The sequence below is a fragment of the Putridiphycobacter roseus genome (genome assembly GCF_003234935.1).
GTDB classification, from domain to species: Bacteria; Bacteroidota; Bacteroidia; order Flavobacteriales_D; family Crocinitomicaceae; genus Putridiphycobacter; species Putridiphycobacter roseus.
The window spans coordinates 247,126-293,634 of the sequence record NZ_QKSB01000005.1 but is presented as its reverse complement, the minus strand read 5'-3'; the positions used below and the strand labels follow the sequence as shown (position 1 = coordinate 293,634).

Genomic DNA, 46,509 nt, shown 5'->3' with positions numbered 1-46,509 from the left:
ACAATGATATCATTGTTCAGCTTTAATTAATAAATTTAATCCTTTAATAATCTGTATCGATTATTTAGGACTAGACAGATGATAATACTTATTTCAAAATCGCTCTTGAAATTACAATTTTTTGAATTTCAGAAGTGCCTTCATAAATCTGAGTGATTTTAGCATCTCTCATCATTCTCTCTACATGGTATTCTCTAACGTAACCATATCCACCGTGAATTTGAACCGCTTCAGAAGTAACTTCTTGTGCAATGGTAGAAGCATATAATTTTGCCATTGAGGCTGCCAATTCAAAGTCTTTACCTTGGTCTTTTAAAGTAGCGGCTTTTAAACACATTACTCTTGCAGCTTCTACTTTGGTTGCCATATCAGCCAATTTAAATGCAATGGCTTGGTGCTTGTATATTTCTTTTCCAAAAGTTTTTCTTTCTTTTGAATATTTAATCGCTAATTCTAATGCGCCAGAAGCTATTCCTAAGGCTTGAGAAGCAATTCCAATTCTACCACCACCCAATGTTTGCATGGCAAATTTAAATCCAAATCCTTCTTCACCAATTCTGTTTGCTTTTGGCACTTTTACATCATTGAATAATAAAGTGTGTGTATCAGAACCTCTAATACCCATTTTATCTTCTTTTTCTCCAACGATAAAACCTTCCATTCCTGGTTCTAAAATCAAGGCGTTAATTCCTCTGTGACCTTTTTCGCGGTCTGTTTGAGCCATTACAATGTATACTCCTGCTGTACCACCATTGGTAATCCAGTTTTTTGTACCATTCAATAAATAATGGTCACCCATATCAATGGCAGTTGTCGTTTGTGATGTTGCATCCGAACCAGCTTCTGGCTCTGATAAACAAAATGCACCCGTAATTTTACCACCTGCTAAAGGTTTTAAATATTTTTCTTTTTGATCTTCCGAACCAAATCTTTCAAATCCCCATGCAACTAATGAGTTACATACTGACATGACCACTGCAGTGGAGGCATCTACTTTTGAAATTTCTTCCATAGCCAAAACATAAGAAACAGTGTCCATACCGCCTCCATCATATTTCGGATCGACCATCATACCTAAGAATCCTAGTTCTCCTAATTGTTTTACTTCTTCTGTCGGAAACCTAGCATGCTTATCTCTATCTGTTACTTCTGGTAATAATACATTATTTGCAAAATCTCTTGCTGCATCTCTTACTGCTAATTGCTCTTCGGTTAATTTAAAGTCCATGCTATTTCAATTTATGAACTCACAAAAATAGTGCTTTTATTGATTTATTGCAAAAAATCAAAAATTTATCGGTACTAAATATAAAATATTATCCTTTTATCTATGAATTTCTATTTTGAAACCTTGATTATTGAATTATATTTAGCATTCATTAATAGAAAGAAATGAATATTTTAGGACTCATGTCAGGGACTTCACTTGATGGTTTGGATTTGTGTTTGGTAAAATTTGAAGTCAGTGATGATCAATATAATTTTAGCATCCTTGAAAGTGAAACCATTCCTTACCCTAATTTATTGGCCGAAAATCTCAAAAAAGCGGTCGATTTATCCAGTGAAGATTTATTGCGTTTAGATGTTGAATTGGGCCGATATTTTGGAGAAAAAGTGTTGACCTTTCAACAAAAATTCGATTTGGAAATAGACTATATTGCTTCTCATGGTCATACGGTTTTTCACCAACCCGAAAATGGTTTTACTTTGCAAATAGGTTGCGGAAATCAATTGTTTGCTCAAACCAATATTCCTGTCATTTACGATTTTAGAAGTCAAGATGTAGCATTGGGAGGCCAAGGGGCGCCACTGGTTCCAATTGGTGATTTACATTTATTTCAGCAATATGTGGCTTGTATTAATTTTGGAGGGATTGCTAATTTATCTTTTCAGTCTGAATCAAAGCGATTGGCCTTTGATATTTGTCCAGTTAACATGGCGTTTTCTTATTTAACCAATCAATTGAATTTGCCTTATGATGATGGTGGAATGATTGCAAAATCAGGAGAAGTCAATCGAGCATTATTAATGCAATTAAATGAGCTGGAATTTTATCAAGCAGCAGGCCCAAAATCTTTGGGTTTAGAATGGTTTAATGCCAATGTATTACCGCTTTTACAAAATGAAAATATTTCTATCCCTGATAAATTAAGGACCATGGTGCAACACATTGCCATACAAATTGCCAATGTTTTAAGTGAATTAGGAAATGGAAAAGTTTTGGTCAGCGGTGGAGGAGTCTATAATGTCTTTTTAATGGAACAGATAAAGGCCGAAGTTCGACAAGAAATTGTAATACCAACAAAGGAAATTATAGAATTTAAGGAAGCCTTGATTTTTGCTTTCTTGGGTTATTTAAAAGTTCATGGAAAAGTAAATGTGCTGCAATCGGTTACTGGAGCGAGCAAGGATTCCGTGAGTGGTATTTTGGTAAGTTAAAAAAACACCAACATCTAAGTAGGATGACCAATCAAAAAATGTTGGTGTTTCATTATCCAATACCTACCTGTTTGTGATACGTATTGGCAAATTATAATTAACAGCAACTGGTTTTCCCATTTGTTCGCCCGGTTGCCATTTAGGCATTTTTTTAACCACCATTAAAGCTGCTCTATCGTGTTCAGAGTCTAATCCTTTTCCAATGACAACATCAGAAATATTGCCTTGTTTATCCACTACAAAATTGACAATAATGGTTCCTGAAGTTGGAAATACGCCTTCAGGCAATCGAATGTTTTTTGCAATCCACGAACCCATATCTCCAGGAAATTTTGGCATTACATCAGGCGTGTCAATTGCACCTACATTTGGTGGGACAAACCCTGGCGTTGTGTCACCTAATAAATCGAGTAGTCCATCAAAATTTAAGTCAATTTTGTGGTCAATTAATGGTGTGGCAACTGTTTTAAGTGGGAGTTTCACTACCAATTTAACTTCGTTCACTATTTTTTGTTTAGGTAATACCTTTTGCTTGGCTGCATAAACCATTTCTTTAGGAATCTCTGGATAAGTGAAAACAGTGTCTTGTTCCCAAGCCATTTTATTTGTGTCAGTAAACACTGGTGTGATATATTCAAAAGCTGCTAAACAAATAGCACTTGCTAAAATTAAACCAATCTGAAAAAAAGCGAATCTTTTTCTCTCTAAGTCTGCTTTGGGGTTTTTCTTTTCAATCATATGCTTTAATTATTTGTGAATACTTAAAGTTAGAAGTTGCAAATGTTATGCCATAAAAGTGTCTACACCTTAACGGTAGGCTTTGTTGATTTAATTGAAAAATATCAAGTGACCCATTCAATTAAAAAATTAATTTATTACCTTGCCAGATTAATTCTAATATTATGTTTGCTAGTCGCTTAAAAAAAACAACGTTATTAATTGTAGCTGGCATTACCTTGTTTACTGCTTGTAAAAAAGATGAGGTGGAGGCAGAAGAAGTTATTGCGTACGCTATGACTTTAAAAATAAATGATGTTTTATATGAGTTCAACAATACTTTTGGGACAAATGAAGCGAGTACAACTACAATTTACAGCTATTATCCAGAGGAGGAATACATATTGTTACAAGGAAAAAATACTGCTTTTGATGGTATTACTATACAAATGTGGCTAAAAAGAAGCGACTTAGTGGTTGGAACTTATGTTGTAAGTGCCAAAACGGATGGTGAAGACACTCATGTTGACCTGATTGATAATACCAATGATGAAAGTAGTTTTATTTTAGAAAATACAATTTCTGGAACAATTAATATCTCTTTTGTGGATACGGAAGTGAAAAGAGTTAAAGGAACTTTTGAGTTTAAAACTTCGGAAGGAGACGCTAGTACTGATCCCGTAAATTATACAATTACAGACGGTACTTTTGACTATGTTTATGATGTGGAATGATTAATGTTAAGGGTAGTAGAGAAAAAAGTATTAATTAAGTGTTTTAGCTTGTGGAATACTTAATTTAAAAATGGTTCAAAAACAGTGCAACAGCCCTGTAAAAAAAATAGCTTATGAAAAATATTAAATTTATTATCTGTGTTTTATTTTTTACCAATTCGGTACATGCACAAGACCATACTAGTTACAATAATTTAATGTCTTTAGCTAATAAAATGATGGTAGCTGAGCGTTACGAAGAAGCCAGTGTGATTTTTAAAGCAACCCGTAATGAATTTGCTGATTTATATAAGTCGATTGACTTGTTTTATTGGGCACTTTCTGAGGCTGAAATTGGACATGAATTGATTGCTTACGATATATTGTTAGACGCAAGTAAAATTAATAATGACGGGCATGATATTTCAGCCGAAATTAATGATGAGCCCAACTTTGTTTTTCTTTCCGAAAAGCAATTGAAAGAGATTAAGGCGGTAGAGCGTAAGATAAAATTAAAAAAGTTAAATGAAGAGTTGGTTCTGAAAATAGCTTATATAGATTCCGTTGACGCCTATTGGGAATACTATATTGACTCGGTGGTGAAATTTGAAGTAGATGAAGCTATTTTAAGTCAAAATAAAAATTTATATGAAAGAAATATGCTGGTGAATAAAAACCTTTTCATCACTTTTTTAATAGAAAATGGATACCCAGATTTTATGGAAACAAATGCGGTAATGCTAAATTATTTGCAAAGAACTACTGTGGCTGATTGGAAAAAAATTGACAAAGCTCTTTTGCTTGCGTTAAAGAAAGGTTTTCTTTCTCCGGCTGATTATGCTTACAGTTATTTTTTAGTGCACAAAGTGGATAAATTTCATGCGGCAGAATACATGCAGTATGTTGGCGAGGACGATCAGAACAAACGCATTCAAATGAAGGAAATGGGAAATATAGGAATGGGAATGTAATTCTGTAATGGATTTTTTTGGATTTATATTGCTATAAACGCAAATGAATTTCTAAAGAAATTATAGGTTAACCTCTATTGGTAAGGGGAGTTGGATTTATTTAATTTATTTCAATAAATAACTTTGCATACAATGCCGTTATTAGCTTGCCTAAAGCGGTTAATTTACAACAAATGATAGGGCACTATCTTGAACCAATTTCTTTAAAATAGTAATTCATTTTCGAATAAAAACAGCCACTGTATTTCCAAAAATTAAAAGGATGCTTAATACAACCCATATCATACCAAAAGTTTGAAAATCTCGGTGTTCCAAGTCGAGCATTACAAAAAATGAAAATGCGAGTAAAATACCATAGATCGCGAATAAAAATACAAAAAGAATTTTTTTTCTATTGATGGTGTTTTTCACAAAAGTAATTATTTGTAGAATCAGTGCAATAGAAAGAAAAACACCTGAAATAATAACTCCTTTAGCGGTTAAAACAGGGATATCTTCTATTGGACTATAATTTTGGTGATCAAATTCGTTTAAATGAGTAATCAAATAATTATCTCCAGCGTTAAAAATTTGAATCCCATAATAAAGAGCAATTAACAGGGCTATTCCACTAAGGACATTAATAGCAATATGAATCTTGGTCATTTAACTTTATTTTAGGTTACATTGATTAGAATACGGCTTAAAAGTACAAATATTATTTAGCAATGTATTATATTTGCGGCAATATGGAAAGCACAAATAAAATTAATGCAAGTAATGCGCCTAAGCCTGTTGGTTTATACCCACATGCAAGAAAGGTAGGTAATTTGCTATTTTTATCAGGTGTTGGTCCTAGAGTGGCCAAGTCGAATGAAAATGATTCTGACGTGCCTGGGTTAAAATTAGACCATAATGGAAACTTTTTGGAATTTGATTTTGAAAAACAATGTCGTTCCGTTTTCGATAATGTAAATGCCGTATTGGAAGCTTCAGGTTCTTCATGGGCAAATTTAGTGGATGTAACTGTTTTTCTAGTAAACATGAAGCGAGATTTTGCGGTTTACAATAAGGTTTATGCGGAGTACTTCAAGGACAATCAGCCTTGTAGAACAACGGTAGAAATCAACTGTCTACCTACCCCAATAGCCATTGAATTAAAATGTATAGCAACAATAGATTAAAATAAATTATGATTGGATTACTCGTTAAAATATTATTATCATTAGCATCTTTTGCATACACCATTTACTTATTTGCAGTTGGTTCTTGGGGTTGGGGGATAAGTATGATTTTTGTGACTGCAGTTATTGTATTAACCATTTTTAGAAACGAATGGATTTTATTGGCATTTAACCAAATGCGTCTGCAAAATCAAGAAAAAGCATTAAAGTATTTAAGTAGAATTAAGCAACCACAATATTTGGTGAAGGGGCAAAGGGCTTACTATTATTATTTATCCGGTTTAGCTGGAGGTAATAAAGCTAAAATGTCTGAATCAGAGTCGTTCTTTAGAAAGGCCTTAAATATTGGGTTAAAGCAACGTCACGATCAGGCAATGGCTAAATTAAATTTAGCGGCAATTTGCATGGGGTCAGGTAGAAGAAAGGAAGCGGAATTGATGTTGACCGAGGCTAAAAAACTAGACGATAAAGGAATGTTAACGGAATATATCAAAGACATGCGTAAGCAAATTGGTAGGTCTACTTCTAAAAACCAAATGCGAATGGCCCAAATGGCCAACGGTAAAAAAGGTAGAATGCGTTAAAAACAATTTTTTTCATTTATAAAATGGCAAGCCTCTTTAACCATGTTAAAGGGGCTTTTTTATTTTTAAAAATGGCTTTATCACCCTATTTTATTCTTTTTATCCAGCTAAAATGCAGATTGATAAATCAAATTAGGAATATTTAATATAAATTCCCGAATTATATTTTTAAATTCGCAACCATAACATAAATTCTTATGGACTACAAAAAGCTGAATAATTATATCGGATGGGCTGTTTTTTTAATAGCAACACTCGTTTATGTATTGACCTTAGAGGGAACAACTTCCTTGTGGGACTGTGGTGAGTATATTACTACAGCATACAAATTGGAGGTGGGTCACCCACCAGGAGCACCTTTGTTTATGATGTTGGGAAGACTATTTACTGTTTTTGCGGCACCAGAATCAGCGGCATATATGGTAAACTTAATGTCTGCCCTAAGTAGTTCCTTTACGATATTATTCTTGTTTTGGTCTATTACCATGATCGCCAAAAGAATTATTTTAAGTCCAAATGATAATTTATTCTCCAAACCCGCTGCTATAGCTGTAGAAAAAAGAACTGCTTTAACGGCTGGTGAAAAGTGGGCTGTTTTAGGAAGTGGTATCATTGGCGCTTTAGCGTATACTTTTACGGATTCATTTTGGTTTTCGGCGGTAGAAGGTGAAGTTTATGCCATGTCCTCTTTCTTTACTGCTTTGGTGGTTTGGGCCATTCTAAAGTGGGAGTCTGAATTGACTGATCAAGAAGCATTTCCAGAGGACGAAGAAATACAATCTAAAAATGCAAATCGCTGGATTATATTTATCTTTTTCATGGTTGGATTGTCCATTGGCGTTCACTTATTGAACTTATTGTGTATTCCGGTATTGGCTTATGTTATTTATTTTAAAAAGTACAAAGAAACTACTTGGTTAGGTTTTATCCTTACAGGTGTAATTGGGGTAGCTGTATTGGGTATTATTCAAGCTGTAATTATTCCCGTTACCATTAACTTGGCTGGAACAATGGAAAGAGTTTTTAGAAATTCTTTCGGTTTGCCATTTAATTCAGGTGCCATATTCTTTTTTATCCTAATTACTGGAATAATTGTCGCTTTGTTAATGTATTCTAGAAAAACAAATAAACCCATTTTAAATATTATTACTTGGAGTGGCTCTATGTTATTGATTGGTTACACTTGTTTCGCAATGATTGTAATTCGTTCGAATGCTAATCCACCTTTGGATGAAAATGATCCAGAAAACTTGGTAAGTTTAGAGTCTTATTTAAAGCGTGAGCAATATGGAGATTGGCCAATTTTATATGGTCAATATTTTAATGCAAAAACGTTGAGTAGAAATAAATGGGGAGATCGTTCAGATGTTTATTTAAGAAGATTTGTTGTACAAGATAAAAGTGGGTTAAAAGATATTGCTGGATTTGAAACGGAAGCGGAAGCGAATGAATTTGCTGCCGGTAATAAAGGAAAAGTAGTGGAAAAATACTACAAGTCCTTTGATGGTAAAAATCAAAAACCTAAATATAATCCTGCACAATCAACAGTTTTCCCTAGGATGTATAGTTCTGAAGACCGTCATGTTCGTGGATATTTGAGCTGGTCGGGAGCGACGAGTAAGACCAAAACACCGGAATTTTCTGAAAACCTTTCTTACTTTGTAAATTACCAAGTCAATTGGATGTATTGGCGTTATTTTATGTGGAATTTTTCGGGTCGACAGTCAGATGAACAAGGGCATGGTAATGCTAGAGATGGTAATTGGATTTCTGGTTTAAATTTTATCGATAAATATCATGTTGGGGACCAAACATTAGTACCTTCTATCATAAAGGATAATGCTTCACATAACAAATTTTATATGTTACCATTAATTTTAGGATTAATCGGTTTTATATTTACCATGTTAAAAGCATCTAGATCCTGGTGGTTAATTACCATTTTATTTCTTTTAACTGGTGTGGCGGTAATCATTTACTTGAATCAAAAACCATTTGAGCCAAGGGAAAGAGATTATGCTTATGCCGCTTCTTTTTATGCTTTCTCTTTTTGGATAGGTTTATCCGTTTTAGGGCTTTTTAAAGCCTATAAATCTATGGATTGGAAAGAATTAAGTAAAATAGCTATGGGCTTAGGTGTGTTTACTGTTATATTGTTTATTGGTGGTACAGCTACAGGAATCGCTATGTTATACATTTCTGCTATGATTGTATTGGCTTTTGCAATAATGGTTGGGTTGAAAAGCACGGTTAAAAGCGAAGCACAATTGGCTATAATCGCTACTTTGATTTGCTTACCTGTACCAATTCTAATGGGTATGCAAGGTTGGGATGATCATGATCGTTCTGGCAGGTATACGGCAAAAGCATTAGCCAATAACTATATGATTGGCTGTAGTACTAATTCTATTCTGTTTACTAATGGAGATAACGATACTTTCCCATTATGGTACTTACAAGAGGTGGAAGGACAACAAACTGATTTAAGGGTTTGTAATTTAAGCTTATTTAGTACAGATTGGTATACAGCACAAATGAAACGTAAGGCCTATGATTCGGATCCATTACCTATTAGTTTTGAGGAGGAAGAATACCGTCAAAATAGATACTTAGATGTAGTTTATGTCCAAAGTTCAAATCAGTTGACCATGCAATCTGAATCTTTAAACAGACAAGGTAAAGAAATCATGGATTTAAAAATGCGAAATAATCCTGAAGTATTTGCTAATGGGTTTAAAAATGCATGTGGACAATTGTACGCTATTTTAGCACAAAGTAAATTAGCAAGTACACAACCTGAAGTAGTAATTTCTGTGCAAACTTTTAATGAAACAGGTACCTATTACAAATTCAGAGATTTTGTATTTAAATTAATGAAAAGTGGGAATCAATTAGGTTTGAATGAACATCAATTACAAGCTGTTCAAAAAGTGTTACAAGATTTTAACGATAGTTTTGATTACTTGCCTTTAAGTTATGTGATGGAATTTTTACATGATGAAAAAAATCTATTCGATAACCAAGGAAATAAATTATTTTTATTGCCGTCTCGTGGGTTTACTATGCCAATTGATGCAGAACATGTGAAATTAAATAGTATTGTTGCTGAAAAAGACTACGATAGAATTGCTAAAGAGTTGAGATGGAAATTACCTAGTGGTAAAAATTATATTACTAAGGCTGAAATAATGGTCCTAAATATAATAAGTAACTTTAATTGGGAAAGAGATTTGTATTTCGCAGGTGCAGCTTCACCTTCTACTTATTTAGGACTTCAAAAGTATTTCTTCAACGAAGGCTTAGTCTATAAATTGGTGCCATTAGAAATTAATAAGAATAGAAATCCTAATTCTTTTGGAGAAGTTAACAAAGATGTAGCTTATGAAAATATAATGAATAAGTATATCTGGGGTAATATGGAAAAAGAAGGAGTTTTGGTTGATTATTACACTAAAAGAGGGGTGAGTAATTATAAAATTCAATTTAGTGTTTTGGCAGATGCATATGCGGAAGACTATGATTTAGCTAGTCGTAAACTTGAGTTCTTTGCCAACATTGATGGAGATAGTGCTTCTACAGAAATGAAAAAATTGGAATTGATTCAGGCAGAAACAAAAGAGAAGATTGTTAGTTTATTTAATCGTGCTTTAGAAGTAATGCCAAATAATAAAGTACCTTATGGAAGATTGATTCCTTATTATGTTAGTGGTTACTTAAGTGTTGGTGCTAATGCAGAAGGTGAAGCACTTGCTGCCGAAGCTATGCGCGTTTATGAAGAAGAGTTAGACTATTATTTAGATGTGGATGCTGAATTTTCAAAATCCATGCTCGAAGATGCTTCCAATGTTTTAAGAAGTATGTTGACGATTTATCAGACAGTAAGTGTGGTATATTCAAATAGCAGTGATGAATTGAAAACAAATGTGGAGAATGCTGTTCAAAAGTACATGATGGCCTTTGAAGCTAAGAAAAACGAATATAGAAAAGCGGATGCTTTAAATGCTTATAACAGATCTGTTGGTGGTTTAATTAATCAATTTACAAGCCAACAGCCTTAAAATAGATAAGTGAGAATATTTAAATACCCCAAATGGCTTCGGAGATTGTATCCCGATTCGATTTGGGGTATTTTTACATCTAATCCTATCCTTTACTTAACTTTTGACGACGGTCCCTGCCCTGAAATTACAGACTGGATATTACAGGAATTAAGGCAATATAATGCCAAAGCAACATTTTTTTGTTTGGGAAAAAACAGTAAAAATTACCCTTTATTAATGTCTAAAATAATTGCAGATGGACATTTAGTTGGGAATCACTCTATGCGTCATTTAAATGGACGTAAAAGCGGTACTAAGGCTTTTTTAGCAGATGTGGAAGAAGCGGCAAGATATACTTCTACTACACTATTCCGTCCACCCTATGGAAAATTAAAATTTAAGCAGCATAATCTGTTAAAAAAAGCGGGATATCAAACCATATTTTGGTCTTACTTATCTTATGATTTTGATTTAAAAATACCAGTTGAAAAATTAGTCGAACAGGCTAAAAAAAAGATCAAAGCAGGAGATATTATTGTCTTACACGATTCCGAAAAAGCTTTTGTAAATATGCGCGTTTTGTTGCCAGAAATCTTGACATACTTTAGCGAAAAAGGGTTTCAATTTAAAGCCATTCCCCGATAAATTTAAATAAAAAAAGTCCAAATGCTAGGCAAATGGACTTTCATAATGTTGTTTAATATTTTATTTAGAAAGGTAAATCGTCGTCACCTTCAGCAACAAATGTTTCAGCGTTTTCAGCACTTGCAGGTGCAGCACTACTTCCTTCTGAAGCTGGGTTAATTTTCCAAGCATCTAATGAATTAAAGTACTTCACAACACCTTCTGGATTTGTCCACTCTCTTCCTCTTAAGAAAAACACTACTTCAACCATATCTCCTACTTTTACAGCATTCAACATGTCACATCTGTCTTGTACAGCTTGAAACATGATGGTTTGTGGATATTGACCTGAAGCGTCCAATACTACAAATTCTCTTTTTTTGAAAGAATCCGTGATATTTTGTGTTTCACCTATTACTTTAATTTCACCTTTTAACGTATACATAGTTTTGATTTATTTAATTATTAAAGGACAAGAGTGTTTTCCACGCTTCGTCCACTTTATTTTCTTTTAATTTTTCTTTTGCTAAGCTGTGTAATTTTATTTCTAATGTTTTCTGATCGTCCTCAAATTCAATAAATAATTCACTTAAATCAAGTAATTTATATTCGTTGACTTCAGTTTCATCAGGAATGGTTTCTATGTTACCTAATTGTCCAAAATCATTTTTTGTCAATACGGTAGATTCCAAAATGTCTTTTGGAATGGCATCATAACCAATCCCAATAGTAGTGATTGGTTTGGCAATTTCAAACATGGAGTTTTTATCTGCCCTGCAATACCAATTGCCACCCATTCTTGCGACTAAATCAATTTTGTGCTGGTCAATTTTACCATTTTCGTCTAAAATTTCTTCCGCAATGTGGATGCGTTGCACTTCACAAAATACCAAGTTTCCTGCACCACCATCTTGGCCCAATTCTTTAACTTCTGTGACGATACACTCAAATTGAACTGGTGCTTCGGCAACCCTAAATGGTTGTACTGTTTCTGAAGCAACTTTGGTAAAGCCAGTCTTAATAAATTCATCCACATTTGGTTCGAATGGTGAACTTGCCAATGACATTTGGTGAACCATATCGTAATTCACAATATTAATTACTACCTCTTTTACTGCCTTTACATTGTTGTAAGTGTCCTTTGTTGTATTTGTTCTGCCGCTTCTTGCTGGAGAAAAAATTAATATTGGCGGATTTGCACTAAAAACATTAAAGAAACTAAAAGGGGCTAAGTTAGGATTCCCGTCTTTGTCTACCGTACTGGCAAATGCAATCGGACGAGGGCCTATAGCGCCTAATAAGTACCCGTGAAGTTGTGGTACCGGAATGGTTTTTGGATCAATTGTTAACATCAACTGCAAAGGTATTAAATTTTTATGGGGACTAAAAAAAAGTAATTCACAATCATGGAATTTATTTAACATTATCTGCACGCGCAAATAAAATTGTCCAATTAGTAATTTCTTTAAATCGAAGGTAAATTTGTTTAAGGCGTACATTATCAGTATACTTGTTAGTGTTAACTATCTATTATGAAAATTGTAACCCTTTTTTTGCTCATACTTTTTTTTAGAAATGATGCACAATCTCAAGCGTTGACGGTGATTTCAAATATTGTTTCTGAACCTTTTTGTAGAACTACAAATTATCAAAATGGGTATGGCCTTTTAAACTGCGTGGTTACAGGTGGTAGTGGAAATCATTATATCGATTGGACGAATCCAGAAGGATTGGTTGTTTCTCATTTTTCCAATTTATCTATTCCAAAACCGGGCTTGTACGTATTAGAAGTTTTTGATACCATATCAGGAGCTTATTTTATTGATTCAATGATGGTAGATTCCATTAATCCCGAAGCAGTATTAAACATAGTTTCAAATGGTCTTACTGATTTAGGTAATGATGCGTATGAGGGGAATAATTCAGTAAACGTTACTTTAGAGAATCATTCCACAGGTTCTTTTCAAGTGGGTAACCCGCTTTCAGATACCATTTTTTATTGGAATTTGGACACTAGCATTACAAATGGATTTATTTACACCTTTGATATGAACCCCATCATGATTACTTATGAAGTTGGAGTTTATGATGTAACACTCATAGCAAAGAATTACAACGATTGTACCGATACTGCTCATGCAAAAATCTCTATTTATTCAACAGCAGGTAACCTGGCCACATTTGATGAAGTGAAATTTCAAGTTATAGCTAATTATCAAGGAAAATACATAAATGTAGTGCAAGCATCAAACAATAACGCAAACATTCAAGTGTTTAATATGCAAGGTCAATTAATGGCAACACATGCGCTAAACAATACGGAAACTTTTATTCCATTTAATCACCCGCAAGGCGTATATATCTATCAAGTAACGCAAGACTCAAAGGTGGTTTATAAAGAGAAGTTTCTATTTTAAAATCGTGTGAAAAGTTTTTTAAGGTGCCCTTTGATATAGTAGAGGCATTTCTCTTTTAACTATTTTTGGTAAAGAGTATCCGTATAATTATTCAACTTGTTAGAATGATAAAAGGTTTTAGGAGGAAATGCTTAAACTAACTTTCTTTATTCCCAAAGGAGTAAATGGCTATCGTTTTTTAAATTCAAAAAAGGATGAAGTCCTGGGAAATGAAAATTTATATACAATTAACCCATGCAACTATCTCTTTGTTTTAATTCAGTATCAACTTAATATTAACTGATTTATCACTATGAATATTAAGGGTTATAGCGCGTTTTAATAATTTTTGGTTCCTTTTTCAATGTAATACACTTTAAATGTTAACCTAATTTCAAACTTAACTTAAGCCGAAATGGATTTGTACATTTTTATTTAATGCAAGCATAACTGCTAGGTAAAAGCATTGGTAGCTTACTGCTTTACTTTTGTAAAAAAAAGTAAGATGAAAAAAATTCTACTCTCCTTAATAGGTATCGGCGGAATAGTATTCCAAGGATCCGCTCAATTGGATGTGACTGCACCAGTTGTAACAGCTGTAAACCCAATTACTAGTATTGAAATATTGGTTGTGTTTAGTGAAGATGTAACTTTAGCGACAGCTAGTGATGTGCTCAACTATACCGGTTTAGGTACGGTCAACACAGCAGTGTTTTCTGGTATGCAAATGGATTCAGTTACTTTAACATTAGCAAGTGGTTTAGATTTAGGGGTTACCAATACAATTACAGTTTCGAATGTAGCTGATAATTCTTCTAATAACAATGTGATGGTTAATTCAAATCACAGTTTTATTTTCAATAATTCAACACCAAATATTATCATTACTGAAATCATGTACAATTCTCCTGAATCAGGTACAGATTCTTTAGAGTTTATCGAGATTTATAACAATGGTACTTCAGATGCATACTTAGGTGGATTTGAATTTACAAATGGGGTTAACTATATTTTCCCGACCGATACCTTAAGTCCTGCGGCATTTTATTTAATCGCAGTAGACCAGGCGGTTGCAGAAGTATTTTTTGGAATGGCGTTTAATGGCGAATTTACAGGTGCCTTAAGCAATGGTGGTGAGCTTTTAAAAATTGTAAATACTTTCGGAATTACTATAGATTCAGTGGATTATGATGATGCTTCGCCTTGGCCAACTGGACCAATTGATCCTGACGGTGATGGTGCATCCATTGAACTTATAGATATAAACCAACCTAATGAAATGGCAAGTAACTGGACGGCTGGGTCTATTCAATACGGCATAGTAAATGGTTCAACGGTATTTGCTTCACCAGGCGCATTCACACCTCAAGCTAATATGCCTTTGGTTAATGTTGTAAATTCTAACCTTACTTTTGATGAAACTGCAGGACTTGTTTCAATCGGATTAGATTTAACAAACAGCAACGGTATGCCGAGTATTGTAAAGGTGAAAGTTTCAACTGGAAGTACTGCGGACGTAAATGATTTTTCTGTCCCGCTTAGTTTAACTTTCCCTGGAAATGTGGATACAACTATGAATTTTGACATTAACATAGTAGATGATATGTTGACCGAAAGAACCGAATACATTAGTTTAATATTCTTAGATTCTTCAAATACGGAAATCGGATCGACAAATATTGCAACAGTTTATATCAAGGATGATGAATTTACTGCGCCAATAGGAAATGGATCAATTAACATGGAGCCAATTTATACTTACACTGTGCCGACTGGATCTGCTGAAATTTCGGCGTATGACCCAAGTTCTAAAAAATTGTTTGTCGGAAATACTACTTCAAATTTAATTGAAGTGTTGGATATCTCAGACCCTCACAATGGGGCTTTATTACAAACAATAGCGATAGGTACATATGGTAATTTAAATAGTATTGCAGTTTGGGGAGATACAATTGCTTTGGCTATGGAAAATAGTACAGACCCGCAATTGGCAGGTAGTGTGGTGTTTTTGGACGCAAGTGGTGCTTTATTAAATCAACTGACTGCTGGTGCAATGCCTGACATGGTAACTTTTACCCCAGACCACAGCAAAGTATTGTCGGCAAATGAAGGAGAACCAGATGACAATTATACCAATGATCCAGAAGGTTCGATCAGTGTAATCGATATTTCAAATGGGGTATTAAATGCTTCCATTACCAACGCTACTTTTACAAGTTTTAATGCACAACAAGTAGCTTTAGAAGCAAGTGGGGTGAATATTTACGGACCAGGTTCAACAGTAGCACAGGATTTAGAGCCGGAGTATATTACTGTAAATGAAACTTCAACTATTGCTTGGATTACTTTACAAGAAAATAATGCATTGGCTAAATTGGATTTAGCAACCAACACGATTACGGATATTTATCCATTAGGATATAAAGACCATAGTTTGCCTGGAAACGCAATGGATGTTTCCAATGATAATTCAGAAGTATTAATAGCCAACTGGCCAACAAAAGGAATGTATCAACCAGATGCGATTGCTTCTTTTTCAGTAGGTACTTCCACATATTTAGTGACAGCTAACGAAGGTGACTCTAGAGATTACAATGGTCTTGAAGAAGAGGAAAGAATCGGGGATGGTTCTTACCCGCTTGATTCAACTATATTTGGTGACTTTATGCCTATCTTAAAAGATGATTTAAATGGAGGTAGATTAAAAACTACCAACACCATAGGAGATATAGATAATGATGGAGACTTTGATGAAATTTATTCATTCGGCGCACGTTCTTTTTCTATCTGGGATGAAAATGGCGTATTGGTTTACGATAGTGGAGATGACTTTGAGCAAATTACTGCAGCAGATGCTACTTTTTCAAGTATTTTTAATACCAGTAATAGCAATGTTTCTTTTAAAAACCGCTCGGATGATAAAGGGCCAGAACCGGAAGGAATTGTAACCGGTGTGATTAACGATACTGTTTATGCTTTTATTACCTTAGAAAGAGTGGGTGGGATTATGGTGTATGATGTGTCAGATGTTACCAACCCATTATTTGTACAGTACATTAATAACAGAGACGTAGCTACTGCAACTGGTGACTTAGGTCCTGAAGGAATTATCTTTGTAAATGATAATAATAGTCCAATTGATACTGCTTTAGTCATTGTTTCTAATGAGGTAAGTGGTACAGTTACTATTTATAAAATCAACCATACCATTATTTTACCACCACTTGCAGATTTCAATGAAGATGACCATACAATTTGTGAAGGTACCACAGTGAACTATACTAACGAATCTATAGGGGTGCAAGATACTTGGGAATGGACTTTCAACGGTGGAACACCAGCAACATCTACATTAGAAAATCCAACAGTAACTTATACCATTGCAGGACAATATGATGTACAGTTAATTGTGAGTAATGTAAATGGTACAGACACCTTAATGAGCACAAACCACATGGAGGTATTTGCAAATCCAATTGCACCTACAATTTCACAAATTGATGCACTTACGCTTTCTTCAACTGAAGTAAACGGCAATCAATGGAATGATGTAAATGGAGAAGTTACAGGAGCAATTAATCAAACGTTTGTGCCAGGAGTTGATGGAGATTATAGTGTGACCTATACAGATGTTAACGGATGTTCTGCAACGTCTAGCATGTTTAGCTTTAGCGATTATTCTTCGGTAGATGATTATGATGGAAAAACATTGATAATATATCCAAACCCTGCAGCTGAGGTTTTAAATTTCAATAAAATATTGAATGTTGAGGTGATAGACCTTTCCGGTAAAATAGTGCTTGCAGCTAATCAAGTAAATGCAATTGATATTAGTGATTTATCCCCTGGAATGTACGCATTGAAAACAAGTAATGGAAAGCAATTAAAATTCATCAAAAAGTAAATTTTCTTCATAACATAATTAAGTCTTTGATGTTTTTTTAAGGAGTTCCGTTTGGAGCTCCTTTTTTCATTTTATTATTTTAATTTTGAATAAATAAAAGAATGATATTATGGCTTTGATAAAATCTTGTAGGGGCAACACCCCGCAAATTCCAACTTCTTGCTGGTTGGCAGAAAATGCGACTTTAGTGGGGGATATAAAAATGGGTGAAAATTGCAGTGTTTGGTTTAATGCAGTGGTGAGAGGTGATGTAAATACGATTCAGTTTGGAAACAATGTCAACATTCAAGACGGGGCAGTGATTCATTGTACTTACGAAAAGACCAAAACTATTTTGGGAAACAATGTTTCTGTTGGTCATAACGCTTTAGTACACGGTTGTACAGTGGCCGATAATGTGTTAATTGGCATGGGCGCCATTGTAATGGATAATTGTGTGATTGAGTCGGGTTGTATTATAGCGGCTGGTGCTGTTTTATTAGAAGGAACCCATGTAAAGTCGGGCAGTATATGGGCAGGTGTACCGGCAAAAAAGGTAAAAGATCTTTCTCCAGAAATGTTCGAAGGTGAAGTCAAGCGAATTGCAACCAATTATCGCATGTATGCTTCTTGGCTCGAAGCATAATTGTAGCATTGAATATAAAATATAAAAATCGTCCAGTGCTAAAGCAACTGGACGATAAACCTATGTGGTATGGTTTTTGGGTTTTCTTTTATCTGTTTTTAACTACAATTTGAAAGTCAAACTCACCTGCAGTAAGTCCGTTTACGCCTGCAATGCCAATCATTATTTTATAAGGACGTTGAATGGCGTTAAACCTGATACTTCTAATATTGTTTTTGGCCTTTCCCATCTGGTTATTGTCTGCTTCACAAGTTACACAGCTCGATAGTTGCGGTACAATTGCATTGTTGTTGACCCCAATTTGGTAACCATATAAGCTCAATTTAGTGCCTGGTTTTTTGGGAATTAAAGTGACGGTCATCACAGAATTAGCTGGAATTTCGGTTTCAAACAACAAATGATTTCCGGTATAATTCTCTTTTTGAGTTTCTGGAAAACAGGCAACTGAACTATTCCAAGCCCAAGATAAATCAGTTAATTTTACCCCGTTTTTTAGGTCATCCGTAAATGCTTTTCCACCACCAATTGCCACATTTTCACATTTTTTTACAGGAACTTTTTTCGCAGGTGTTTGCAAAGGGCTACCAGTACTAATAGTGAAAAAAAGTAAAAGACTTAAATATATTGAATGCATCATGTTGTTTGTGTTATGATTTGACTCAAAACTATGACAAAAACATAAAACATTCCTCACCCTAAAGGGTGAAATGCTCTTTTAATTTTGGATTTCTTGGCTTTTTAGTAAACTTCCTTTGATGGCGGCTTGGGTTCTGTTTTTTACATCTAATTTATTGTAAAGGCTTAATATATGTGTCTTTACGGTGTTCACGGAAAGGAATAAGTTTTCACCAATTTCTTTGTTAGACATCCCAGTGGCTAATAATTCTAAAATTTCCTGTTCCCTATTGCTCAATTTGTCTTGTAATACAATATTTAATCCTTTATTATTTTCTGAGCTCGCTGTATTTAAATCTTCAATTTCATTTTTCAGGGCCATAGTCTCGTTCAATCTGAAACGTATTTCTTCCCGTAAACTGTCCATTTTAGCTAAGTTATTTTTCCTGAAAATATATAAAATACTTAATAATATTAGAATACCCAAAATAGCTACTACTAACCATAATCTTTGAACGGAATTTCTACTGGCTATCAAAGCATTTTCCTCGTTTAATAATTCATTTTCAATTAATATATTAACGTTTTCTAAACTGTCAATCATTACTTTTTGGTTGTAATCAAACTGGTACTTGCTTTGCAGTACGGCTTTTTGATTGTCAATGCTATTTAAACTATCATGTAGCTCACTGTATATTTCATGGTATTTTAAAGCTAAGCCTGGTTTTTTCTCTGTTTTATAAATTAAATATAATGCCTGTGCCGACTTTGAAATTTCGTGTGAATAACCATGTTTAAGCGCAATTTCATGCGCCTCGGTTGCCATGGTTTTGGCTCTTTTTAAGTTTCCGTTGGCGCTATAAATATTTGCTGCTTTAAATAAGCTTATGGCTAGTCCTTTATTCACTTTTTCTTTCCTTCTAATCGTTATACTTTTATTGTATAATTCTAACGCTTTATCTGTATTACCCATTTCTTCGTATACAGTTCCCATATTACTATAACAGAAAGAAATGCCTGTTTGATCGCCTATTTCATTACGAATAACCAAAGCTTTATTATAATAATCTAATGATTTTTCATAAACCTTTTTATAGCGATAGGCTGAACCTAAATTATTGTAATTTGTTGCTAAACTTTTTTGTTTGTCTAATGCTATGTTTAGCAGCACGCATTCATTAAAATATTTAATGGCTTGGTCATGATTCAACAACTCTTGGTGTAACATGCCTAAATTGTTTAAAATAACAGGGTAGCTTTCTTTATTATTGATTCTTTGCGCAATATCTAAACTTTTTAGGTTGAATTTTATGGCTTCGGGAATATTACCCAATTCCGCATTTAAATATCCCATCCAACCATAAGCTTGTCCCATGCCATCTACATGATCAATTTTTTCTGATAATTGCATGGCCTTTTCTACAAACCAAAAAGTAGTGTCGGGGTTTTGATGGACAAATATTTGAGCTAGTCGATAATAGGTGTCAATTTTTACACTATCTAGTGTTGTTTCTGATTGGGTAATTTTAAAAAGTGAATCTTTTGCCTTTGCGCTAGACAGCGGTTGGGCTTGCAATAGGATACAAAAAAATAATAAATATAAAGTGAGAATGCATTTGTGCATCATTTGGTTTTAAAAGGGTTAGGTTAGTTAGCTAAGATATAAATTTAATAGAGAATTGTTGGATAAAATAGAAATTATCCTATATTAGTTAAACCAATAATCTTAAAGATATGCGTTTACAAAAAATGGACATTGAAAAAATATTGTTTCTTGATATTGAAACAGTACCTGAAGTTTATGCTTTTAGTGAGTTAGATGAGAAAACAGCAGACTTATATACTAAAAAAACTAAGTTTTTTCAAAAGGATGGGTTGACAGCGGAAGATGTTTATGAACGTGCTGGTGTATATGCAGAATTTGGTAAAATTGTATGCATTTCCTGTGGCATTGTACAGGAGAAAAATACGGGTAAAACCATTCGAATGAAGTCTTTTGCCAACCATGACGAACACAAATTGTTGCTCGATTTTGCGGAAATGTTAATGGCTTATTATAATACACCAAACCATGCTTTATGTGGTCACAATGCAAAAGAATTCGATTTTCCTTTTATTGCTCGTAGGATGTTGATTAACGGAATTGATATTCCGGATATTTTAGACATAGCAGGGAAAAAACCATGGGAAGTTAATTTATTAGACACCATGGAACTGTGGAAATTTGGGGATTATAAACATTATACTTCTATTGCGCTTTTGTGTCATATCTTTAATGTGCCAACACCAAAAGATGATATTTCGGGTGCGGATGTAGCTCGCGTTTATTACGAAGAAGATGATTTAGAAAGAATTAAAGTGTACTGCGAAAAAGATGTCATTGCACTGATTCAATTGTTTTTGAAGTTTAGAAATGAGGGATTGGTAAAAGAAGAGAATATAGGGTGAGTAGATTAATAATTGATAGTACAATTTTACTAAATAGGGTTATAATTACTCACTACAGCTTTTTTACTACTCACTTTTAATGTTGCATTTATTTGTGCTACTAAACGCGAGCACTTAGAAACACTATTTAAAACAAACTAAAAAAGCGACGATTGCTCGCCGCTTTGAATGTTTTCACAACGGAATAATCCTTATTGTGATTTGCTTTCAGACTTCAAATATACAAAATCAATTTTATTTATTCGATATTAAAAAAAGGGAAAAATCCTGTTTTTTATTTCAGTTAAAATACTTAGATTCAGACTTTAAAAAATGACGTGAATTTCCATAGTTTGGAAGTTAAGAATAGCAGGTAATTTATTAGTAAATGGGAAAAAAAGTTTTAGGATTAGATTTAGGGACAACGTCTATTGGATGGGCTTTGGTAAATGAAGTAAAAGATGGTAATTCAGAAATTATAAAGTTAGGTGTAAGGGTGAATCCATTGACAGTAGATGAGCAAACTGATTTTGAAAAAGGAAGGCCTTTGTCAACAAATGCGGATAGAACATTAAAAAGAGGAGCACGAAGAAACTTGCAGAGGTTTAAACAAAGAAGAGAACATTTAATTGAGCTTCTTATTTTTAATAAACTTATTGCAGATGACGCACTTTTGACGGAGGTTGGTAAAAATACTACGCATAACACTTTACAATTAAGAGCACAAGCTGCAACTCAAAAAGTGAGTTTAGAAGATTTCGCAAAAATATTATTGACAATAAATAAAAAGAGAGGTTATAAAAGCAGTAGAAAAGCAAAAAATGATGAAGAGGGGAGCTTAATTGATGGTATGGCTATTGCGAAGGAATTATATGAAGCAAATTTAACCCCAGGAGAATACGTTTATAATTTATTAAAAGAAGAGAAAAAATTTATCCCAGACTTTTATCGTTCTGACCTGCAAAGTGAGTTTCATAAAGTTTGGAATGTGCAAAAACAATTTTATCCTAATTTATTAACAGATAAATTATTAATAGAATTAGAAGGAAAAGGAAGCAATGCTACTTGGGCAATTTGTAAAGATCCTTTTTCGATTGAAGGCATTAAGTTAGAAGGAAAAAGGGAAGAAATAAAGCTGAAAAAGTATGAATTAAGAACAATAGCTTTACAAGAAAAAATAAATCTTGAACATCTTGCAATTGTTCTACAAGAAATCAATAATAATTTAAATAATTCAAGTGGATATTTAGGAGCAATTAGTGATAGAAGTAAAGCGTTATATTTTAATAATGAAACGGTTGGTGAAAACCTTTACAGACAAATTCAGGAAAACTTTCATACTAGTTTAAAAAATCAAGTGTTTTATAGACAAGACTATTTAGATGAATTTGAGCAAATTTGGGAAACACAAGCTAAATATCACACTGAATTAACCGAAAAACTAAAAGCGGAAATAAGAGATGTTATTATCTTTTATCAAAGAAAACTAAAGTCACAAAAGCACCTAATTGCCGAATGCGAATTTGAAAAATATCATAAAGCTATACCAAAATCTTCTTTTTTGTTCCAAGAATTTAAGATTTGGCAAAATATAAACAATTTAGTTTTTACTAATAAACTTACCAAAGAACAAAAAACGTTAAGTGAAGACGATAGAGAGTTACTATTTGCTGAACTTAATATAAGGGGGAACTTAAAAGAAACCGAAGTACTAAAGTTTTTTGGATATGGACCTAAAGAATGGAAATCGAATTATACGGAAGGAGTTGAAGGTAATAGAACTAATGAAAGTTTATACAATATATATCAACATATTTTAACCGAGGAAGGATATGGCTTCGACTGGAATAAACGATCGGCTTTAGAAATAAAAGAAGAGGTTAGACAAGTATTTAAACAAATTGGAATTGAGCCTAAAATTCTAGATTTTGATGTTAATTTAAATAAGGTTGACAAGCAAGAAAGTTATCAATTATGGCACCTTTTATATTCTGCGGAAGACGATCATAAAATTGATGAAGCAGATAAATTTAAATATGGAAATTCAAATGTAGCTATTAAAAAAATACTTGAGCGAAAATATGGTATTGAGCCTAAGTACGGTAATCTTTTTGCAAATATGAGTCTGCAACAAGATTATGGTAGCCTTTCTGCTAAAGCTATTAAGAAGATTATACCTTTTCTGCAAAGTGGAAATGATTATGCCGAAGCATGCCGATTAGCAGAATATAACCATTCGAGTAGTTTAACAAAAGAAGAATTAAAAAATAGACAGCTTAAAGAAAAACTAGAATTAGTTCCCAAAAACAGTCTTCGCAACCCGGTTGTAGAAAAGATTTTGAACCAAATGATTAATGTAATCAACGAAATTGTTAATACATATGGTAAGCCTGACGAAATTAGAATAGAATTAGCACGAGAATTGAAAAAATCTGCAAAGCAACGAGCAGAAATGACTTCCTACATTAACAAAGCGACTAAAGCCAATGATGATTTTAGAAAACTAATTACAAAAGAATTTGGTATACCAAACCCAACAAAAAATGATGTAGTTAGGTACAAATTGTACGAGGAATTGAAAAGAAATGGTTACAAGACAATATTTTCAAATCAATATATCGAAAAAAAGGATTTATTTTCAAAAAAAATTGACATAGAACACATCATTCCAAAAGCATTATTGTTTGATGATTCATTTTCTAATAAAACTTTAGCTTTTAGAGAAGTTAATTTAAAAAAGGGGGCAAGGACGGGGATTGATTTTATTACAGATGACTATAATTCGGAACTGGAAAGCTATAATAGAAGAATAGAAAATTTGTATGATAAAGGAAAAGGAAGTATTAGTAAGGGCAAATTTGAAAAATTAAAAACAAGTAGGGAAAAATTACCTGAAGGTTTTATTGAAAGAGATTTAAAAAATAGCCAATATATAGCCAAAAAAGCAAAAGAAATGCTATTTGAAGTTTTCGAAAATGTGATTACAACCAATGGCAATATTACAAGTAAATTAAGGGAAGATTGGGACTTAATTAATGTAATGAAAGAGTTGAACTTAGCTAAATACCAATTGGCAGGTTTAACTGAAATAGAAGAAAGAAAAGAAGGTAAAAAAGTTGAAATAATAAAAGATTGGACCAAACGAAATGATCACCGCCATCACGCAATGGATGCGCTAACAGTTGCGTTTACCACCCATAACCATATTCAATATTTAAATAACCTAAATGCTATTGCTAACCAAGATAAAAGGTTTGAGAATTTGAAAAATAGTGTTACTTCTGTTATAAAAACAAAGAGTGGAAAAACCAAGCGAATATTTACACCACCAATTACTAATTTTAGAACAGTAGCAAAAAAGCATATTGCATCTATTTTAATTTCATTTAAGGCAAAAAACAAAGTAGTAACCAAAAATGTAAATAAAACAAGAATCAAAGGAAAGGATAAGTATAAATTTACAACGCAACTTACACCAAGAGGTCAGTTGCACAAAGAAACGGTCTATGGTAAAAGCAAGCGAGAACTACAAAAGAAAATTAAATTATCTAAAAAGTTTACTTTTCAACAATTAAACTTAGTTGTAGATTTAAATATCAAAAATTTATTACAAAATCACTTGGCAAAATTTGACAACAATTTTGAAAAGGCTTTTGATGCTAAAACCTTAAAAAAAGAACCCATACTTTATAAAGGAGAACCCATTTTTGAAGTAAGGTGCTTTGAAGAAATTTATACCATTAGAAAAGATATTACCCCTGATTTAAAAATTGAAAAAGTGGTAGATGAGGGCGTCAGAAATATTCTTCAAAACCGATTAGATGAATATAATAATAACAAAAAAGAGGCTTTTTCTAACCTTGATAAAAACCCAATATGGTTAAAAACCCCACTTGAAAAAAGTGAATGGAAGAATAAAAATCAACCCCTACCACATGAAATAGGGATTGCTATAAAAAGGGTTAAAATATCTGGAGTGAGTAATGCGGAAGCTTTACACGTTAAAAAAGATCATTTTGGTAATGAAATTGTAGCTAAAGATGGGTTGAAAAAACCGGTAGATTTTGTAAGTACTGGAAATAATCATCATGTGGCAATTTATAAAGACGAAACGGGAAAATTACATGAAAGTGTGGTTTCTTTTTACGAAGCAGTTGCGAGAGTTAATGCCGAGCAGCCAATTATTGATAAAACTTTAAATAGTGACCTTGGGTGGACCTTTTTATTTACTATGAAACAGAATGAAATGTTTCTTTTTCCACCTGAAGACTTTAACTTTGATAAGAAAGATTTGTTAGATGAGAAAAATAGAAATGAAATAAGTAAATATCTCTTTAGAGTTCAAAAAATTTCAACAAAAAATTACCTATTCACACACCATTTAGAAACTATGGCAACAACAGGTGATGACTTGAAAAAATTGAAACTATTAATCGGTGAAAAATACCATTTCATACAAACACCAAGTAATTTAGGAAATTGTATTAAAATACGAATAAATCACATTGGGCAAATAGTTCAAATAGGTGAATATTAGAGATTTTTAAAAAAATTATTTGTGACTTTTGCAACCTTAAAGTGTGTTTATGCCGTATAATAAATGTAATAAACATTTAACGGATAAATGATTAAACGGACAATTTATATAGGTACGCCGGCCTACTTAAGCATAAAACACCAACAAATGGTGATTAGAGATGTAGAGTCTGACGCCATTAAAGGTAAAATACCGATTGAAGATATTGGCTTGCTAATGCTAGACCATTGGCAAATTACTATTACACATTTATTGATAATAAAACTGCAAGGGAATAACACCTGTATCATCAGCTGTGATGAACAACACTTGCCATTTGCTGCCATGCTTCCTTTTACTGGTCATACCGAACATTCTGAGCGCTTAAAATATCAAATAAATGCTTCGGAACCATTAAAAAAGCAATTATGGAAACAAACGGTTGAAGCTAAAATTAGCCAGCAAATGTTACTCCTAAAAAAAATAGGCCAACCATACGAGAAAATGGTGGAATATATGTTTGCCATTAAATCGGGTGACACCACCAATATGGAAGGAAAAGCAGCTCAATTTTATTGGAAGCATATTTTTAATAATTTTACAAGGCTTCCTGATGGTGAAAGCCCTAATAATGCCTTAAATTATGGCTATGCCATTTTACGCGCAATGGTTGCCAGGGCATTGGTAAGTAGTGGCCTAAATACTACCTTAGGTATTTTTCACCGCAATAAATACAATGCTTACTGTTTGGCGGACGATATTATGGAACCTTACCGCCCCTATGTGGATGCATTAGTACTAGAAATACTAAAAACTGAACCCATACCTGCTGAACTAACCACACAGTTAAAAGCAAAATTACTATCCATTGCAACGGTTGATGTGCAGATAATGCAAAAGACAAGACCAATGATGGTAGCTATAACAAGTACCACCGCTTCGTTTGTTAAATGTTTGATGGGAGAAAGTAGATTAATAGCCTATCCAATCCTTTATTAATGAATTTTACACGTTTTAATGCATATCAAATTATGTGGGTTTTAGTTTTTTTTGATTTACCAACCGAAACGAAAAAAGACCGGAAAGCTGCTTCAAAATTTAGAAAACGTTTATTGGATGATGGTTTTACCATGTTTCAATTTTCTATTTATTTAAGGCATTGCCCCAGCAGAGAAAATGCGGAAGTTCATATTAAACGAACAAAAATGAATTTACCGGCACATGGGCAAGTTGGTATATTAAAAGTAACTGACAAACAATTTGGCAATATGGAGATATTTCACGGGCATAAAATTTCAGAAAATCCGGCACCTGTGCAACAGCTAGAATTATTCTAGGATTAAAAAAAATCCTTCAACGTAATGAGGATAATAAAAAACAGGAGTTTTTTAAATTATAAAAACCGATTAAAAACACCTGATTATAAGTGTTTTTAATCGACCTTGTGATTCCTCACTGTAAAATTACAAAAATCTGAAAGCAAATCACAACATGTTGGCTATGTTGTTAAGAGTAGAAAAACTTGTGATTCCTCACTGTAAAATTACAAAAATCTGAAAGCAAATCACAACCAATACACGATATGGTTGACAGGCTTAATGCTTGTGATTCCTCACTGTAAAATTACAAAAATCTGAAAGCAAATCACAACGACCTATTGACGGGTATAAATGATTCATTTCTTGTGATTCCTCACTGTAAAATTACAAAAATCTGAAAGCAAATCACAACACTGGACTAGATAAGTCTTCCTTTGCTTTACTTGTGATTCCTCACTGTAAAATTACAAAAATCTGAAAGCAAATCACAACCATTATAATCTTTATCACTCCAAATTTGGTCTTGTGATTCCTCACTGTAAAATTACAAAAATCTGAAAGCAAATCACAACACCTCATTACAACTGCCTGCATTCCTTACCCTTGTGATTCCTCACTGTAAAATTACAAAAATCTGAAAGCAAATCACAACCTTGGATAATCTGCCATGTTTAAAACCGCACTTGTGATTCCTCACTGTAAAATTACAAAAATCTGAAAGCAAATCACAACCGTGATGGTGTCCACGGTGAATTGTACCAACTTGTGATTCCTCACTGTAAAATTACAAAAATCTGAAAGCAAATCACAACACATTTGTGGACAGGAAACAATTAAAGATACTTGTGATTCCTCACTGTAAAATTACAAAAATCTGAAAGCAAATCACAACCTCTTGTAATTTCTTAATTTCCTTTTGCACCTTGTGATTCCTCACTGTAAAATTACAAAAATCTGAAAGCAAATCACAACTGTTTATCGTTGCCATTTAATTATCTGTTACTTGTGATTCCTCACTGTAAAATTACAAAAATCTGAAAGCAAATCACAACCACCACGACCACAACGTCGAAAGCTATTTACTTGTGATTCCTCACTGTAAAATTACAAAAATCTGAAAGCAAATCACAACAATACCACAATAAATAAAATTAAATAAAACCTTGTGATTCCTCACTGTAAAATTACAAAAATCTGAAAGCAAATCACAACCTTTAATGCCTTCAAAGGATGATGAGATAGCTTGTGATTCCTCACTGTAAAATTACAAAAATCTGAAAGCAAATCACAACCCAGTGTCCACGTTTGTATAACGGTCTGCTCTTGTGATTCCTCACTGTAAAATTACAAAAATCTGAAAGCAAATCACAACATATTCTTCTAAACCGTCTTCAAGTTTACGCTTGTGATTCCTCACTGTAAAATTACAAAAATCTGAAAGCAAATCACAACCGTTTCTCTGGTCGTCTATAAATTCTAATACTTGTGATTCCTCACTGTAAAATTACAAAAATCTGAAAGCAAATCACAACATATTATATCGGTTAAACGTGCGTCTATTCCTTGTGATTCCTCACTGTAAAATTACAAAAATCTGAAAGCAAATCACAACAAGAACCCGTCCATTATCAAAGGTCGTTCACTTGTGATTCCTCACTGTAAAATTACATCCCGCAAGCGTTCGCGCTTAAAAGTAAATTATATTTTGACACTTCGTAAGCGCATGCTCAGCACAAATACTGTATTTCATTAGTAATCAAGTTAAAAAATATGTCTTGCGCGTTAGCGAACTGATAAAAGGCTTGGAAAGTAAAAAAGCCTCAAACTAATAGTAAGTGGTTACGCTTTAGCAAATAAAATATTCCACTAACTTTATCCAAAAAATAATGGACTTATCTCTTTTAAAAACCTGGGAACCGGTTTTATCGACAGAATTTAATAAACCTTATTTTAAAGCATTGTCTGATTTTGTAAATCAAGCATATGCGGCGCATACCTGTTACCCACCAAAAGATCAGATTTTTGCTGCCTTTGACTATTGTCCATTTGATAAAGTAAAAGTGGTAATTATTGGGCAAGATCCTTACCATGGTCCTAACCAAGCTAATGGTTTGTGTTTTTCTGTACAACAAGGCATAAAACAGCCGCCTTCCTTGGTCAATATTTTTAAAGAATTAAATTCGGATTTGAATTTACCAATACCGCTGTCTGGAGATTTAAGTCCCTGGGCAAAACAAGGTGTTTTATTAATTAATGCAACCCTTACTGTAGAAGCAAGCAAAGCTGGAAGTCACCAAAAAAAAGGTTGGGAAACTTTTACAGATGCAGTAATTGAAAAAATTTCTGCTGAAAAAAAAGGAGTGGTATTTTTGTTGTGGGGTGGTTTTGCACATAAAAAAGGCGTAAAAATTGACAGTAAAAAACACGTTGTAATTAAAACGGGTCATCCTTCTCCCCTAAGCGCCAATAGGGGGTACTGGTTTGGAAACAAACATTTTTCTAAAACCAATGATTACTTAATAAAACAAGGGGAGCAACCTATTGACTGGTCACTTAATTAGGCGTAAGGCTTCTTTTTTACTTAAATTACTTAGTTTGTTTTCATGATCTCTTACAAAATCAATAACGGCCTCAGGGTATAGCCTGGTATTTTCTCTCAAAACCCATCCAATGGCTTTATGGATAAAAAACTCCTTGGTGTTGGGTACTTTTAAAATGGTTTCAAATAACAAATCCAAATCGGTACTCTCTTTGTATTTGAGGGGAAATAAAATGGCACAGCGCACCAACCAAAAGTCATTTGAAGTAAGGCATTTCTCAATGAATGCTTCCCTTTTTTCAGGGAACAACAAAAAGTAATTACCCATAAGTTTTGGTGCAATCACATCAATGGAGTCCCACCACTGATTTTTGGTGGCCATCCAAATAAAAAATTCTAGGTCTTTTTCTGCGGTGTTTTTTTTAAAATAATTTACTGAAATGTCTAAAGCTAAATGATGTAATTCACGGTATGCTGTTGCCCATAATGCCGTGACTAAAGTTTTAATTTCGGATTTAGAATAGGTTTTAGTTGCTGTAATAATAGGTTTAGTAATTAGCTTCCTTGTTGGGCTGCGGATACCATAGAATTTGAATTGATGTTTCAAATAAGCACTCATTTTATCACTCGCTACTTTATTTTGTTCCTGTTCAAATAAGTCAATAATCTTTTTTAAGGTAATCATGTTTATAAAGTATTGTAGATAAAAGTATAGTAATTAACGATTAATAGCTATTTTTGAGGCATAAAGAAGAATTATTAAAGTTAAGTCTCTTTCTAAAGCATGAAAAAAACACATCAAAAATTATACTTACTCCTTGCCATATGCATGTTAGGGGTTGCTTGTAAAAAATTGGGTAAATATAATAATCCTGATTTAATTTCTAATGGATCTTGGAATCCAGAATTAGCGGTACCATTAGCTTTTGCTGAATTTGGGGTCTATGATATTTTAGCCCAAACAGACAGTACTGATTTATTGGTTATTGATCCAAATTCAGGTCAGTTGGCACTAGTTTATAAAGGGGAGTTGGTTTCTTTTTCAGCAGAAAACTTTATCAGCATACCAGATTTGTTGGTTCAAGTAGATTTTTCTTCCAGTGATCTTAGTTTAGCGCCTATACCTGTATTTAGTAGTACAGCTACAGTAACACAAGATGAAAATTTAGTTTTTCCATTAGTAAATGGGGTGGAATTTCATACGGTAAAATTTAAAGGAGGCTCCCTTAATCTTAGTTTAGTCACTGACTTTAAACATGACATAAATATAACTGTTTTATTTCCAGGTTTAATAAAAAATGGCAATGCAGTAAGTGTTAATTTAAATGGTACTTATACTGGTAATAGTCCTACTGTTGTGGGTGGAACGCTTGATTTAACAGGAGTGAGTGCAGATTTAACCTTAGCTGGAACGGTTGTCAATACATTTAAGGCCGAAATAACCACTACAATAAGTGGTACAGGAGCTGCTATAGTAGGCACAGAATCGATTTCATTAAATATGGATTTTGTAAATCTAGCGTATGAAAATGCGACAGGTTATTTTGGGAATCAAAATTTTGATTTGGGGCAAGATTCAATTCTAATTAAAATATTTAACAATGCCTTAGATGGCTATTTTGAGCTTACAAATCCAAAAATTAAATTGGAAATGGTTAATTCTTTTGGATTTCCTGTGCAGGTAGCTTTAAACAATTTAAGAACAGAGAATGTAATTAATGGTAACACCTTTGTTTTATCAGGTTATCAAAACCCAATTGATATTTTGGCACCACAAATAATGGGAGATGCTAAAACAACTATCCTGGAATTAAATAGTACCAATACCAGTAATATTTCTTCTATTATAACGCCAACACCAAAGTACTTTTATTATGAAGCAGAAGCTACTTCTAATCCAAATGGTCCTACTGCGAACCTTAATTTTATATTAGATACTTCAAAATTTAAAATTAATGCAGAGTTGGAATTGCCTTTGGAAGGTTTTGCATATGGTTTTGAATTCAAAGATACCTTGGCATTTGATTTTACAGACGACATAGCCGAAGTGTCTGCTATCTTATTTCGAATTATTATCAACAATGGTTTTCCAGTAAATGTAAGTGCTAAAATTAACTTTACGGATGAGCACTATGTTAGTTTATTAGAAATTACAGATGGATTTGAGTTAGTGGTTGCAAGTGGTGAAGTGAATGCGGATGGTATAGTTACTTCTCCCACCGAAAAGTTAACAGACCTAGTAGTAGAGCGTAGTGATTTACCAAATATAGATGCTGCAAAGCACATTATTATTACTGTGCTAGGGGAAACAACAGATGGTAATAATGGGCAAGTAGTTAAAATGCTAGACACTTACAAAATAGGTCTTAATTTAGGCATGAAAGTAACTGGTTCTGTTCAGCTTTAAAAATACAAAATGTATAAACAAATAATATTAGTGTTAGGATTTGTGTCCGTTTTCTTTTTTGGGATGACGCAAGCAAATTTTTCTCAATACAACATCAACAATACTGCACAATCACAATACTTAAATCCAGCATTCCGCCCATCTTCTAAAGTGGGGATTTCTATTGCGCCTTTTAGTAATTTATTGAATGTACAATTCCTTCATACTGGTTTTGCTTTAAAGGATGCTTTTACGCCAAGGACAAATAGTGATACGTTAGATTTAACTTTGGGCAAATTGGTGGATAATTTAAATAAGGTAAATTATTTAGATTTTAACATGCAAAATGAATTGCTGGCATTTCAAGTCACCACCAAAAAAACAAGTGTTAATTTTACCGTTAATAGTGTTTTTAGGTCGGGATTTTCATACCCAAAAGATCTATTGAGATTTGCCTATTATGGAAACGGTGGAGAGGAGTATTTAGGAAAACGTGTTGCTTTTGATAATATTGGTTTTGATGCTTTATGGTATTTAGAATTTGGTGTTGGACTGAATAGAAAAATTGGTGATAAATTAACGGTTGGCGCTAAGGTTAAATTTTTAAAGGGAATAGCTAGTTTTCAAACAGCAGAAAGTCAGTTTGGACTTTATACTGATCCTAAAACGTATGCCTTAGAAGTGGATGGGGCCATGGCGTTAAATTATAACAATTTAGCTGCCTTAGAAGGTTTGCAAAATAATTCAAGTGATTTGGGTGCCATTTATGATAGTGTGTCTACCACTAAAAATATAGGACTTGGATTAGATTTAGGGGCAACTTTTCAATTGACAAAAAAAATAATGTTATCAGCAAGTGTTATTGATTTAGGTGCTATTAAATGGAAAGACAACGTTACTAATTATAAGGTAAATCCTTTTACTTTTGAATATAAAGGGGTTGATGTAGATAAGTATTTAAACGATACCTCAGATTATTTTCAAGAACTAGTGGACTCTTTAACGCAGCTTACAACTGTAGTTACCACACATAATACCTATTCTACAAAACTTTATTCAAAGTTTTACATTGGTGGTAGTTATGACCTGACAAAGTTTTTGAATGTTGGTGCGGTATGGTATAATTCTTTTAATCCAGGACGCTATATTACGGCACTTAATCTATCTGGAAATGTAAAATTGAAACATTGGATAGGGGTTTCGGGAAATGTTTCTTTTTATAATTACAAAGATGTCAATTTAGGAGCAGGAATAAACCTGAGGGGTGGACCGTTTCAAATTTATTTTATGACGGATAATGTTTTGTCGGTCATGTACCCCGAGGCAGCAAAAAATGTTCATTTTAACTTTGGAATGAGTTTTCAAATTGGAAAAACAAAAGAATATAAAAAAAAGGGACTGTCAATTTTGTAACAAATTAGGACTTCTTTTCGTTTATATACAGTAATTTTGCAAACAAACCTCAACCTAACTATTTTGAGGGTTATTTATTGAAATGAAATCTTTATTCACCTGCACTTTCTTATTCTATTTTTCGCTTACTTTTGGTCAGATTTTAAACCATTCTAAGGGAGAGTTATTTACAGAAGATCCAAGGTTTAATCCTACCTTCATTAAAAATAATAAAATTAAGTCTATTAAGGGTTACTATTCCACCAAGGCCGATTACGATAGAATTAGACCAACCAATAACGTGTACGTCTATGAATTTAACCAAGAAGGTTATTTGGTGCAAGATTATAAAACAATTAGACGGGATACCATTGTAAGGGCTTACGAATACGATAAAAACCATAACTTAATTGTACTTCGTCAGTCGGATCAATATGGTTTTCAATCTTTCCATTATACTTACGATTCCTTGAACCGTTTAATTGAAAAAGAATATAGGAGAGATGTTAACCATAAAAAAAGTAAAGTTGATTTTGATTTAGGCGAAAGTTACATTATTTCAAAACATACTTTTGGATATGAAAATGTTAAAGCAGGACTAAAGAAAAGTTATTTCAACTCTTTAGGGAAGGTTTATCAAACCGAAATATTTTACGCGGACATAAATGGGTATTTATACAAGCAAGAGTCACGATCATTGACCGGTGTTGGTAGTGCTAAAACTGATTACCAATACAATGAAATGGGCTTGCTAAGAGAATGTAAAACAGAGACAGTTTTAAACAGTAAATCGAGTTCAAGAATTAAAATAGAATACGACAATAATGAAAATATAATGGCCCAACATTATTATAGAAATGGGGTGTACAAAACCGAGTTTCAAATTGTATACAACAGTGAAAATATGCTTTTGAATGCGCTACTGTCAAGAGATATAGAAACAAATGTAATCACCATATTAAAATTTGCAGATTACACTTTTTTTAAGGATTAAATTTAATTACCCGAATACTCCACTATATTTCTTTCTGTTTCAAATAACTTGATTCTCAAATCTAATTCGGTAGCTAATTTTGCCCGTAATATGTTCCAAATGACTACAACAATGTTTTCTGCGGTTGGATTCAGGTCTTTAAATTCAATGGTGTCTAGGTTTAAATTTTTATGGTCAAACCTTTCTTCTACTTCTGCTTTTACTAGGTCTTTTAATTTCCCTAAATCATAAACATAACCAGTTTCCGGATCGATAGCACCAGTTAACCAAATTTCAATTTTGTAATTATGCCCATGATAATTAGGGTTGTTACATTTTCCAAATACGGCTTGATTTTTTTCAAAGTCCCAATTTTTATTGTACAATCTATGGGCGGCATTAAAGTGTGCAATTCTACAAATACTTACTTTCATTCTCTTGCGGTTTGGTACAAAAATACAGCTTAAATGCGTTTATAAATACCAAATTACTTTATTTTTATGTGTAAGCTAACTTCTTCTTAAAATTCTAATTTAAACAAAATTCTGCTTTTTATATCCCAACCCTCCCATGATGATAAGAAAAAAATTAGTTTCTTTGTATTAAAGGCTTAATTTTTGCATTAAGTTTTTTGCTGTAAGGAAATAGAATGAAGTATATATTAATTGCACTATGTTTATTTGGTGTTGTCTTGGTTGCTTGTGAGCATAAAGCAGTGGTAGATGATGTAAATACACCCCAAGGTATAGCGGGTGAATTTATTCCGTTAGACTCCGTAGACATGCAATTAATTTCTTTGATTGATTATGATTTAAACCTTTCTATTCAATTACCCATTGTGGCAAATTCACTAGGTAAAGTGATTGAACCAGTAGTTTTACATGATGATGGAGATTACTTATGGTTTATCCACATAGGAGATTATTTTAAAATTGTAGTTGAAGACTATGCCAACGAGTTTGGTAAAGTAGTGGCCGCTAAAAAGCTGAATGAATCTCAATCCAATATGTTTGAATTTGTATATTTCATAGATGAGATGGATTTAATTTTTTACAGTCGCCAATTGATTGGTGAGAATGGGGGAGAAAAAACCTATCATTGTTTACGAGAGATGAAAATTGATGGCTACAATTATATTTTAAGAACCGAAAAAACGGGTAGCAGTTTAAAGTCTGTTGTTCAAGATATGGTTAGCGCGATTAAAACAGCAAAGCACGTCAAATAAAGGCATAAAAAAACCCATACTTTTCAGTACAGGTTTTAATATTTTATTTGCGGTTAAACTTAATAAAGTTTCTTTTTCAACCAAGTTCTCATTTCTTTTATTTCTTCTCTGTTAAAAGTATTTTCAGATTGACGCGTTAATTGTAACAAATACACTAAGTTTTCTTGATCTGTTCCTGGCTCTAATAAATAATCTTCGCCTTCTTCATCTTCTCCTTTTTCTACGGTATGATCGAAACATTCATTTTCTTCGATATACTCATAAGCCAAACGATTAACTTTCGCCAATAATGGGTCAGTTTCTTTAAGTGCGTATTCTCTTATTTCTTTTAACGACTCAATGATAAGTGCTGTATTAAATTCTTTTTCAACGACAGCAATTAAGGCATCAATTTTTTGGTTAGCTTCTACCGATTTCATACTAAAATTATTTGAACGTCAAAAATAAATAAACTTTTAAGAAATCTCTCATTTAAATCCAACTTTGCACCAAATTTATTATGTTTACCTAAAAAAGCACCTTGAAAAAAGTTGAAATTTTAACAGCAAATACCATCCCAATCCAATATGAGGCCGCTAGTATGCTCCATAGAGGTATGGCCTTGTTGTTGGATTTTATAGTTAAAATAATTTATATTTTAATTATATCCCTGCTGATGGGCTTGCTTTTTACTGGCATTAATTTGTTTGGAGAGGAATCCTTATCGTATATCATTCAATTTGTATTGATTTGGATACCCATTACTTTTTATTCCTTGTTGCTGGAGTATTTATTAAAGGGCCAGACGGTTGGAAAGCTTATTATGGGTATCCGTGTGGTAAGCATTACGGGCGAAAACGCAAAAATTAATGATTATATCATGCGTTGGCTTTTTCGAATTGTTGATTTTTGGTTTAGTTTAGGCGGTATAGGAGCTATTCTTATTTATACTTCTCAAAATAGTCAAAGAATGGGGGATATTTTGGCCCAAACCATTGTAATTAAAAACAAATCGACCCAATTGTATAGTATTCAAGATATTTTAAATATTAAAACCAAAAGTAACCATCCGCCAACTTATTTAGCCGTGACACAGTTTACGGATGAAGATATGCTAATCTTAAAAAATACGATTACACGCTATAAAAGATTTCCGAATGAAGCCCATAAAGCCGCAATATTAAAATTAAGTGACAAAATGTGTGTGCTTCTGCAAATCCAAGAAGCGCCTAAGAAAAAGATAGCCTTCTTAAGAACCATTTTGCAAGACTATATCGTATTGACAAGAGAATAATGGCGCGATTTGGTCTATATACTGGATTAACTAGCAGTGCTCAAAGTTTATATTAAAAACCAAATTGGTTGGCTAAATTTTGTTCCGCTATGTTTTTGTCCCCATTAAATTTGAGCCTGTTGTTTGACGATTAGGTCTGATATAGGTTCTTTAAACATGATTTGTTAACGATAATCCAATAGTTGAAGTACAATAATTAGAATTATATAAAAAAAAGCGGATTTTATCCTGCGTTTTTTTTAACTTTAGATTTTAAAATGACAACTTTTATGAAGATTAAATATTTTACATTGGCTTTAGTTTTTGCAGGGAGTATTACTGCTTGTACAAACGACACGAAAAAGGATAGTGAAGAAACTGTAGTAGAAACAATTGAGGAGGTAGTAGAAGAGGATGACTTGGAAACTAAAAAAGTTAAAAGTCCGAGAGAAGTTGCAAGTGGTCAAATTGACGGCGTAACTGTATCGGTAGATTATGGTTCTCCTTCAGTGAAAGGAAGAGAAATTTGGGGTGATTTGGTGCCTTTTGATAACGTTTGGAGAGCAGGGGCTAATGAAACAACTAAATTAACTTTGGATGCACCATTATCTATTAATGGACAAGTAGTAGCTGCTGGTTCATATGGCTTATTGGTATTGCCAAAAGAAAATGAAGATTGGACAGTGATTATCAATGAAGCTTGGGATTATGACACACATGGTGTTTGGGGTTCAAATGGGTACGACGAAAATAGAGATGTTTTACAGGTTAAAGTAACACCTACCTTTTCTGGAGACATGCAGGAATCTTTAAAATATACAATAACTGAAAATGGTATTTTGTTTCAATGGGATCAAGCATCTTTCGAAATTCCTGTAGTAAAATAAGGGAAATTTAAAATATCATACGGATTATAATTAAGAATCGTTATTTTTGAAGAAAATAACGATTTTTTTATGACTTCATTTACCCGTTCAATCGATTTTGCTAAGACATTAGACCAAAAAGATAAATTAAGAACCTATCGAGATAAATTTTATATTCCTGTGATTAATGGAATTGAAACCATCTATTTTACGGGTAATTCACTAGGGTTACAACCTAAATCTACCCAGGCTTATATACAAAATGAGTTAGATGCATGGAAAGATTGGGGAGTAGAAGGTCATTTTTTAGCGGAAAAACCATGGTTTAAATACCATGAATACTTAACCGAAAAAACAGCAAAAATAGTTGGAGCTCTACCCGTTGAGGTCGTAGTAACACATAGTTTAACCACGAACTTACATTTGTTAATGGTTTCATTTTATCGCCCGACAAAAACAAGGTATAAAATTCTTTGTGAACAAAAAGCATTTCCATCCGACCAATACGCATTAGAAAGTCAAGCTAGATTTCATGGTTTTGATCCAAAAGATGCCATTATTGAAGTGGGTCCAAGAGATGGAGAGCATTTAATTCGTGAGGAAGATATTTATGCGGCTATTGAAGCCCATAAAGATGATTTGGCGTTGATTATGATTGGTGGCGTAAATTATTATTCTGGTCAATTATTTGATATGAAAACAATTACAGAAAAAGGCCATGCGGTTGGTGCCGTAGTTGGTTTTGATTTGGCACATGCTGCAGGAAACATTGCATTGCAATTGCACGATTGGGATGTAGATTTTGCTGCTTGGTGTTCTTACAAATATTTAAACTCTAGTCCAGGTGGTGTAGCAGGAATGTTTGTTCATGAGCGACATGAATACAATCCTGATTTACCCAGATTTGCAGGTTGGTGGGGATATGACAAAGAGACAAGGTTTTTAATGGAACCTGGTTTCAATCCTATGAAAGGTGCAGAAGGATGGCAGTTAAGCAACGCGCCTATTCTTGGTATGGCAGCTAATTTAGCTTCGTTAGATATTTTTGATGCGGTAGGAATGGATGCTTTGGTAGAAAAGAGAGACTTGTTAACGGCCTACTTAGAGTTTGTGGTAAATGCTATTTCAGCCCAGCAAAAAGACATTTGTAATTTAGAGATTATTACCCCTAAAGATAAAAATAAAAGAGGCGCACAATTGTCGATTTTAGCCCACGGCTTAGGTAAAGATTTATTTGATTTCATTACCAAAAAAGGGGTTATCGCAGATTGGCGCGAACCGAATGTGATACGAATTGCACCAGTTCCGTTATACAATTCATTCGAAGATGTATTTAAATTTGGTGAAATATTAGAGGAGGGGATTAAAGCCAATGCCTGAAACATTTGATCCAAATATTATTGTATCCTTATTAAGCGGGAAGGCTGGTGATTTATTTACCATCACACAATTAATGACCAGAGCTTTTTTTGTTTTAGTTGCTGGACTAGTTATTTGGCGAATTGCGGCAGCATATTCTAAACCAAAACCCATCCGTGAAAGAAGAAAATTTATGGAGTCGAAATACCAAGAAAATTGGCGTAAACATCAAAAGTAGAGCACATGAAGATTAAATTATTATTGTTTATTTTCTTATTAGGCATTCAAGGACAAGCGGAAGCACAATTTAAAGATGGCATAGAAAAGCGAAACAAAAAACGCAATTCAAAAAGTCCCTTTTCCTCTGGTGATCGAGGAAATGCGATTTATTCTCATTCTAGAAGTCATTACCGCCCGTTTGGTTGGCATATTTCACCAGGGGTAACATACATGATGGGGAATAATAAAGATTTCGATTCTGATATATTAAGACCAACAGGTTTGCCTGGTTACTATTTAGAAGGAGGATTTGCTCATCTATTCAAACAAAAACACACTGCATTTCATTATATTGATTATGGCATAGGTGTAAAGCATTATGGTGGTCAAGAACGTTACAAAGATTTAGCGGATAATATTACAAGAGGAGCCTTTAATTTTGGGTCTGTTTTCGGACGTTTTGATATTAATTCTGTTTGGCAATTGAGTAAATGGAATTTTATCAATCAATCTATCGGAGTTAATATCGATTATCGAATTTATGGTGGTAAAATTGATCCAGACTATACCACACCATTTGAAAAAGATTTTCAAGAAAAATTTGTCACACAATTACATTATTCTATTGGTTGGGGATACAAGCCTAGAGAAGGTCTATTTATTATACCAACCATACAAACTCCCATTTTAACTGCTTTTAATTGGCGAAATTTAAATCCTGGAACGCGTTGGTTTTCCAGTAAATACCAACCCATTATTTTTACGGTTAAAATCGGTGTCTTATTGCCTAAAAAAGGTTGTCCAAAAGTGTTTAGTAAAGATGCAAAAAGACAGGCAGATCAATATCAAAACAGGTAACATAATATGCTTAGAAATACGGACCTGTTTTTATGGTCCAGATTAGTTTATAGGTTTAGGTAACTTAGATATAAGATTATAATAAGGTGTAAAACAAAAATTCTTTTTAATTTAGCGCCTTTAATAATCTTCTTATAATATGTTAGAACTCTTAAGTAAATTCGAAAATAAAAGGCCAGAAATAGTATTTGAATGGCAAGATGCTGAAACAGAAGCTGAAGGATGGGTAGTGATTAATTCCCTACGTGGAGGAGCAGCAGGGGGCGGAACCAGAATGAGAGTTGGTTTGGATAAAAGAGAAGTAGAGTCATTGGCAAAAACAATGGAAGTTAAATTTACGGTTGCTGGTCCACAAATTGGTGGTGCAAAATCAGGAATAAATTTCGATCCAAAAGACCCTAGAAAAGAAGGTGTTTTAAGAAGGTGGTATGCTGCGGTAACTCCCCTATTAAAACATTACTACGGTACTGGTGGCGATTTAAATGTAGATGAAATTCACGAAGTAATTCCAATTACAGAAGATTGTGGTGTTTGGCATCCGCAAGAGGGTGTTTTTAACGGACATTTTCAACCAAGAGAAGCACAAAAAATTAATAGAATTGGCCAATTAAGACAAGGCGTTCTAAAAGTAATTGAAGATGCTTCTTTCACACCTAGTGTTGCAAAAAAGTATGTGGTTGCCGATATGGTTACTGGTTACGGTGTAGCGCAATCTATCATCCATTATTATAATATTTGGGGTGGAGATGTAAAAGGTAAAAAAGTGGTAGTCCAAGGTTGGGGTAATGTTGGTTCTGCAGCTGCTTATTACTTGGCACAATACGGTGCAAAAATAGTTGGAATAATCGACCGCGTAGGTGGTTTAATAAATACAGATGGATTTTCATTGGAAGATATTCGTGCTTTATTTTTATCAAAAAATGGCAATGAGTTAAATGCTTTGGAAATGTTATCTTATGACGAGGTAAATGCAAAAATTTGGGATATCGAAGCAGATATTTTCTTACCATGTGCTGCTTCCCGTTTGGTGACTAAAGATCAAATTGATCGTATGATTAAATCTGGACTAGAAGTAGTTTCAGCTGGAGCAAATGTACCATTTGCAGACAAGGAAATTTTCTTTGGACCAATCGCTGAATTTACAGATAGTAAAATTTCTGTAATTCCTGATTTTATTTCTAATTGTGGAATGGCAAGGGTATTTGCTTATTTAATGAGTAATGATTTAGAGGAGTTGACAGATGAAGGTATTTTTCAAGATACTTCAGACATCATTAAAAAAGCATTAGAAAATACTTATGCAACAAGCCAATCTAAAACCAATATTGCTAAAACAGCATTTGAAATCGCATTAAATAAATTAATCTAATCTAAAAAAAAATGAGCTTTGAAATTTTAATTGTAGTAGTATTTATTCTTGGTTATGTAGCCATTGCTATTGAGCATACTTTAAAAGTCGACAAATTAGTTCCCGCTTTATTAATGATGGCTTTTGCATGGGCATTAGTTGCTTTTGGTTTGGATAGTTTTACCACTTGGTTCGATTCAACGGAGCATAGTATGGTAGAGGGTTTTAAGAATTTACCATTGCATGTCGAAAACCATCATGAAGCCTCTAAAGGTGGTTGGTTAGACAGCACCTTATTGCACCATTTTGGAAAGACCTGTGAAATTCTTTTCTTCTTGGTTGGCGCCATGACTATTGTGGAAATCATTGATCATTTTGATGGTTTTGGTACCATCAAGAGTTTTATTAAGACCAATAAAAAGAAGACTTTGTTATGGATTATGGGCGTACTTGCATTCGTGCTGTCTGCTATAATTGATAACTTAACTGCAACAATCGTTCTGATTACTATTTTAAGAAAATTAGTCAGTGATAGTGAAACAAGAATGTGGTATGCTGGTTTAATTATTATTGCTGCCAATGCCGGTGGTGCTTGGTCGCCAATTGGTGATGTAACTACCACTATGCTGTGGATGGGTGGAAAAGTAAGTGCGGTTAAATTAGTAGAATTTATTATTCTTCCTTCAATTGCCTGTATGATTGTTCCAATATTTATCGCCAGTTTTATGCCTGCTTTCAAAGGTGGTTTTGATGCACCGGAAAGCGAAGGGGAAGGAAATAAAATGGGACCAACCATGTTATATTTAGGATTGGCCATGATTATTTTTGTGCCTATATTTAAAACCGTTACCCACTTACCTCCATATGTTGGTATGATGTTATCTTTAGGTGTTGTTGCTTTGGTTGCTGAAATGATTAGTAATCGTCAATTTAGTTTAACAAGTGTAACTAATGACGACGGTACCGTTTCTCACCACCACAGCAGTCCAACATTCAAGGCGTTAGCTTCTATTGAAATGCCTTCTATTTTATTCTTTTTAGGGATCTTGATGACCGTTGCAGCATTAGAGTCTTTAGGACTTATTTTTAACTTTGGACAATCCGTTCAGGCGGTAATGCCAAACGATATTTTTGTAATATTAATGGGCGTTGGTTCAGCAATTATTGATAATGTTCCTTTGGTTGCGGCTAGTATGGGAATGTTTGATATGGCGAGTTTCCCTATGGATAATCACATTTGGCACTTTATTGCTTATACTGCAGGTACAGGTGGTTCTATGTTAATTATTGGTTCTGCTGCGGGAGTGGTTGCTATGGGAATGGAGAAAATATCTTTCTTTTGGTATTTGAAAAACATTGCATGGTTAGCATTGCTTGGTTATGTTTCTGGTATAGTCGTTTTCTTTATTATGCATTATTAATGTAACTATAATTTTAATTACCCGTTTATAAACTAAATGAAATTTTTTATATGAGTGCAATTACACTATTACAGTCTGGTATTAACATGGCAGCTGATACTGTCGCAAATGGCATGACAGACCTTACCAAAGAAGTAAGCGTATTAGATTTAATTATTGGTATTGATTCCACCACCGGTGAATTGAGTATTACAAACTTAATCATCATGATTGCCTTGTTTGTATTGTCAATATTTACGGTGTATACTTTTGTGGAACGTTATTTATCGATCAATAAAGCATTAAAAGATGAAAAAGATTTTATGGGTAGGGTAAAAGATTATTTGGTAGATGGTAAACTAGAGGCTGCTAAAGACCTTTGTCGTCAAACTAATAATCCTGCTGCTAGAATGGTAGAAAAAGGAATATCCAGAATTGGTAAACCGCTTCAAGATATTACTTCGTCGATTGAAAATGTGGGTAAATTAGAAATCTATCAGTTAGAAAAAAGATTGAGTTTATTGGCTACAGCATCAGGTGTGGCACCAATGATTGGTTTCTTGGGAACTACCCTAGGGATGGTTCGTGTATTTAATGCTATGAAATTTGAAACTCAAATTGAATTATCTACGATTTCAGGGGGTATTATGGAGGCTATGATTACAACAGTTGCTGGTTTAATTGTCGGAATTATGGCTTATGTATCTTATAACTATTTAGTAGCTAAAGTGGATAAAGTAGTACACAATATGGAAGGTGCTTCTATTGAATTTTTAGATTTATTGAACGAACCAGGCAATTGATTGTATAAAAGTATAAGAAGATGAATTTAGGACGTAGAAATAAACCGCAGATTGAAGGGGGAATGTCGTCAATGACAGACCTTATATTTTTGATGCTTATCTTTTTTATCATTATGAGTACTATGGCAAAAAATACCTTGCCGGTAGATTTACCTAGTGGTAAAAAAACTTCTACTTCTCAAACAGATGCAGTGGTTGAAGTAGGAATTGATGCAGACAATCAATACTTTTTAGACAATGCAAAATCTAAGTATTATACTTTCGAGGAATTAGTACCGGTTTTAGAAGCTAAGATTGCGGAACAACCAAATAAAAATTTAAAAATATCAGGAGATAAAAACGCTTCTTATGAAACCATTTTCAATATCATTGCGGTATCGAAACAAAAAGGTTGGAAGCCAGTTTTATCTTATACGAACTAGTAAAAGAGGAGGGATATCATGTTGCAGTTTATTGAAAATTTAAAAGAAGAAGACCATAAGAAAGCATTGGTGGCTACTTTGGTTTTTATCTTGCTTATGGTATTGTTTTTTTTATTGGTTAGCTTAGAATATCCTGATCCTCCTATTGAAGAAAAGGTGGTGGAGATTGAAATGGAATTTGGCTCGGAATATGAAGGAGGAAGTACTGTTTCTTCCGCAGAAACTCCTGTAGATCCCGAACCTGTAGTTGAATCTGCAATTACACAAGAAACACAAGATGATTCTCCTGTTGTAGTGACAAAGGGAGAAGGAAAGAGTAAAACTTCCACTAATACAAGTAAACCTAAACCTGACCCTAAACCAAAACCTGATCCAAAACCAAAGGTAGATGATGGATTGGCTTTTCCAGGCGGTGGTACTGCAGGTAGTGGTGGTGGTAGTGGCAGTGGATTTGGTACTGGCGGTGGTGTTGGCGGTGGCGGAAGCGGCGATCAACCTGGTGCAGGAACCAGTAATACTTCTAGAAAATTAAAATCTAAAGGTTCAGTACCTGGTAATTCACAAGAAGAAGGGAAAATTGCCTTGGATATTTATGTGGATGAATTTGGAAAAGTAACCCGTACAAAATTCAATGAGTCAAAGTCCACTTCTGGGAGTGCTTATTTAAAAGAACTGGCCGAGAAAAATGCTAAAACCTATCGGTATGAATCCATTCTTGGTGCGCCTATACAATTTGTAGGAACGGTTATTTTTACTTTTAGAAAACAATAATGGATTACCAATCTGCTATCGATTGGCTTTTTAGTCAATTAGCAAATTATCAATCTCAAGGCAGTATAGCCTATAAACCCGGATTAGAAAATATTGAAGCTTTACTGAAGGGGTTAGACAATCCACATACAAAGTTAAAAGCGGTCCATATTGCAGGTACGAATGGTAAAGGCTCAACGGCACATGCCATTGCTGCTATGGCTATCGAAAACGGCTACAAAGTCGGTTTGTTCACCAGCCCGCACATTAAAGATTTTAGAGAAAGGATTAAAATTAATGGATTGCTTTTGGAAGAAACTTATGTAGTTGACTTTGTAAACCAAAACCAAGCCTTGTTTGAAAGGATCCGACCCTCCTTTTTTGAAATTACTACTGCCATGGCTTTTAAGGCTTTTGCCGACAAAAAATGTGAATTGGTGGTGATAGAGACAGGTTTAGGTGGTCGATTAGATGCAAGTAACGTCCTCAACCCAATCCTTTCTGTTATTACTAACATTGGTATCGATCATGTACAGTTCTTAGGCGACACGCGTTCTAAAATTGCTTTTGAAAAGGCAGGTATTATAAAAAAGAATATCCCCGTTTGCATTGGTGAGATGGATGAAGAGACTGCTCCTGTATTTATTAAAAAGGCCAAGGCAGAAAATGCAAGAATTTACCGACCAAAAAGCCTTGCTTTTAAAACCGATTTATTAGGAGACTTTCAACAATTAAATCTCAATTTGGCTTTTTCTGCTATTCAAGTTTTAATAGAAAAAGGTTGGTATTTTGATGCACAGAAAAATCTTAACGCATTAAATAGGATTAAAAAACTAACGCAATTTAAGGGTAGGTTAGAACAACTTCAAAAAGATCCAATTGTATTAGTGGATGCTTCGCATAATGCAGCAGGAATAGAATTATTGTTTCAGGAGATTCAGCAATTTGATTTTAACGATTTACATTGTGTATTTGGCAGTTCAAATGACAAAGATTTTGAGAAAAGTGTTTCACTTTTTCCAAAAGATGCCCATTATTACTTTTGTAGTTTTGATAGTTCAAGATCCTTAAATGCCACTGATTTTAATTTATTAGGAAAAAAGTACAAATTAAATTATAAATATTACAATACTGCAGATGTTGCGTATAGTGCTGCTTTAAAGTGCTCTAAGGTTGGGGATTTAGTTTTGGTATTTGGCAGTTTTTTTATTTTGGAAAAAATAATTTAAAAAAGTTCATTTTTTATTTGCTAGACAAAAAAAACTAGTTATATTTGCACCCGCAATAAGAGAATTGCAAATTTAGTTTTTGACAGTTTATTCGACCTATTTATTTAGGATGTTTTAAATACAAAACCTTTAAGTAGGGCAATTAGCTCAGTTGGTTCAGAGCACCTCGTTTACACCGAGGGGGTCGGGGGTTCGAGTCCCTCATTGCCCACCAAAAAAACCTCAGTATTTTTTACTGAGGTATTTTTTTGTCCAATAAATTCGAACGAGAAGTTTATGCCGAACGAAGTTGAGGTGAGTCCCTCATTGCCCACCAAAAACACCTCAGTATTTTTTACTGGGGTATTTTTTTGCCCAATAAATTCGAACGAGAAGTTTATGCCGAACGAAGTTGAGGTGAGTCCCTCATTGCCCACCAAAAACACCTCAGTATGA

Annotated in this window: 40 protein-coding genes, 1 tRNA gene and 1 CRISPR repeat array; of the genes, 31 read left to right on the top strand and 10 right to left on the bottom strand. The window is 33.6% G+C overall.

Going from position 1 to position 46,509, the window contains the following annotated elements:
• Positions 1–88: 88 nt before the first annotated feature.
• Positions 89–1,228: an acyl-CoA dehydrogenase gene (locus tag DNU06_RS10535; RefSeq protein WP_111063293.1), complete on the bottom strand. Its 1,140-nt coding sequence runs from the start codon at positions 1,226–1,228 to the stop codon at positions 89–91.
• A 164-nt stretch (positions 1,229–1,392) separates the two neighbouring features.
• Here DNU06_RS10535 and DNU06_RS10530 point away from each other — a divergent pair, with 164 nt between their 5' ends.
• Positions 1,393–2,439, top strand: coding sequence for an anhydro-N-acetylmuramic acid kinase (locus DNU06_RS10530; protein WP_111063292.1), 1,047 nt, complete (start codon positions 1,393–1,395; stop codon positions 2,437–2,439).
• Between the two features lie 63 nt (positions 2,440–2,502).
• Here the strand turns inward: DNU06_RS10530 and DNU06_RS10525 are convergent, their stop codons facing one another.
• On the bottom strand, positions 2,503–3,177 hold the full coding sequence (locus DNU06_RS10525; protein WP_111063291.1) for an energy transducer TonB: 675 nt from the start codon (positions 3,175–3,177) through the stop codon (positions 2,503–2,505).
• Between the two features lie 164 nt (positions 3,178–3,341).
• Between DNU06_RS10525 and DNU06_RS10520 the strand changes: the two genes are divergently transcribed.
• Together DNU06_RS10520 and DNU06_RS10515 are read left to right on the top strand one after the other, a co-directional pair.
• Complete coding sequence (locus tag DNU06_RS10520) at positions 3,342–3,890, top strand: hypothetical protein (RefSeq protein ID WP_111063290.1); 549 nt, start codon at positions 3,342–3,344, stop codon at positions 3,888–3,890.
• Positions 3,891–4,003: 113 nt separating this feature from the next.
• On the top strand, positions 4,004–4,840 hold the full coding sequence (locus DNU06_RS10515) for a hypothetical protein (protein ID WP_111063289.1): 837 nt from the start codon (positions 4,004–4,006) through the stop codon (positions 4,838–4,840).
• Between the two features lie 216 nt (positions 4,841–5,056).
• Here DNU06_RS10515 and DNU06_RS10510 read toward each other — a convergent pair whose 3' ends face one another.
• Positions 5,057–5,485 (bottom strand): hypothetical protein, encoded by a 429-nt coding sequence (locus DNU06_RS10510; RefSeq protein WP_111063288.1) that lies wholly within the window; start codon positions 5,483–5,485, stop codon positions 5,057–5,059.
• Between the two features lie 83 nt (positions 5,486–5,568).
• Between DNU06_RS10510 and DNU06_RS10505 the strand changes: the two genes are divergently transcribed.
• The 4 genes from DNU06_RS10505 (at position 5,569) to DNU06_RS10490 (ending at position 11,272) form a co-directional block, all read left to right on the top strand.
• On the top strand, positions 5,569–6,003 hold the full coding sequence (locus tag DNU06_RS10505; RefSeq protein WP_111063287.1) for a RidA family protein: 435 nt from the start codon (positions 5,569–5,571) through the stop codon (positions 6,001–6,003).
• Positions 6,004–6,011: 8 nt separating this feature from the next.
• Positions 6,012–6,587 carry a DUF2892 domain-containing protein gene (locus DNU06_RS10500; RefSeq protein WP_111063286.1) on the top strand — a complete coding sequence of 192 codons (576 nt, stop codon included), beginning with the start codon at positions 6,012–6,014 and terminating at the stop codon, positions 6,585–6,587.
• A 197-nt stretch (positions 6,588–6,784) separates the two neighbouring features.
• Complete coding sequence (locus tag DNU06_RS10495; protein WP_111063285.1) at positions 6,785–10,645, top strand: glycosyltransferase family 117 protein; 3,861 nt, start codon at positions 6,785–6,787, stop codon at positions 10,643–10,645.
• 9 nt (positions 10,646–10,654) lie between these two features.
• The gene (locus DNU06_RS10490; protein ID WP_111063284.1) at positions 10,655–11,272 is read left to right on the top strand and encodes a polysaccharide deacetylase family protein; all 618 of its coding nucleotides are present in this window, start codon (positions 10,655–10,657) and stop codon (positions 11,270–11,272) included.
• 64 nt (positions 11,273–11,336) lie between these two features.
• Here DNU06_RS10490 and DNU06_RS10485 read toward each other — a convergent pair whose 3' ends face one another.
• Together DNU06_RS10485 and DNU06_RS10480 are read right to left on the bottom strand one after the other, a co-directional pair.
• Positions 11,337–11,696: a DUF3127 domain-containing protein gene (locus DNU06_RS10485; RefSeq protein ID WP_111063283.1), complete on the bottom strand. Its 360-nt coding sequence runs from the start codon at positions 11,694–11,696 to the stop codon at positions 11,337–11,339.
• A 13-nt stretch (positions 11,697–11,709) separates the two neighbouring features.
• Complete coding sequence (locus DNU06_RS10480; RefSeq protein ID WP_111063302.1) at positions 11,710–12,603, bottom strand: flavin reductase family protein; 894 nt, start codon at positions 12,601–12,603, stop codon at positions 11,710–11,712.
• 180 nt (positions 12,604–12,783) lie between these two features.
• Between DNU06_RS10480 and DNU06_RS10475 the strand changes: the two genes are divergently transcribed.
• From DNU06_RS10475 to DNU06_RS10465, 3 genes are all read left to right on the top strand, one after another.
• On the top strand, positions 12,784–13,668 hold the full coding sequence (locus tag DNU06_RS10475; RefSeq protein WP_111063282.1) for a T9SS type A sorting domain-containing protein: 885 nt from the start codon (positions 12,784–12,786) through the stop codon (positions 13,666–13,668).
• Positions 13,669–14,152: 484 nt separating this feature from the next.
• Positions 14,153–17,551: a choice-of-anchor I family protein gene (locus DNU06_RS10470; RefSeq protein WP_111063281.1), complete on the top strand. Its 3,399-nt coding sequence runs from the start codon at positions 14,153–14,155 to the stop codon at positions 17,549–17,551.
• A 109-nt stretch (positions 17,552–17,660) separates the two neighbouring features.
• Entirely contained in the window at positions 17,661–18,176 is a 516-nt protein-coding gene (locus DNU06_RS10465) for a gamma carbonic anhydrase family protein (RefSeq protein WP_111063280.1), read from the top strand.
• An 88-nt stretch (positions 18,177–18,264) separates the two neighbouring features.
• Here the strand turns inward: DNU06_RS10465 and DNU06_RS10460 are convergent, their stop codons facing one another.
• Both DNU06_RS10460 and DNU06_RS10455 read right to left on the bottom strand, forming a co-directional pair.
• A complete protein-coding gene (locus tag DNU06_RS10460; RefSeq protein WP_111063279.1) occupies positions 18,265–18,813 on the bottom strand; it encodes a hypothetical protein in 549 nt (182 codons plus the stop codon).
• 78 nt (positions 18,814–18,891) lie between these two features.
• Complete coding sequence (locus DNU06_RS10455; protein ID WP_111063278.1) at positions 18,892–20,418, bottom strand: tetratricopeptide repeat protein; 1,527 nt, start codon at positions 20,416–20,418, stop codon at positions 18,892–18,894.
• A 107-nt stretch (positions 20,419–20,525) separates the two neighbouring features.
• Between DNU06_RS10455 and DNU06_RS10450 the strand changes: the two genes are divergently transcribed.
• From DNU06_RS10450 to ung, 5 genes are all read left to right on the top strand, one after another.
• Positions 20,526–21,239 carry a 3'-5' exonuclease gene (locus DNU06_RS10450; RefSeq protein ID WP_111063277.1) on the top strand — a complete coding sequence of 238 codons (714 nt, stop codon included), beginning with the start codon at positions 20,526–20,528 and terminating at the stop codon, positions 21,237–21,239.
• Between the two features lie 367 nt (positions 21,240–21,606).
• On the top strand, positions 21,607–25,755 hold the full coding sequence (gene cas9 / locus DNU06_RS10445; protein WP_111063276.1) for a type II CRISPR RNA-guided endonuclease Cas9: 4,149 nt from the start codon (positions 21,607–21,609) through the stop codon (positions 25,753–25,755).
• An 87-nt stretch (positions 25,756–25,842) separates the two neighbouring features.
• A complete protein-coding gene (gene cas1, locus DNU06_RS10440) occupies positions 25,843–26,733 on the top strand; it encodes a type II CRISPR-associated endonuclease Cas1 (RefSeq protein ID WP_111063275.1) in 891 nt (296 codons plus the stop codon).
• Entirely contained in the window at positions 26,733–27,071 is a 339-nt protein-coding gene (gene cas2, locus DNU06_RS10435) for a CRISPR-associated endonuclease Cas2 (RefSeq protein WP_111063274.1), read from the top strand. The genes cas1 and cas2 overlap by 1 nt, the downstream gene beginning before the upstream one ends.
• 104 nt (positions 27,072–27,175) lie before the next feature.
• A CRISPR array of direct repeats spans positions 27,176–28,665; the repeat unit is 50 nt; unit sequence CTTGTGATTCCTCACTGTAAAATTACAAAAATCTGAAAGCAAATCACAAC.
• A 274-nt stretch (positions 28,666–28,939) separates the two neighbouring features.
• Positions 28,940–29,614: a uracil-DNA glycosylase gene (ung, locus tag DNU06_RS10430; protein ID WP_111063273.1), complete on the top strand. Its 675-nt coding sequence runs from the start codon at positions 28,940–28,942 to the stop codon at positions 29,612–29,614.
• Here the strand turns inward: ung and DNU06_RS10425 are convergent.
• On the bottom strand, positions 29,603–30,277 hold the full coding sequence (locus DNU06_RS10425) for a DNA alkylation repair protein (RefSeq protein ID WP_111063272.1): 675 nt from the start codon (positions 30,275–30,277) through the stop codon (positions 29,603–29,605). The two genes, ung and DNU06_RS10425, sit on opposite strands and share 12 nt — an antisense overlap.
• A 99-nt stretch (positions 30,278–30,376) precedes the next feature.
• Between DNU06_RS10425 and DNU06_RS10420 the strand changes: the two genes are divergently transcribed.
• The 3 genes from DNU06_RS10420 (at position 30,377) to DNU06_RS10410 (ending at position 34,364) form a co-directional block, all read left to right on the top strand.
• The gene (locus DNU06_RS10420) at positions 30,377–31,999 is read left to right on the top strand and encodes a hypothetical protein (RefSeq protein ID WP_146239213.1); all 1,623 of its coding nucleotides are present in this window, start codon (positions 30,377–30,379) and stop codon (positions 31,997–31,999) included.
• Between the two features lie 9 nt (positions 32,000–32,008).
• Positions 32,009–33,391, top strand: coding sequence for a DUF5723 family protein (locus DNU06_RS10415; protein WP_146239212.1), 1,383 nt, complete (start codon positions 32,009–32,011; stop codon positions 33,389–33,391).
• Positions 33,392–33,473: 82 nt separating this feature from the next.
• Positions 33,474–34,364 carry a hypothetical protein gene (locus DNU06_RS10410; RefSeq protein ID WP_111063269.1) on the top strand — a complete coding sequence of 297 codons (891 nt, stop codon included), beginning with the start codon at positions 33,474–33,476 and terminating at the stop codon, positions 34,362–34,364.
• Between the two features lie 2 nt (positions 34,365–34,366).
• On the opposite strand, the gene DNU06_RS10405 is transcribed toward DNU06_RS10410, so the two are convergent.
• Positions 34,367–34,777: a 6-pyruvoyl trahydropterin synthase family protein gene (locus DNU06_RS10405; protein WP_111063268.1), complete on the bottom strand. Its 411-nt coding sequence runs from the start codon at positions 34,775–34,777 to the stop codon at positions 34,367–34,369.
• A gap of 215 nt (positions 34,778–34,992) precedes the next feature.
• Between DNU06_RS10405 and DNU06_RS10400 the strand changes: the two genes are divergently transcribed.
• Positions 34,993–35,568 (top strand): hypothetical protein, encoded by a 576-nt coding sequence (locus DNU06_RS10400; protein WP_111063267.1) that lies wholly within the window; start codon positions 34,993–34,995, stop codon positions 35,566–35,568.
• A gap of 59 nt (positions 35,569–35,627) precedes the next feature.
• On the opposite strand, the gene DNU06_RS10395 is transcribed toward DNU06_RS10400, so the two are convergent.
• Complete coding sequence (locus DNU06_RS10395; protein WP_111063266.1) at positions 35,628–35,987, bottom strand: hypothetical protein; 360 nt, start codon at positions 35,985–35,987, stop codon at positions 35,628–35,630.
• 101 nt (positions 35,988–36,088) lie between these two features.
• Between DNU06_RS10395 and DNU06_RS10390 the strand changes: the two genes are divergently transcribed.
• The 12 genes from DNU06_RS10390 (at position 36,089) to DNU06_RS10335 (ending at position 46,288) form a co-directional block, all read left to right on the top strand.
• Positions 36,089–36,841 (top strand): RDD family protein, encoded by a 753-nt coding sequence (locus DNU06_RS10390; RefSeq protein WP_111063265.1) that lies wholly within the window; start codon positions 36,089–36,091, stop codon positions 36,839–36,841.
• A gap of 269 nt (positions 36,842–37,110) precedes the next feature.
• Entirely contained in the window at positions 37,111–37,707 is a 597-nt protein-coding gene (locus DNU06_RS10385; protein WP_158526874.1) for a DUF2911 domain-containing protein, read from the top strand.
• A gap of 69 nt (positions 37,708–37,776) precedes the next feature.
• A complete protein-coding gene (gene kynU, locus DNU06_RS10380) occupies positions 37,777–39,066 on the top strand; it encodes a kynureninase (RefSeq protein WP_111063263.1) in 1,290 nt (429 codons plus the stop codon).
• Positions 39,059–39,283, top strand: coding sequence for a hypothetical protein (locus DNU06_RS10375; protein WP_111063262.1), 225 nt, complete (start codon positions 39,059–39,061; stop codon positions 39,281–39,283). The genes kynU and DNU06_RS10375 overlap by 8 nt, the downstream gene beginning before the upstream one ends.
• A gap of 5 nt (positions 39,284–39,288) precedes the next feature.
• Positions 39,289–40,122, top strand: a complete 834-nt coding sequence (locus DNU06_RS10370) for a hypothetical protein (protein ID WP_111063261.1) — start codon at positions 39,289–39,291, stop codon at positions 40,120–40,122.
• Positions 40,123–40,261: 139 nt separating this feature from the next.
• Complete coding sequence (locus DNU06_RS10365; RefSeq protein WP_111063260.1) at positions 40,262–41,491, top strand: Glu/Leu/Phe/Val dehydrogenase dimerization domain-containing protein; 1,230 nt, start codon at positions 40,262–40,264, stop codon at positions 41,489–41,491.
• Positions 41,492–41,502: 11 nt separating this feature from the next.
• Positions 41,503–42,891 carry a sodium:proton antiporter NhaD gene (gene nhaD, locus DNU06_RS10360; RefSeq protein ID WP_111063259.1) on the top strand — a complete coding sequence of 463 codons (1,389 nt, stop codon included), beginning with the start codon at positions 41,503–41,505 and terminating at the stop codon, positions 42,889–42,891.
• A gap of 50 nt (positions 42,892–42,941) precedes the next feature.
• Positions 42,942–43,673: a MotA/TolQ/ExbB proton channel family protein gene (locus DNU06_RS10355; protein WP_317048238.1), complete on the top strand. Its 732-nt coding sequence runs from the start codon at positions 42,942–42,944 to the stop codon at positions 43,671–43,673.
• 20 nt (positions 43,674–43,693) lie between these two features.
• Positions 43,694–44,095, top strand: a complete 402-nt coding sequence (locus tag DNU06_RS10350) for an ExbD/TolR family protein (protein WP_111063258.1) — start codon at positions 43,694–43,696, stop codon at positions 44,093–44,095.
• 18 nt (positions 44,096–44,113) lie between these two features.
• Complete coding sequence (locus DNU06_RS10345; protein ID WP_111063257.1) at positions 44,114–44,866, top strand: hypothetical protein; 753 nt, start codon at positions 44,114–44,116, stop codon at positions 44,864–44,866.
• A complete protein-coding gene (locus DNU06_RS10340) occupies positions 44,866–46,074 on the top strand; it encodes a bifunctional folylpolyglutamate synthase/dihydrofolate synthase (protein ID WP_111063256.1) in 1,209 nt (402 codons plus the stop codon). Before DNU06_RS10345 ends, DNU06_RS10340 begins: the two co-directional genes overlap by 1 nt.
• Positions 46,075–46,210: 136 nt before the next feature.
• A tRNA-Val gene (locus DNU06_RS10335) sits at positions 46,211–46,288 on the top strand.
• Positions 46,289–46,509: the final 221 nt, after the last annotated feature.

Coding starts and splice junctions, on each gene's coding strand:
- nhaD (WP_111063259.1), top strand. CDS start 41,503: ATGAGCTTTGAAATTTTAATTGTAGTAGTATTTATTCTTGGTTATGTA.
- DNU06_RS10370 (WP_111063261.1), top strand. CDS start 39,289: ATGAAGATTAAATTATTATTGTTTATTTTCTTATTAGGCATTCAAGGA.
- DNU06_RS10480 (WP_111063302.1), bottom strand. CDS start 12,603: ATGTTAACAATTGATCCAAAAACCATTCCGGTACCACAACTTCACGGG.
- cas9 (WP_111063276.1), top strand. CDS start 21,607: ATGGGAAAAAAAGTTTTAGGATTAGATTTAGGGACAACGTCTATTGGA.
- DNU06_RS10355 (WP_317048238.1), top strand. CDS start 42,942: ATGAGTGCAATTACACTATTACAGTCTGGTATTAACATGGCAGCTGAT.
- DNU06_RS10400 (WP_111063267.1), top strand. CDS start 34,993: ATGAAGTATATATTAATTGCACTATGTTTATTTGGTGTTGTCTTGGTT.
- DNU06_RS10475 (WP_111063282.1), top strand. CDS start 12,784: ATGAAAATTGTAACCCTTTTTTTGCTCATACTTTTTTTTAGAAATGAT.
- DNU06_RS10535 (WP_111063293.1), bottom strand. CDS start 1,228: ATGGACTTTAAATTAACCGAAGAGCAATTAGCAGTAAGAGATGCAGCA.
- DNU06_RS10365 (WP_111063260.1), top strand. CDS start 40,262: ATGTTAGAACTCTTAAGTAAATTCGAAAATAAAAGGCCAGAAATAGTA.
- DNU06_RS10500 (WP_111063286.1), top strand. CDS start 6,012: ATGATTGGATTACTCGTTAAAATATTATTATCATTAGCATCTTTTGCA.
- DNU06_RS10405 (WP_111063268.1), bottom strand. CDS start 34,777: ATGAAAGTAAGTATTTGTAGAATTGCACACTTTAATGCCGCCCATAGA.
- DNU06_RS10385 (WP_158526874.1), top strand. CDS start 37,111: ATGAAGATTAAATATTTTACATTGGCTTTAGTTTTTGCAGGGAGTATT.
- DNU06_RS10420 (WP_146239213.1), top strand. CDS start 30,377: ATGAAAAAAACACATCAAAAATTATACTTACTCCTTGCCATATGCATG.
- cas2 (WP_111063274.1), top strand. CDS start 26,733: ATGAATTTTACACGTTTTAATGCATATCAAATTATGTGGGTTTTAGTT.
- DNU06_RS10395 (WP_111063266.1), bottom strand. CDS start 35,987: ATGAAATCGGTAGAAGCTAACCAAAAAATTGATGCCTTAATTGCTGTC.
- DNU06_RS10495 (WP_111063285.1), top strand. CDS start 6,785: ATGGACTACAAAAAGCTGAATAATTATATCGGATGGGCTGTTTTTTTA.
- DNU06_RS10530 (WP_111063292.1), top strand. CDS start 1,393: ATGAATATTTTAGGACTCATGTCAGGGACTTCACTTGATGGTTTGGAT.
- DNU06_RS10505 (WP_111063287.1), top strand. CDS start 5,569: ATGGAAAGCACAAATAAAATTAATGCAAGTAATGCGCCTAAGCCTGTT.
- DNU06_RS10520 (WP_111063290.1), top strand. CDS start 3,342: ATGTTTGCTAGTCGCTTAAAAAAAACAACGTTATTAATTGTAGCTGGC.
- DNU06_RS10485 (WP_111063283.1), bottom strand. CDS start 11,696: ATGTATACGTTAAAAGGTGAAATTAAAGTAATAGGTGAAACACAAAAT.
- ung (WP_111063273.1), top strand. CDS start 28,940: ATGGACTTATCTCTTTTAAAAACCTGGGAACCGGTTTTATCGACAGAA.
- DNU06_RS10465 (WP_111063280.1), top strand. CDS start 17,661: ATGGCTTTGATAAAATCTTGTAGGGGCAACACCCCGCAAATTCCAACT.
- kynU (WP_111063263.1), top strand. CDS start 37,777: ATGACTTCATTTACCCGTTCAATCGATTTTGCTAAGACATTAGACCAA.
- DNU06_RS10510 (WP_111063288.1), bottom strand. CDS start 5,485: ATGACCAAGATTCATATTGCTATTAATGTCCTTAGTGGAATAGCCCTG.
- DNU06_RS10455 (WP_111063278.1), bottom strand. CDS start 20,418: ATGATGCACAAATGCATTCTCACTTTATATTTATTATTTTTTTGTATC.
- DNU06_RS10450 (WP_111063277.1), top strand. CDS start 20,526: ATGCGTTTACAAAAAATGGACATTGAAAAAATATTGTTTCTTGATATT.
- DNU06_RS10415 (WP_146239212.1), top strand. CDS start 32,009: ATGTATAAACAAATAATATTAGTGTTAGGATTTGTGTCCGTTTTCTTT.
- DNU06_RS10340 (WP_111063256.1), top strand. CDS start 44,866: ATGGATTACCAATCTGCTATCGATTGGCTTTTTAGTCAATTAGCAAAT.
- DNU06_RS10470 (WP_111063281.1), top strand. CDS start 14,153: ATGAAAAAAATTCTACTCTCCTTAATAGGTATCGGCGGAATAGTATTC.
- DNU06_RS10410 (WP_111063269.1), top strand. CDS start 33,474: ATGAAATCTTTATTCACCTGCACTTTCTTATTCTATTTTTCGCTTACT.
- DNU06_RS10425 (WP_111063272.1), bottom strand. CDS start 30,277: ATGATTACCTTAAAAAAGATTATTGACTTATTTGAACAGGAACAAAAT.
- DNU06_RS10375 (WP_111063262.1), top strand. CDS start 39,059: ATGCCTGAAACATTTGATCCAAATATTATTGTATCCTTATTAAGCGGG.
- cas1 (WP_111063275.1), top strand. CDS start 25,843: ATGATTAAACGGACAATTTATATAGGTACGCCGGCCTACTTAAGCATA.
- DNU06_RS10525 (WP_111063291.1), bottom strand. CDS start 3,177: ATGATTGAAAAGAAAAACCCCAAAGCAGACTTAGAGAGAAAAAGATTC.
- DNU06_RS10345 (WP_111063257.1), top strand. CDS start 44,114: ATGTTGCAGTTTATTGAAAATTTAAAAGAAGAAGACCATAAGAAAGCA.
- DNU06_RS10515 (WP_111063289.1), top strand. CDS start 4,004: ATGAAAAATATTAAATTTATTATCTGTGTTTTATTTTTTACCAATTCG.
- DNU06_RS10460 (WP_111063279.1), bottom strand. CDS start 18,813: ATGATGCATTCAATATATTTAAGTCTTTTACTTTTTTTCACTATTAGT.
- DNU06_RS10350 (WP_111063258.1), top strand. CDS start 43,694: ATGAATTTAGGACGTAGAAATAAACCGCAGATTGAAGGGGGAATGTCG.